This is a genomic window from Pseudoroseicyclus sp. H15 (assembly GCF_054353345.1).
The window spans coordinates 1-53,035 of the sequence record NZ_JBTHJE010000007.1 but is presented as its reverse complement, the minus strand read 5'-3'; the positions used below and the strand labels follow the sequence as shown (position 1 = coordinate 53,035).

59 protein-coding genes, 1 tRNA gene and 1 other RNA gene (1 of these 61 cut by a window edge) are annotated in these 53,035 nt (G+C 68.1%); 25 read left to right on the top strand and 36 right to left on the bottom strand.

The window, feature by feature from the left end:
• From rsgA to ubiA, 5 genes are all read right to left on the bottom strand, one after another.
• A protein-coding gene (gene rsgA, locus ACXN5S_RS16695; RefSeq protein ID WP_458606608.1) for a ribosome small subunit-dependent GTPase A crosses the window boundary here: on the bottom strand, window positions 1-736 show its 5' portion. Its footprint begins 296 nt before the window's first position; only the first 736 of its 1,032 coding nucleotides appear in the window; its start codon is at window positions 734-736; its stop codon lies off the left edge, out of view.
• A 152-nt stretch (window positions 737-888) separates the two neighbouring features.
• Window positions 889-987: signal recognition particle sRNA small type (gene ffs, locus ACXN5S_RS16690), an RNA gene on the bottom strand.
• Between the two features lie 100 nt (window positions 988-1,087).
• On the bottom strand, window positions 1,088-1,414 hold the full coding sequence (locus tag ACXN5S_RS16685) for a hypothetical protein (protein ID WP_458606607.1): 327 nt from the start codon (window positions 1,412-1,414) through the stop codon (window positions 1,088-1,090).
• 34 nt (window positions 1,415-1,448) lie between these two features.
• Complete coding sequence (locus tag ACXN5S_RS16680; protein WP_458606606.1) at window positions 1,449-3,455, bottom strand: OmpA family protein; 2,007 nt, start codon at window positions 3,453-3,455, stop codon at window positions 1,449-1,451.
• Between the two features lie 58 nt (window positions 3,456-3,513).
• Window positions 3,514-4,467 (bottom strand): 4-hydroxybenzoate octaprenyltransferase, encoded by a 954-nt coding sequence (gene ubiA / locus ACXN5S_RS16675; RefSeq protein WP_458606605.1) that lies wholly within the window; start codon window positions 4,465-4,467, stop codon window positions 3,514-3,516.
• A 29-nt stretch (window positions 4,468-4,496) separates the two neighbouring features.
• Here ubiA and ACXN5S_RS16670 point away from each other — a divergent pair, with 29 nt between their 5' ends.
• The 5 genes from ACXN5S_RS16670 (at window position 4,497) to ACXN5S_RS16650 (ending at window position 8,484) form a co-directional block, all read left to right on the top strand.
• Window positions 4,497-5,219 (top strand): 16S rRNA (uracil(1498)-N(3))-methyltransferase, encoded by a 723-nt coding sequence (locus ACXN5S_RS16670; protein ID WP_458606604.1) that lies wholly within the window; start codon window positions 4,497-4,499, stop codon window positions 5,217-5,219.
• Window positions 5,216-6,070: a GNAT family N-acetyltransferase gene (locus tag ACXN5S_RS16665; RefSeq protein ID WP_458606603.1), complete on the top strand. Its 855-nt coding sequence runs from the start codon at window positions 5,216-5,218 to the stop codon at window positions 6,068-6,070. Before ACXN5S_RS16670 ends, ACXN5S_RS16665 begins: the two co-directional genes overlap by 4 nt.
• A complete protein-coding gene (locus ACXN5S_RS16660; RefSeq protein WP_458606602.1) occupies window positions 6,063-6,587 on the top strand; it encodes a hypothetical protein in 525 nt (174 codons plus the stop codon). Before ACXN5S_RS16665 ends, ACXN5S_RS16660 begins: the two co-directional genes overlap by 8 nt.
• A 102-nt stretch (window positions 6,588-6,689) precedes the next feature.
• Window positions 6,690-8,060 (top strand): glutamate--cysteine ligase, encoded by a 1,371-nt coding sequence (locus tag ACXN5S_RS16655; protein ID WP_458606601.1) that lies wholly within the window; start codon window positions 6,690-6,692, stop codon window positions 8,058-8,060.
• A gap of 73 nt (window positions 8,061-8,133) precedes the next feature.
• Window positions 8,134-8,484 (top strand): hypothetical protein, encoded by a 351-nt coding sequence (locus ACXN5S_RS16650; protein WP_458606600.1) that lies wholly within the window; start codon window positions 8,134-8,136, stop codon window positions 8,482-8,484.
• Between the two features lie 6 nt (window positions 8,485-8,490).
• Here ACXN5S_RS16650 and ACXN5S_RS16645 read toward each other — a convergent pair whose 3' ends face one another.
• Window positions 8,491-8,940: a DUF805 domain-containing protein gene (locus ACXN5S_RS16645; RefSeq protein ID WP_458606599.1), complete on the bottom strand. Its 450-nt coding sequence runs from the start codon at window positions 8,938-8,940 to the stop codon at window positions 8,491-8,493.
• A 66-nt stretch (window positions 8,941-9,006) separates the two neighbouring features.
• The gene (locus ACXN5S_RS16640) at window positions 9,007-10,005 is read right to left on the bottom strand and encodes a polyprenyl synthetase family protein (RefSeq protein WP_458606598.1); all 999 of its coding nucleotides are present in this window, start codon (window positions 10,003-10,005) and stop codon (window positions 9,007-9,009) included.
• A 66-nt stretch (window positions 10,006-10,071) separates the two neighbouring features.
• On the opposite strand from ACXN5S_RS16640, the gene ACXN5S_RS16635 reads away from it, so the two are divergent.
• From ACXN5S_RS16635 to ACXN5S_RS16625, 3 genes are all read left to right on the top strand, one after another.
• Entirely contained in the window at window positions 10,072-10,281 is a 210-nt protein-coding gene (locus ACXN5S_RS16635) for a putative signal transducing protein (protein WP_458606597.1), read from the top strand.
• A gap of 9 nt (window positions 10,282-10,290) precedes the next feature.
• A complete protein-coding gene (locus ACXN5S_RS16630) occupies window positions 10,291-11,058 on the top strand; it encodes a tRNA1(Val) (adenine(37)-N6)-methyltransferase (RefSeq protein ID WP_458606596.1) in 768 nt (255 codons plus the stop codon).
• Between the two features lie 123 nt (window positions 11,059-11,181).
• Window positions 11,182-11,349 (top strand): YdcH family protein, encoded by a 168-nt coding sequence (locus ACXN5S_RS16625; protein ID WP_458606595.1) that lies wholly within the window; start codon window positions 11,182-11,184, stop codon window positions 11,347-11,349.
• Here the strand turns inward: ACXN5S_RS16625 and yddG are convergent.
• The 4 genes from yddG to ACXN5S_RS16605 form a co-directional block, all read right to left on the bottom strand.
• Window positions 11,327-12,232, bottom strand: a complete 906-nt coding sequence (gene yddG / locus ACXN5S_RS16620) for an aromatic amino acid exporter YddG (RefSeq protein WP_458606594.1) — start codon at window positions 12,230-12,232, stop codon at window positions 11,327-11,329. The two genes, ACXN5S_RS16625 and yddG, sit on opposite strands and share 23 nt — an antisense overlap.
• A gap of 262 nt (window positions 12,233-12,494) precedes the next feature.
• Window positions 12,495-13,238: an acetoacetyl-CoA reductase gene (gene phbB / locus ACXN5S_RS16615; RefSeq protein ID WP_458606593.1), complete on the bottom strand. Its 744-nt coding sequence runs from the start codon at window positions 13,236-13,238 to the stop codon at window positions 12,495-12,497.
• 108 nt (window positions 13,239-13,346) lie between these two features.
• Window positions 13,347-14,519: an acetyl-CoA C-acetyltransferase gene (locus tag ACXN5S_RS16610; RefSeq protein ID WP_458606592.1), complete on the bottom strand. Its 1,173-nt coding sequence runs from the start codon at window positions 14,517-14,519 to the stop codon at window positions 13,347-13,349.
• 147 nt (window positions 14,520-14,666) lie between these two features.
• Window positions 14,667-15,404: an EAL domain-containing protein gene (locus ACXN5S_RS16605; RefSeq protein WP_458606591.1), complete on the bottom strand. Its 738-nt coding sequence runs from the start codon at window positions 15,402-15,404 to the stop codon at window positions 14,667-14,669.
• A 140-nt stretch (window positions 15,405-15,544) separates the two neighbouring features.
• Here ACXN5S_RS16605 and ACXN5S_RS16600 point away from each other — a divergent pair, with 140 nt between their 5' ends.
• Window positions 15,545-16,108, top strand: coding sequence for a DNA-3-methyladenine glycosylase I (locus ACXN5S_RS16600; RefSeq protein WP_458606590.1), 564 nt, complete (start codon window positions 15,545-15,547; stop codon window positions 16,106-16,108).
• Window positions 16,109-16,165: 57 nt separating this feature from the next.
• On the opposite strand, the gene ACXN5S_RS16595 is transcribed toward ACXN5S_RS16600, so the two are convergent.
• The 3 genes from ACXN5S_RS16595 to pgsA are packed head-to-tail and all read right to left on the bottom strand — an operon-like array spanning window position 16,166 to window position 17,528.
• Window positions 16,166-16,609 (bottom strand): molybdenum cofactor biosynthesis protein MoaE, encoded by a 444-nt coding sequence (locus ACXN5S_RS16595; protein ID WP_458606589.1) that lies wholly within the window; start codon window positions 16,607-16,609, stop codon window positions 16,166-16,168.
• A complete protein-coding gene (gene moaD / locus ACXN5S_RS16590) occupies window positions 16,609-16,854 on the bottom strand; it encodes a molybdopterin converting factor subunit 1 (protein ID WP_458606588.1) in 246 nt (81 codons plus the stop codon). Before moaD ends, ACXN5S_RS16595 begins: the two co-directional genes overlap by 1 nt.
• Window positions 16,854-17,528, bottom strand: a complete 675-nt coding sequence (gene pgsA, locus ACXN5S_RS16585; RefSeq protein ID WP_458606587.1) for a CDP-diacylglycerol--glycerol-3-phosphate 3-phosphatidyltransferase — start codon at window positions 17,526-17,528, stop codon at window positions 16,854-16,856. The genes moaD and pgsA overlap by 1 nt, the downstream gene beginning before the upstream one ends.
• Before the next feature lie 218 nt (window positions 17,529-17,746).
• Here pgsA and ACXN5S_RS16580 point away from each other — a divergent pair, with 218 nt between their 5' ends.
• Window positions 17,747-18,160: a hypothetical protein gene (locus ACXN5S_RS16580; RefSeq protein WP_458606586.1), complete on the top strand. Its 414-nt coding sequence runs from the start codon at window positions 17,747-17,749 to the stop codon at window positions 18,158-18,160.
• Between the two features lie 123 nt (window positions 18,161-18,283).
• Here the strand turns inward: ACXN5S_RS16580 and ACXN5S_RS16575 are convergent, their stop codons facing one another.
• The 5 genes from ACXN5S_RS16575 to ACXN5S_RS16555 all read right to left on the bottom strand — a co-directional run bounded on the left by ACXN5S_RS16575 (window position 18,284) and on the right by ACXN5S_RS16555 (window position 23,350).
• On the bottom strand, window positions 18,284-19,432 hold the full coding sequence (locus tag ACXN5S_RS16575) for a WD40/YVTN/BNR-like repeat-containing protein (RefSeq protein ID WP_458606585.1): 1,149 nt from the start codon (window positions 19,430-19,432) through the stop codon (window positions 18,284-18,286).
• Between the two features lie 135 nt (window positions 19,433-19,567).
• Window positions 19,568-20,482 carry an ornithine cyclodeaminase family protein gene (locus ACXN5S_RS16570; protein WP_458606584.1) on the bottom strand — a complete coding sequence of 305 codons (915 nt, stop codon included), beginning with the start codon at window positions 20,480-20,482 and terminating at the stop codon, window positions 19,568-19,570.
• The gene (locus ACXN5S_RS16565) at window positions 20,479-21,117 is read right to left on the bottom strand and encodes an HAD-IA family hydrolase (RefSeq protein ID WP_458606583.1); all 639 of its coding nucleotides are present in this window, start codon (window positions 21,115-21,117) and stop codon (window positions 20,479-20,481) included. The genes ACXN5S_RS16570 and ACXN5S_RS16565 overlap by 4 nt, the downstream gene beginning before the upstream one ends.
• Entirely contained in the window at window positions 21,114-21,509 is a 396-nt protein-coding gene (locus ACXN5S_RS16560; RefSeq protein WP_458606582.1) for a (R)-mandelonitrile lyase, read from the bottom strand. Before ACXN5S_RS16560 ends, ACXN5S_RS16565 begins: the two co-directional genes overlap by 4 nt.
• 326 nt (window positions 21,510-21,835) lie before the next feature.
• Window positions 21,836-23,350 (bottom strand): ABC-F family ATP-binding cassette domain-containing protein, encoded by a 1,515-nt coding sequence (locus ACXN5S_RS16555; RefSeq protein ID WP_458606581.1) that lies wholly within the window; start codon window positions 23,348-23,350, stop codon window positions 21,836-21,838.
• Between the two features lie 332 nt (window positions 23,351-23,682).
• On the opposite strand from ACXN5S_RS16555, the gene rsfS reads away from it, so the two are divergent.
• From rsfS to ACXN5S_RS16520, 7 genes are all read left to right on the top strand, one after another.
• Window positions 23,683-24,132, top strand: a complete 450-nt coding sequence (gene rsfS / locus ACXN5S_RS16550) for a ribosome silencing factor (protein ID WP_458606832.1) — start codon at window positions 23,683-23,685, stop codon at window positions 24,130-24,132.
• Window positions 24,132-24,596 carry a 23S rRNA (pseudouridine(1915)-N(3))-methyltransferase RlmH gene (gene rlmH / locus ACXN5S_RS16545; protein WP_458606580.1) on the top strand — a complete coding sequence of 155 codons (465 nt, stop codon included), beginning with the start codon at window positions 24,132-24,134 and terminating at the stop codon, window positions 24,594-24,596. Before rsfS ends, rlmH begins: the two co-directional genes overlap by 1 nt.
• 92 nt (window positions 24,597-24,688) lie before the next feature.
• Window positions 24,689-26,290, top strand: coding sequence for a 2,3-bisphosphoglycerate-independent phosphoglycerate mutase (gene gpmI / locus ACXN5S_RS16540; protein WP_458606579.1), 1,602 nt, complete (start codon window positions 24,689-24,691; stop codon window positions 26,288-26,290).
• A gap of 50 nt (window positions 26,291-26,340) precedes the next feature.
• Window positions 26,341-27,513 (top strand): murein hydrolase activator EnvC family protein, encoded by a 1,173-nt coding sequence (locus tag ACXN5S_RS16535; protein WP_458606831.1) that lies wholly within the window; start codon window positions 26,341-26,343, stop codon window positions 27,511-27,513.
• 25 nt (window positions 27,514-27,538) lie between these two features.
• Window positions 27,539-28,903 (top strand): S41 family peptidase, encoded by a 1,365-nt coding sequence (locus tag ACXN5S_RS16530; protein WP_458606578.1) that lies wholly within the window; start codon window positions 27,539-27,541, stop codon window positions 28,901-28,903.
• On the top strand, window positions 28,900-29,367 hold the full coding sequence (locus ACXN5S_RS16525) for an RNA pyrophosphohydrolase (protein ID WP_458606577.1): 468 nt from the start codon (window positions 28,900-28,902) through the stop codon (window positions 29,365-29,367). The genes ACXN5S_RS16530 and ACXN5S_RS16525 overlap by 4 nt, the downstream gene beginning before the upstream one ends.
• Window positions 29,364-29,852: a hypothetical protein gene (locus tag ACXN5S_RS16520; protein WP_458606576.1), complete on the top strand. Its 489-nt coding sequence runs from the start codon at window positions 29,364-29,366 to the stop codon at window positions 29,850-29,852. The genes ACXN5S_RS16525 and ACXN5S_RS16520 overlap by 4 nt, the downstream gene beginning before the upstream one ends.
• 6 nt (window positions 29,853-29,858) lie before the next feature.
• Here the strand turns inward: ACXN5S_RS16520 and ACXN5S_RS16515 are convergent, their stop codons facing one another.
• The 9 genes from ACXN5S_RS16515 to ACXN5S_RS16475 form a co-directional block, all read right to left on the bottom strand.
• Window positions 29,859-30,737, bottom strand: a complete 879-nt coding sequence (locus ACXN5S_RS16515; protein WP_458606575.1) for a sulfotransferase family protein — start codon at window positions 30,735-30,737, stop codon at window positions 29,859-29,861.
• Window positions 30,734-32,083 carry a hypothetical protein gene (locus tag ACXN5S_RS16510; RefSeq protein ID WP_458606574.1) on the bottom strand — a complete coding sequence of 450 codons (1,350 nt, stop codon included), beginning with the start codon at window positions 32,081-32,083 and terminating at the stop codon, window positions 30,734-30,736. The genes ACXN5S_RS16515 and ACXN5S_RS16510 overlap by 4 nt, the downstream gene beginning before the upstream one ends.
• A gap of 78 nt (window positions 32,084-32,161) precedes the next feature.
• Complete coding sequence (locus ACXN5S_RS16505) at window positions 32,162-32,419, bottom strand: spike base protein, RCAP_Rcc01079 family (RefSeq protein ID WP_458606573.1); 258 nt, start codon at window positions 32,417-32,419, stop codon at window positions 32,162-32,164.
• A gap of 102 nt (window positions 32,420-32,521) precedes the next feature.
• Complete coding sequence (locus ACXN5S_RS16500; RefSeq protein WP_458606572.1) at window positions 32,522-33,967, bottom strand: mannose-1-phosphate guanylyltransferase/mannose-6-phosphate isomerase; 1,446 nt, start codon at window positions 33,965-33,967, stop codon at window positions 32,522-32,524.
• A gap of 186 nt (window positions 33,968-34,153) precedes the next feature.
• Window positions 34,154-36,325, bottom strand: a complete 2,172-nt coding sequence (locus tag ACXN5S_RS16495) for a GumC family protein (protein WP_458606571.1) — start codon at window positions 36,323-36,325, stop codon at window positions 34,154-34,156.
• Between the two features lie 292 nt (window positions 36,326-36,617).
• Window positions 36,618-37,439 carry a 3-deoxy-8-phosphooctulonate synthase gene (gene kdsA / locus ACXN5S_RS16490; RefSeq protein WP_458606570.1) on the bottom strand — a complete coding sequence of 274 codons (822 nt, stop codon included), beginning with the start codon at window positions 37,437-37,439 and terminating at the stop codon, window positions 36,618-36,620.
• Entirely contained in the window at window positions 37,436-38,224 is a 789-nt protein-coding gene (locus ACXN5S_RS16485; protein ID WP_458606569.1) for a 3-deoxy-manno-octulosonate cytidylyltransferase, read from the bottom strand. The genes kdsA and ACXN5S_RS16485 overlap by 4 nt, the downstream gene beginning before the upstream one ends.
• Window positions 38,221-39,210, bottom strand: coding sequence for a KpsF/GutQ family sugar-phosphate isomerase (locus ACXN5S_RS16480; RefSeq protein WP_458606568.1), 990 nt, complete (start codon window positions 39,208-39,210; stop codon window positions 38,221-38,223). The genes ACXN5S_RS16485 and ACXN5S_RS16480 overlap by 4 nt, the downstream gene beginning before the upstream one ends.
• A gap of 198 nt (window positions 39,211-39,408) precedes the next feature.
• A tRNA-Met gene (locus ACXN5S_RS16475) sits at window positions 39,409-39,485 on the bottom strand.
• 101 nt (window positions 39,486-39,586) lie between these two features.
• Here ACXN5S_RS16475 and ACXN5S_RS16470 point away from each other — a divergent pair.
• Complete coding sequence (locus tag ACXN5S_RS16470; RefSeq protein WP_458606567.1) at window positions 39,587-41,002, top strand: FAD-binding oxidoreductase; 1,416 nt, start codon at window positions 39,587-39,589, stop codon at window positions 41,000-41,002.
• Between the two features lie 83 nt (window positions 41,003-41,085).
• On the opposite strand, the gene hemC is transcribed toward ACXN5S_RS16470, so the two are convergent.
• Window positions 41,086-42,039, bottom strand: coding sequence for a hydroxymethylbilane synthase (hemC, locus tag ACXN5S_RS16465; protein WP_458606566.1), 954 nt, complete (start codon window positions 42,037-42,039; stop codon window positions 41,086-41,088).
• Window positions 42,040-42,157: 118 nt separating this feature from the next.
• Here hemC and hemE point away from each other — a divergent pair, with 118 nt between their 5' ends.
• Window positions 42,158-43,195, top strand: a complete 1,038-nt coding sequence (hemE, locus tag ACXN5S_RS16460) for a uroporphyrinogen decarboxylase (RefSeq protein WP_458606565.1) — start codon at window positions 42,158-42,160, stop codon at window positions 43,193-43,195.
• A 124-nt stretch (window positions 43,196-43,319) separates the two neighbouring features.
• The gene (locus tag ACXN5S_RS16455; protein ID WP_458606564.1) at window positions 43,320-43,766 is read left to right on the top strand and encodes a hypothetical protein; all 447 of its coding nucleotides are present in this window, start codon (window positions 43,320-43,322) and stop codon (window positions 43,764-43,766) included.
• A 65-nt stretch (window positions 43,767-43,831) separates the two neighbouring features.
• Here the strand turns inward: ACXN5S_RS16455 and hemF are convergent, their stop codons facing one another.
• Window positions 43,832-44,713 carry an oxygen-dependent coproporphyrinogen oxidase gene (gene hemF / locus ACXN5S_RS16450; RefSeq protein ID WP_458606563.1) on the bottom strand — a complete coding sequence of 294 codons (882 nt, stop codon included), beginning with the start codon at window positions 44,711-44,713 and terminating at the stop codon, window positions 43,832-43,834.
• A 76-nt stretch (window positions 44,714-44,789) separates the two neighbouring features.
• Between hemF and ACXN5S_RS16445 the strand changes: the two genes are divergently transcribed.
• Window positions 44,790-45,173: a hypothetical protein gene (locus ACXN5S_RS16445; protein ID WP_458606562.1), complete on the top strand. Its 384-nt coding sequence runs from the start codon at window positions 44,790-44,792 to the stop codon at window positions 45,171-45,173.
• 7 nt (window positions 45,174-45,180) lie between these two features.
• Here ACXN5S_RS16445 and ACXN5S_RS16440 read toward each other — a convergent pair whose 3' ends face one another.
• The 3 genes from ACXN5S_RS16440 to clpS form a co-directional block, all read right to left on the bottom strand.
• Window positions 45,181-45,981, bottom strand: coding sequence for an SDR family NAD(P)-dependent oxidoreductase (locus ACXN5S_RS16440; RefSeq protein WP_458606561.1), 801 nt, complete (start codon window positions 45,979-45,981; stop codon window positions 45,181-45,183).
• Window positions 45,982-46,019: 38 nt separating this feature from the next.
• Window positions 46,020-46,871, bottom strand: coding sequence for a class I SAM-dependent methyltransferase (locus ACXN5S_RS16435; protein WP_458606560.1), 852 nt, complete (start codon window positions 46,869-46,871; stop codon window positions 46,020-46,022).
• 146 nt (window positions 46,872-47,017) lie between these two features.
• Complete coding sequence (clpS, locus tag ACXN5S_RS16430) at window positions 47,018-47,365, bottom strand: ATP-dependent Clp protease adapter ClpS (RefSeq protein ID WP_458606559.1); 348 nt, start codon at window positions 47,363-47,365, stop codon at window positions 47,018-47,020.
• A 94-nt stretch (window positions 47,366-47,459) separates the two neighbouring features.
• Between clpS and ACXN5S_RS16425 the strand changes: the two genes are divergently transcribed.
• Both ACXN5S_RS16425 and ACXN5S_RS16420 read left to right on the top strand, forming a co-directional pair.
• Entirely contained in the window at window positions 47,460-48,149 is a 690-nt protein-coding gene (locus ACXN5S_RS16425; protein ID WP_458606558.1) for an HAD family hydrolase, read from the top strand.
• 213 nt (window positions 48,150-48,362) lie between these two features.
• Complete coding sequence (locus ACXN5S_RS16420; protein WP_458606557.1) at window positions 48,363-49,880, top strand: D-alanyl-D-alanine carboxypeptidase family protein; 1,518 nt, start codon at window positions 48,363-48,365, stop codon at window positions 49,878-49,880.
• 25 nt (window positions 49,881-49,905) lie between these two features.
• On the opposite strand, the gene ACXN5S_RS16415 is transcribed toward ACXN5S_RS16420, so the two are convergent.
• Complete coding sequence (locus ACXN5S_RS16415) at window positions 49,906-50,805, bottom strand: DMT family transporter (protein WP_458606556.1); 900 nt, start codon at window positions 50,803-50,805, stop codon at window positions 49,906-49,908.
• 105 nt (window positions 50,806-50,910) lie between these two features.
• On the opposite strand from ACXN5S_RS16415, the gene ACXN5S_RS16410 reads away from it, so the two are divergent.
• On the top strand, window positions 50,911-51,618 hold the full coding sequence (locus ACXN5S_RS16410) for a lysophospholipid acyltransferase family protein (RefSeq protein ID WP_458606555.1): 708 nt from the start codon (window positions 50,911-50,913) through the stop codon (window positions 51,616-51,618).
• Here ACXN5S_RS16410 and ACXN5S_RS16405 read toward each other — a convergent pair.
• Entirely contained in the window at window positions 51,615-52,004 is a 390-nt protein-coding gene (locus ACXN5S_RS16405) for an MAPEG family protein (RefSeq protein WP_458606554.1), read from the bottom strand. The genes ACXN5S_RS16410 and ACXN5S_RS16405 overlap by 4 nt on opposite strands.
• A gap of 76 nt (window positions 52,005-52,080) precedes the next feature.
• Here ACXN5S_RS16405 and ACXN5S_RS16400 point away from each other — a divergent pair, with 76 nt between their 5' ends.
• Entirely contained in the window at window positions 52,081-52,854 is a 774-nt protein-coding gene (locus tag ACXN5S_RS16400; protein WP_458606553.1) for a helix-turn-helix domain-containing protein, read from the top strand.
• 60 nt (window positions 52,855-52,914) lie between these two features.
• On the opposite strand, the gene ACXN5S_RS16395 is transcribed toward ACXN5S_RS16400, so the two are convergent.
• On the bottom strand, window positions 52,915-53,035 hold a 121-nt coding region (locus ACXN5S_RS16395), incomplete at its 5' end, for an EF-Tu C-terminal domain-related protein (RefSeq protein ID WP_458606041.1).

Below are 53,035 nucleotides of genomic sequence, written 5' to 3'. Positions count from 1 at the left end.
CCAGCCCGAGCTCGCGCATGCCGGGCGTGTCGATCAGCCAGCCGCCGGCCCGCGTTTGCCGCAGCGAGCGGTGGCGCGTGGTGTGGCGGCCATGGGCATCGGCCTCGCGGATGCCACCGGTATCTGCCGCCTCGCCCGTCAGCGCGTTGAGCAGCGTCGTCTTGCCGGTGCCGGAGGAGCCGGTGAGGGCCAGCGTCATGCCGGGGCGGAGCCAGGGTTCCAGCCGCATCGCCTCATCCGGCTGGCGGGCGTCGAGCGCCAGGGCCGTGACGAGGGGCGACAGGCGCTGCGCCTGCGTGAGGTACTCCGCCGGGCGCTCCGCCAGGTCGGCCTTCGTGAGGATGACCAGCGGCAGGCAGCCCGAGGCTTCGGCCAGCGCCAGGTAGCGCTCCAGCCGGGCGACGGAGAAATCGGCATTGCAGGAGGTGACGATGCCGAGCGTGCCAACATTGGCCGCGATGAGCTGGCGCTCGGCGGCGATGCCGGCGGCGCGGCGGGCGATCTCGGTCTGCGGGGCAAGCCGCCGGGTGATGCTCGTGCCGTCATGCAGTACGAAATCGCCGACGGCATAGGCGGAGGACACCTCCCCGGGTTTCAGCGCTAGCACGCCCTCTGGCGAGAGCGTCTCGATCCGCGAGCGGTGCACGGCAGTGATACGGGCGGCGCGTGGCGCCTCGCCGGCCTGATCGGCGAAATGGTCCGACCAGCCAAGGTCGGCAAGTGTGGGTTGGGTCAATGAACTCGTCCCGAAAGAATGTGGCTCAAGATGCCCCTCAAAAAGGGACATGGCGCATCATCGGGCGTCTGGCCAGCCGTCAGCGGCGGGCGGAGGCCCGGAGAATGGTGACAATGGCCGTCATGACATCCTCCTCTTCGGCGAGGGTTCAAAGGTGAGAGGCTGGACAACGACCCAAGCGGGGCTCGTTACGGCTGCTTCCTTCCGGACCTGACCGGGTTGGCGAGGCGCTCGCCCGCGCCAACCTCTCAAGGGGGCATATAGAGGCGGGGCTTGAGTCGTGCAACCCGGGGTTCGCCAGTCGCGCCAACCGGTTTCCATGGGCCAGACGAAGGCCAGCCGCCCCGCCGCTCAGCTCGCGCTTTGCCTGTCGATATAGGCGCGCAGCTCTTCGGCCTCCTGGCGGGCGTCGCGCAGGCCGTCCATGGCGGCGCGCAGCTCGGCCTCTGTCTGGGCGAGCTGGCCGCCGATCTCGGCCTCGCGCTGCTGCATGTAGGTGATCGACTGGTCGCGGGTTTCCTCGGCCTCGTGCAGGGCCTGGGCCATGCGGTCGAGCTCGGAGATGTCGGCCTTGGTGACGCGGGTGAAGCGGTTCACCAGCCAGGACGCGAACCAGCCGAGGCAGAAGGCCACGAAAAGGATCACCGCTGTCGCGATGATGAATTCTGTCCTGTTCACGTCGCTGCCCCCATCGACATTCCCCTTGTAGCGCTTAGCCGCCCTCGGCCTCGGTTGCCAAGTCTTCGGGCCGCAGGGAAGGCCGCTTTTCGGGCGGCTCTTCCATCGCATTGGGGAAATCGCTCTGATCCGCCGCCGCGTCCTCGGCCCCGGCATCGCTGCCCTCGCCGGCTGTCTCGTCGGCCCCCTCGGAGGCCGCCTCGACCTCCGCCCCTTCGGGCGGGGGCGGCGGGCCTTCGGGCTCCATCAGGCGGAACTCGATACGGCGGTTGGCCTCGCGGCCCTCTTCGGTGTCGTTATCGGCGATCGGGTCGGCCTCGCCGAAGCCCGCGGCGCTGAAGGCCCCCACGGGCACGCGGCGGGTGCGCAGGGCCGTCAGCACGGCATCGGCACGCTGCTGGCTGAGGCGCTGGTTCATCTCTTCGCGGCCCTGGCTGTCGGTATAGCCGGCGATCTGCAGTGGCAGGTCGGGGCAGGCGCGCAGGATCTCGGCGATCTGGTCGACCACCGGCCCCGTCTCGGCCGTCAGGTTGGCAGAGCCGGGCTCGAAGAGGATCTTGCTGGACGCATTGACCTGCGTGATCTTGCTCACGCATTCCTCGGGGCTTGGCAGCGCTGCGATGGGGTCGAGCGCCTCGTCGTATTCGACGGCGACATCGACCTCGGCCGCCGGGCCCAGCTTGTCGATCAGCAGGCGGGTGATCGCCGCCTCCCCGTCGGGGTTGCCGGTGCGACCGCGCACCGAGATGCTCTCGGGCTCCACCACCACCACGCCGCTGCCCAGCTCGGCCAGCGCCTCGATGCCAGCGAGGACGCGGTTCGACCAGCCGCTCGGCAGGCCTTCGGCCACGCGGGTGCCCATCGTCAGGCTGCCGCCGACGAAGCGGGCGCGGGCGAAATCGCCGGCGATGTCGTTCATCAGCTCGCTCTCGACGCGGCCGCGCAGCTGCACCTCGCCCTCGTCGCTGAGCGTGGCAGTGAATTGCACCGGCCCCTGGTTGCCTTGCACCACCTCCGGCAGTTCGGCGGTGAGCGAGAAGACATCCGGCAGGGCGTTCTCCAGCTCGCCGACGACATTGTCGAAGGTGCTCTGCGCCAGGCCCGGCAGCGCCACGAGGCTGACATCGGCGTCCGAGAAGGTGAGGGTGCCGCCGCCGAGCTCATCGAGAGCCGCGATGCCGCGGGCCACAGCCTCGCCCCATTCGCGGCTGGGCGTGCCGAGGCCGAGCGTGCAATCGAGCGCGCCCTCCGCCCCGGCAGCGCGGCCGGCGGCCCCGATGCGGGCGCGCGCCTGCTCGGTATCGGCGGCGCAGGTCTCGAAGCGCGTGCCCTGGTCATCCATGACGAAACGCATCGCGAAGGGCGTGATCACAGGGCGGGGGGCAGAGATATCCACCACCACCCGCAGCCCGTCGGGCAGGTTGCGCCGCAGATCCGATTCGAGCGCGGCCTTCTCCTCGGCCCCGTCAGAGATCGCATCGACCTCGACGCGCCCGGCGGTGACGGAGATCTTCGAGCGCTCAAGCATGCCGAGCGCGCGCACGGAGTAGCTGAGCGCACCGCGCCAGCCGTCGGGCACGGGGTAATCGGCGACATCCAGCAGGTCGGACACCTCTGCATCGCCGGCAGCGCGGCGGATCTGGGCGAGGAACGCCTCGCGATCCGTTCCAGCCGGGATCAGCCCGATGAGGGAAACGCCGCTTTCGCTTTGCAGGATCTCGATGGCGAAATCGGGGGGCGTCATCGCCTCGCCGGCGGCGACCTGCATGCTGTCGATCACCCGGCTGGCATCGACGATGCTGCCGGCCACCGATTTGGCCCGAAAGCGCGCCGCCTCGCTTGGGGCCTGGCCTTCGATGATCACCTGCAGCCCGTCGCCCACGACAGAGGCCCAGTCGTAGCCCTGGGTCGTCAGCGCCTCGTCCACCGCTTCGACAGAGCCCTCCTCGACGGCCTTGGCCGTCAGCTGCGCGGCGCCCACACAAAGTAGGGCGGCCAGAAGGAAGGTGCCGATGGGTACGAGTTGGCGGGAAAGGCGCATGAATCCCCGAGCGTTGCTCCGATCGCCCCGTGATAGGCGGCGCAGGCCGCCCGATCAATCAGAGCAGGGATGCGATGGCAAAAAACGGCAGGGGCAACAAGCCCGCATCCCGGTTCGAGCGGAAAAGGCGCAGACATTCCGATGCGTCATCGGCGTCAAATCGCCCAAGCTGCCAGGCAAGATGCCAGCCCAGCGCCCATGGCCCGCCAAGCGCGATCACGAGTGAGAGAACCGAGCGATCCCCGCCGGCGAGCAGCACGGCGAGGCCCATGAGCAGCACCGCGCCGATGAGAAAGCCGCGCAGCCAGTGCCGGCTGTTGTTGCCGAAGAGGCGGGCGGTGGACTTCACGCCGATCAGCGCATCGTCTTCGACATCCTGATGCGCGTAGATCGTGTCGTAGAACAGCGTCCAGGCGATGCCTGCGGCGTAGAGCGCGAAGGCGGCGGGCGCCAGATGCCCGGCATGGGCGGCGAACAGCAGCAGCGCGCCCCAGTTGAAGGCGATGCCGAGAAAGACCTGCGGCCACCAGGTGAAGCGCTTGGCGAAGGGATAGATGGCTACGGGGGCGAGCGAGATTACCCCCAGCAGGATCGCGATGGGCGGAAAGGTCAGCAGGATCGCCAGCGCCACAAGCGCCTGCGCCGCCATCCAGGCCAGCGCCTGCTTCACGCTCACCTGGCCCGAGGGGATGGGGCGCGAGCGGGTGCGCGCGACGCCCCCGTCGATATGCCTGTCGGTGATGTCGTTCCAGGTGCAGCCGGCGCCGCGCATCAGGAAGGCGCCGATGGCGCTGCCGATGAGGAGCCAGATGTCGCCGGGCCGGGCCTCGCCGGTCTGCAGGATGGCGAGCGCGAGGCCCCAGAGGCAGGGCAGCAGCAGCAGCCAGGTGCCAGCCGGCCGGTCGGCCCGCGACAGGCGCAGATAGGGCTGGGCCCAGCCGGGGGCCCAACGGTCGACCCAGTTGCCGACGGAATCGGAAACCCGGCCTGCGTTGCCTTCGACCTCTGGCATATGGCCCCCTTTTGCCGCATCAACGCCGCATGGCACAGCGCGTCCGGCTTTATGTAGACCAGCCCCTCAGCGCGGGGCAATCGCTCGATCTGGAACCGGATCAGGCGCATTACCTGTTTTCGGTCATGCGCTTGGGCGAAGGCCTGCAGCTCGGCGTCTTCAACGGCCGCGATGGCGGCGAGTGGGAGGCGGTGATCTCCGAGACCGGCAAGAAGCGCGGGCGGCTCAACGTGCTGTTCGAAGCGGCCCCGGCGCTGGACAGGCCCGACCTGTGGCTGCTGTTCGCGCCCCTGAAGAAGGCGCGGACGGACATGATCATCGAGAAGGCGACAGAGCTGGGCGTGGCCCTCCTGCAGCCGATCTCGACCGACTTCACCAATGCCGAGCGAGTGCGCGAAGACCGGCTGGTGGCCATCGCCCGCGAGGCCGCTGAGCAATCCGGCGCGACTTCTGTGCCGGAAGTGGCGGGGCTGGAGAAGCTGAGCACCCTGCTCGACAGTTGGGACCCGGCGCGCGAGCTTTGGTTCTGCGACGAGATGCAGGCCGAGGCGCCCGCCGTGCCCGATGCCCCTGCCGAGGGGCCGGGCGCTATCCTGATCGGGCCGGAGGGCGGCTTCTCCCCGGCGGAGCGAGAGCGCCTGCGCGCCCTGCCCTTCTGCCGCCCTGTGGCGCTCGGCCGGCGCATCCTGCGCGCCGAGACCGCGGCGATCTCGGCTCTTACCCTCTGGCTGGCGGCGCGGGGCTTCCCGTGATCGCGGCGACAGAGGCGGACCGGCCGGAGATCGAGGCCTTCCTCGACGCCCGCCTGCCGCGTGCCATGTTCCCGCGTGCCAACCTCGCCCATCACGGCATGGCCGCCCTCTCACCCGCGGCGCACCGCCATGCCATGCGCTTCTGGATCAAGCGAGCTGCGGATGGCGAAGTGACGGATGTCCTTGGCGCCACGCAGGACGGCTTCCTGCTGCCCGCCTGCCCCACCGGCCCATGGGCCGAGGTGACGACGGCGCTACGCGGGCAGGAGATCGGCGCGCTGATTGGACCCGTCGAGGAGGTGCGCCCGCTGCGCGCCGCGCTCGGCCTGTCGGATACGCCCGGCGAGCTCGACGAGGTGCAGCCGCATTTCCTGCTGTCGCTGGAAGATCTCGTTGTGCGCGAGGGGCGGGGCGAGATCGTGCCCTTTGCCGATGCACCGCAGGGGGCTATCACCGGCTGGATGCGAGACTATTTCTCCGAAACGCTGGGCACGCCGCTCGATCTGGCGGTGATCGAGGCGGCGCGTGCCGTGCGCGCCGCTGCCGAGGCCGGCAGCCATGTCGTGCTGATGGAGGGCAAGGTGCCGCTGGCCATGACTGGTTTCAACGCGCGGCTGCCGGGCATCGTGCAGGTCGGCGGGGTCTATACGCCGCCCAATCTGCGCGGCCGCCACCATGCCCGCCGCGCCGTTGCCCTGCATCTCGCCCAGGCCCGAAGCCAGGGCGTGCAGCAGGCCACGCTCTTCGCCGCCGGCCCGCCGGCCATCGCCGCCTACGAGGCGCTGGGCTTCGAGCGGATCGGCCGCTGGGCGCTCTGCCGCTTTTCCGGCGCGCAGGTGCTGCATGGCTGAGCTGATCCGCCCCAAGGTGCGCGCGGCGCTGATGCGCTGGCACGAGGCGCTGACCGGCGCCGCGCTCGCGCTGCTGGCCGGTGCCTGGGCGTTGCAAAGCTTCGGCCTGCTGCGCTGGGTCGCCGCAGCCTTCGCGCTCGCCGGGCTCGCCTACGCGGCGGCGGGCCTGCAGCGCGGCTGGTTCCGGGGCCCCGGCGGCGGCCTGGGCGTGGTGCAAAGCGACGAGGGCGCCCTGTCGTGGCTGGGGCCGCAGGGCGGCGGCACCGTCTCGATCAGCGAGCTGGCCTCGCTCGATTATCACCCGGCGGAGGGGCTGAGCCCAGAGCGCTGGCGGCTGACCGACAAGTTGGGCAACGACCTCGCCATTCCGGCGGATGCCGCGGGCATCGAGGTGCTGTTCGACGCCTGCGCCAGCGTGCCCGGCCTCTCTACGTCGCGACTGATCGCCGCGCGCCGCGCCGGCGTTCCCGCCCGTCTCTGGCCCGAACGGGCCGCCCTGCCGCGCACGCTGCACTAGGCGGCCCGGCCCGGGCGCCTGGCCCGCTCCATTGACAAGGCCCTGCCCGCCCGCCACCTAGACCGGACCACAGACGCCAGCGCAGCAGACGGAGCGGCCCCCATGTCCATCCCCCAATCCGGCGGCGGCCCGATCGAGAGCTTCGACGACCTCGCGGGCTATCTCGAGGCCGGCTGCAAGCCGAAGGCCGACTGGCGCATCGGCACCGAGCACGAGAAGTTCGGCTATTGCCGCGACAGCCAGATGCCGCTGCCCTACGAGGGCGACCGCTCGATCCACGCCATGCTTTCGGGCCTGAAGGACCGCTTCGGCTGGTCCCCCGTCAGCGAGGGCGGGCATCTGATCGGGCTGGAGAAGGCGGGGGCCAATATCTCGCTCGAACCCGGCGGGCAGCTCGAACTCTCCGGCGCGCCGCTTGAGACGATCCACCAGACCTGCGACGAGGTGAACGCGCATCTGGCCGAGGTGAAGAGCGTCGCCGACGAGATCGGCGTCGGCTTCATCGGGCTCGGCGCGGCGCCGATCTGGCAGCATGACGACATGCCGCTGATGCCCAAGGGCCGCTACAAGCTGATGGACGGCTACATGCAGAAGGTGGGCACTGCCGGCACCACCATGATGCGCCGCACCTGCACCGTGCAGGTGAACCTCGATTTCGGCTCCGAAGCCGACATGGTGCAGAAATTCCGCGTGGCCCTGGCGCTGCAACCCGTCGCCACCGCGCTCTTCGCCAACTCACCCTTCTTCGAGGGCAAGGTGAACGGCCACAAAAGCTGGCGCGCCCGCGTCTGGCGGCATCTCGATGACGACCGCACGGGGATGCTGCCCTTCGTCTTCGACGAGGGCATGGGCTTCGAGGCTTACGTCGACTGGGTGCTCGATGTGCCGATGTATTTCGTCTACCGCGACGGCAAGTACATCAACGCCCTCGGCCAGAGCTTCCGCGATTTCCTCAAGGGTGAGCTGCCGGCCCTGCCCGGCGAAAAGCCGACGCTGAGCGACTGGGCCGACCACCTGACGACGGTGTTCCCCGAGGCGCGGATCAAGAAATTCATGGAGATGCGCGGCGCCGATGGCGGCCCCTGGCGCCGGCTCTGCGCCCTGCCCGCCTTCTGGGTGGGCCTGCTCTACGACCAAACGGCGCTCGATGCCGCCTGGGATCTCTGCAAAGACTGGGGCGCCGAAACGCGCGACGCCCTGCGCGTCGCCGCCTCGGTCGACGGCCTGCAGGGCTCTGCCAACGGCGTCTCGCTGCACGACGTGGCGCGCGAGGCGGTGGCCATCGCCGAGGCCGGCCTCAAGGCCCGCGCCCGCCCCGGTGCCGGCGGGTTGATCCCCGACGAGACGCATTTCCTTGCCGCGCTGAAAGAGAGCGTCGAGACGGGCATGGCCCCCGCCGACGAGCTGCTGGAGCGCTACCACGGCGAGTGGAACGGCGACCTCAGCCGCATCTACGGCGAGTTCAGCTACTAGGGACGCTTTTCCTTTTCATACGTTTCGGCGCGGGCCATGGTCCTTGCCGATAACGCTAGGGAAAGGACGGCCAATGCGCGATTTCTTCATTCGAGGGTTGGAAATCCTCGTCAATTTTCTCGTCGTTGCAATGGTCGTCATTTGGCTCTTGGCGACTGTAGCGAGCCTGTTCGCGGGCAGCCTTCCGCTCACGAATGGGACCGATGCGGTCTCTCAACTCGGACTGCCCCCATTCGTGACGGCTTTGCTCGTTTTCGTCCTTGGCGGCATCTACATCGTGGTCGTCGCAGGGGCGATGTATCTCGGTCTCGGCATTTACCAGAACACCCGGCGGACTGCCGAGCTGCTCGAAAGTATGGCCGGCGCTCAGCTCGCCAGAGCCCCGAACGGGCGGCGAGATCCGCCGCCGCTCAGCAATGGCTAAGATGTCCTAGCGTCGCGTGTTCGGCACCGAGCTGCCGCCGTAGGGCTCCCGCCCCAGCGGGTCGTCGCCATAGGCGTTCGGCCCGCGCGTGCCCCGCCCGGCCAGCCAGACGAGGAGGATGATCGCGCCGATCAGCGGGATCAGCCAGAGCCACCACCACCAGCCCGAGCGATCGGTATCGTGCAGCCGCCGGACCGTCACCGAGATCGAGGGCAGCAAGGTGATCAGCCCGAAGAGCGAGGTGAACGGCGTGATACGCGACCACACCGCATAGCCGCGCCCCCCGTCGCCGACATAGCTCGCGCTTTCGCCGAACAGCGCGACATCGAGCCAGCCCAGCACGATGCCGGCAAGGATGCTGAACAGCACCCACCACCAGAACTCCGAGCGCGGCGCCCGGCCCGAGAAGGTGACGTAGTTGCGGAAGTTGTGCGTGATCGCCTGGCCGAACGTCATGTCTGTCTCCCTCACCGCTGCGCGAACTCTAGAGCAGCGCCGCGCACGGGGCCAGATGCAGGGCGGTCAGTTCAGGCGGGCGACGACATAATCGGCGAGGTCGGCGAGCATCTGGCGGATGGGGCTGTCCGGCAGCACTGCCAGAGCCTCTTTCGCGGTGGCCGACCAGCCCAGCGCATCGGCGCGGGCGGCGGCCAGCGTGCCGTGCTTCTCGAACAGGCGCAGCGCCTCGTCGAGATCGCCGTCTTCCACGCGGCCCTTGCCGATGGTGCGGCGCCAGAAATCCCGCTCGCCCTCGTCGGCAGCGGCCACGGCGCGGATCACCGGCAGGGTCATCTTCCCCTCGCGGAAATCATCGCCCCGGTTCTTGCCGATGCCGTCGTCCCCTTCGTAATCGAGCAGGTCGTCGGCGATCTGGAAGGCGAGGCCCAGCGCGTCGCCATAGGTGAACAGCGCCTGTTCCTCCGCCTCACTGGCCCCGGCGATGACCCCGCCGGCCCGCGTGGCGGCCGAGAAGAGCGCGGCCGTCTTGCCGCGGGCGATGGTTTCGTAGGTTTCAGCCGTCACCTGCAGGTTCCGGCTGGCAGAGAGCTGCAGCACCTCGCCCTCGGCGATGGTGGCGGCGGCATTGGCGAGGATATCGAGCACCCGCATCGAGCCGGTCTCGACCATCAGCTGGAAGCTGCGAGCAAACAGGTAATCGCCCACAAGCACTGACGAGGTGTTGTCCCACAGCAGGTTCGCCGTGGGCCGGCCCCGGCGCTGCTCGCTCTCATCCACGACGTCGTCATGCAGCAGCGTGGCGGTGTGGATGAACTCCACCGCGGCGGCGAGATTGAGGTGATGGCTGCCCTCGTAGCCCAGCATCCGCGCGGCGCCGAGCGTGAGCATCGGCCGCAGGCGCTTGCCCCCGGCCTCGACGAGATGAGCCGTCACTTCGGGGATGCGCGGCGCGTGGCGGCTGGCCATCCGGTCGCGGATGAGCGCGGTGACGCCGGCCATGTCGCCGGCCAGCTCTGCAGCCAGCCGCTCATGCGGGCCGGCGGGCGATGTATCCAGGCTCATGACCACATTGCCCGGCGCGTGTGCGCCGCCTCGACAAAGTCTGCGCCGGTTCTTACCTCGGAAGACATGAAGGAACTCCTGCGCACAAACGACCCCACAATCATCGCCTTTGCTACGGCGCTGCTCGGCGGCGAGGGTATAGACTGCTTCCCAATGGACGACAATATGAGCGTCCTCGAAGGGTCGATCGGCATTTTGCCGCGGCGCCTGATGGTGCGCAGCGAAGACCACACCCGGGCTGCCCGGGTGATGACGGACAATGGCATCGTCCTCTAAGGACGGCAGATGACCTCGCCCTCCGATCCCGCCACCACGCTCGACGCCTTTCTCGGCGGTCGGCTGAACCTGCACCAGCCGGCGCGGGGCTACCGCGCAGGCACAGACCCGGTGCTGCTCGCCGCCGCCGTGCCCGCCAGCGCCGGAGACAGCGTGCTTGAGCTGGGCTGCGGCGTGGGCACGGCGCTCTACTGCCTCGGCGCGCGGGTGCCCGGGCTGCGGCTGGTGGGGCTGGAGCTGCAGGCGGAGTATGCCGCGCTCGCCCGGCGCAATGCGGCCGAGAACGGGATGGTGGCCGAGATCCACGAAGGCGATGTCACCGCCCTGCCCGCCGCGCTGAAGGCCGGGCGCTTCGCCCATGTCATCGCCAACCCGCCCTTCTTCGCCCCCGGCGCCGGCAAGGTGGCCGCCGACAGCGGCCGCGCCGCGGGCCGGCGCGAGGCGGCCCCGCTGGAGGCCTGGGTCACCGCCGGTTCGCGCCGTCTGGCGCCCGGCGGCCAGTTCACGCTGATCCTGCGCACTGAGCGGCTGGCAGAGGCGCTGGCTGCCGCGCATGGGCATCTCGGAACGCCCGTGGTTCTGCCCCTCACCTCGCGCGAAGGGCGGGCGGCGGAACGGGTGATCCTGCGGCTCAAGAAGGGTGGCCGCGCCGGACTGACGCTGCTGCCCCCGCTGATTCTGCATCAGGGTGCGGCCCACGAGCGGGATTCCGACAGTTTTACAGACCTTGTCTCCCGGGTGCTGCGTGACGCGGCACCCCTTCCTTTTCAGGCTTAACCTTGCGTCAAGGAGTCGGCGACAGGATGCTCATGGAGCGTCCGCCGACCGGCTTTTCGTGACAGGGCGGGCTGGCCGTGCTGAACTGCTCTTGCGTGAACCATCATCTCCAGGGAGATCCGAATGAGCGTCACTTCACATCTCACCGAACTCAGGAAGAAGCACGAGCACCTCTCCGCTCAGGTGGAAGAGGCCCAGCGCCGCCCGGCCTCTGACGATCTGGCTCTCGCCAAGATGAAGAAGATGAAGCTCGCCCTGAAGGAGCAGATCACCCGCCTCTCGCCGCAATAGCCCGCCTGCGCCGGGCTGCGGCACCGGGGCCGAGCGCGGCGAGCGCCGCGCCGGCCGTGATCAACCCCGCCGCCCCGGCCAGCCGCCAGCTCGGCTGCGCCAGGCCGGCGGCCACCAGCACGAGGGTGGAGAGCAAGGGCGCCGCGTAAGAGGCGGTGCCAAGCAGCTGGATGTTGCCGCGCTTGGTGCCGATGTCCCACAGGAAGAAGGCCAGCCCCACCGGGCCAAGCCCCAGCCCCAGCACGGCCAGCCAGCCGCCGGGGGTGGCCGGCCAGGCCGTGGTTTCCACCGCCAGATGCGCCGCGAGCGACAGCAGCGAGGCCGCCATGCAGGTCACGGCCACCGCCGCCGTCGGCACCTTCCCGAAGTGCCGCGAGCCGACGGAATAAAGGCTCCATGTCAGCGCGCAGGCCAGCGCAAAGGCATAGCCGCCCCAGGCGCCGCCGGCCCGGTCGCCGCCAAATGCCGCGCCGAGGATCAGCGCAGCGCCGACAAAGCCGAGGCACGCGCCCAGGATATGCGCGCCATGCAGCCGCTCGCCCGGCAGCAGGCCTGAGAAGAGCACAATGAGCAGAGGCCAGAGATAGGCGATCAGCCCCGCCTCCGCTGGCGGGGCCAGGCGCAGGGCGGTGAAATAGAAGGCGTGGTAGAGGAACAGCCCCGCCGTGCCGAAAGCATAGGCGCTCAGCGGCACCCGCCGCAGCGCCCCCAGCCCGCCGGAGACCGCGACCCAGACAAGCCCGATGCCGCCGCCGAGCGCAAAGCAGATCGCGTTGAGCTGGAAGGGCGGCACCGGAGCGCTTGCCACGGTCAAAACCGCCAGCAGCGCCCAAAGCAGCACCGCCCCAAATCCCCACGCCGTCGCTCTGGCCCGCTCGTCCATCGTCGCCTCCGCCGCCCATAGGCACCCGTGAGTCGGCCCGGGTCAAGGACGCCGCAGGCGCCGCCAACGGCGGGCGAAGCTCCTTGACGCGGGGCGAGTCGCATTCACCCTCGGCGAGGCCTGTTTGCGGGCAGACCTGCCAGCAAACGGCCTCTCAGCAAACCGGAAATCCCGCCTCAACAGGCACAGCCCAGCCCTGCTCGCGCAAAGCTGCCCTGGCGCGCCGGGGTGGGCGGGCGGGAGGCGGGCCAGGGCAGCGGGTTCAGTGCAGGTACTGCCCGCCGTTGGCCGACAGCGTCGAGCCTGTCACGAAGCCCGCCTTGTCCGAGGCGAGGAAGGTCACGCAGCGCGCGATTTCTTCCGCCTCACCCAGCCGGCCGAGGGGGATCTGCGGCAGGATCACCTCGTTCATCGTCTTCTGCGGGATCGTGCTCATCATCTCGGTATTGATGTAGCCGGGGCAGACGGCGTTGACCGTGATGCCCGCCCGCGCGCCCTCCTGCGCCAGCGCCTTGGTGAAGCCGATATCCCCCGCCTTGGCGGCGGCGTAATTGGCCTGGGCGAACTGGCCCTTCTGGCCGTTGATCGACGAGATGTTGATGACGCGGCCGAACTTGCGGGTGCGCATGCCGGGCCAGACGCTATGGGTCATGTTGAACAGGCCCGTGAGGTTGGTCGAGATCACCTCGTGCCATTGCGCCGGCGTCATGCGGTGGAAGGGCGCATCGCGGGTGATGCCGGCATTGTTGACCAGCACCTCCACCGGCCCCAGCGCTGCCTCCACCTCGGCCACGCCAGCCTGGCAGGCGTCGTAGTCCGACACGTCCCATTTGAAGGCGGGGATACCGGTCTCGTCGGTGAAGGCCTGCGCCTTTTCGGCATTGCCGGCATAGGTCACGGCGACCTTGTAGCCCTCGTCCTGCAGGGCGGTCGCAACGGCGGCGCCAATGCCCCGCGTGCCACCCGTCACCAACGCCACGCGCGCCGGCGCGATACTATCGGCCATCCTCAAACTCCTCCCTGGTCAATACGCCCGGATGTTATCCCCCGGGTCACCAGAGGGGCGGCATACCGCCCCTCTCTTAAAATCTAGGTCGTCACAAAAGGGATGGTGTCAGCGCTCGACGCACATGGCAACGCCCATGCCGCCGCCGATGCAGAGCGTCGCGAGGCCTTTCTTGGCGCCGCGGCGCTTCATCTCGAAAAGCAGGGTGTTGAGCACGCGGGCGCCCGAGGCGCCGATCGGGTGGCCGATGGCGATGGCGCCGCCGTTGACGTTCACGATGGACGGGTCCCAGCCCATGTCCTTGTTCACGGCGCAGGCCTGGGCGGCGAAGGCCTCGTTGGCCTCGACGAGGTCGAGGTCTTCCACCCGCCAGCCGGCCTTGTCGAGCGCCCGGCGCGAGGCCTGGATCGGCCCGACGCCCATGATCGACGGGTCCACGCCCGCGGTGGCGTAGCTGGCGATGCGGGCCAGCGGCTCGATGCCGCGCGATTCCGCCTCGCCGGCGCTCATCAGCAGCACGCCGGCGGCGCCGTCGTTGATGCCCGAGGCGTTGGCGGCGGTGACAGTGCCGTCCTTGGTGAAGGCCGGGCGCAGTTTCTGCATGCTTTCGATGGTGGCGCCGTGGCGGATGTATTCATCCTTGTCGACCGTCACCTCGGCCTTGCGGGTCTTCACGGTGAAGGGCGTGATCTCGTCCTGGAACTTGCCGGCGTTCTGCGCCGCCTCAGCCTTGTTCTGGCTGGCGAGGGCGAATTCGTCCTGCTGGTCGCGGGTGATCTGCCACTGCTCGGCGACGTTCTCGGCCGTCTGGCCCATGTGGTAGCCGTTGAATGCGTCCCACAGGCCATCCCTGATCATCGTGTCGATGAAGCTGACATCGCCCATCTTGGTGCCGGCGCGCAGGTTCTGCGCATGCGGCGAAAGGGTCATGTTCTCCTGCCCGCCGGCCACCACGATGCCGGCATCGCCGAGCATGATGTGCTGGGCGGCCAGCGCCACTGCGCGCAGCCCGGAGCCGCAAACCTGGTTGATGCCCCAGGCGGCGCTTTCGATTGGCAGGCCGGCGAGGATATGGGCCTGGCGGGCCGGGTTCTGCCCCTGGGCAGCGGTGAGGACCTGACCGAGGATGGTCTCCGACACCTCGCCCTTCTCCACCCCGGCGCGGGCGACGAGCGCCTCGATGACGGCAGCGCCCAGCTGATGGGCGGGGGTGTTTGCGAACGACCCGTTGAACGATCCCACGGCCGTGCGCGCGGCCGATGCGATGACGACGTTTGTCATGGAGGCTCCTCTCCTCTGGTCCCGGGCCAAGCCTGCCCGGCTTCGGAGGGGAACTTAAGGTTGGCGCCGCGCCGGCACAACGGATTTGGCAGCGCCGCAGCAGCTGAGGCGAGGATTGACCGCCAGCGGGGTGGCCTCGCGGGACCCCTAGAGCGTCGGTTTCGGCACCCCGTAGTGCCAGCCCTGCAGGCAATCGACCCCGAGGCGGATCATGTGCTCGGCCTCCGCCGCCGTCTCGACCCCTTCGGCCACGACATACATCTCGAACTGATGCGCCACGGTGATGAGCGCCTCGGCAATCACCTGGCTGTCGGGCGAATCCTGGATGCCGGAGACATAGGATTGGTCGATCTTGGCGAGGTCGAAGAGAAAATCCTTCAGATGCGCGAAGGAGATGTGGCCAGCGCCGAAATCGTCGAGCGCGAAATGCACGCCCTTGGGCTGCATCTCGGCCATGAAGCGGGTGACCACCTCTGGCAGCAGCATGGCGGAATCTTCGCTGATCTCCAGAATCAGGCGGTTGCCGAGCCCGTCGAGCCGGGCCAGCCCGCGCGAAAGCTCTTCGCGCCAGGCGCCATCGGCGATGGAACGGGCCGACATGTTGACGGCCAGCCGCAAATTGGGGTGCTGCGCCAGCTTCATCATGCCAAGCTTCAGCGCCAGCACATCGATATCGCGGCCCAACGCCGTTTCCTCGACATGGGGCACGAACTTGGCAGCGGGCAAGATGCGCCCGCCCTCGTCGAGCAGGCGGATGAAGGCCTCGTAGAAGGCCACCTTGCCGGTGCTACCGGCGGCGACGATGGGCTGGAAGGCGAGCTGGGCGCGGCCGGTGGCCAGCGCCTCGCGCACCATTTGCGGCATGTCGCGGTCGCGCGCCTGCATCGCGGCTTCAAGCGGCGATGACGGGGCCTCCTGTCTGGCTTCGAACCCGGGCACTGGTGCAACTCCTTGCGCGATGCGAACTGTCGGGGGAATTAGCTAACGCCAGCTTGACGAGGGCGGGGCGAAACTGAGGTCGCATTATGGAACGCTGCAGCTGGTGCGGGGATGACCCGCTTTACGTCGCCTATCACGACGAAGAATGGGGCGTGCCCGAGTACGATGGCCGCGCCTTGTGGGAAAAGCTGGTGCTCGACGGGTTTCAGGCCGGGCTCTCCTGGATCACCATCCTGCGCAAGCGAGACGCTTTCCGCGCGGCCTTCGAGGGATTCGACCCGCACAGGGTGGCGCGCTGGGGCGAGGCAGAGGTGCAGCGCGCGCTGGCCGACCCCGGTATCGTGCGCCATCGCGGCAAGATTGAGGCATCTGTGCGCGGCGCTCAGGCATGGGAGCGAATCGAGGAGCGCGAGGGGTTCTCAAGCTACCTGTGGCGCTATGTCGATGGCGCGCCGCTGCAGAATGCCTTCAGGCCGGAAGAGATCCCGACGCAGACCGAGCTGTCGCAGCGGATCTCGAAGGATCTGAAGAAGGAAGGCTTCACCTTCGTCGGGCCAACGATCGTTTATGCTTTCATGGAGGCGGTCGGCATGGTGAACGACCACGTCGTCACCTGCCATCGGCACGAGGCTGTCAAGCGCCTCGCCTGACCCGCGCCACGGAGACCAGATGGTTTCCGTGCCCGAATTCCATATGGAATTCGGCGCCTAGCTCCAGCGGCCCAGCGCGGCTTCGTCGGTCTCCGTCGCCTCCACCCAGGCCTCTCCAGCCTCGGTGACTTCCTTTTTCCAGAAGGGCGCTCGGCTCTTCAGCCAGTCCATCAGGAATTCGGCCGCCGCGAAGGCATCACCGCGGTGCGGCGCGGCGGTAGCGACCATCATGATCGGCTCGCCGGGGGCGAGGCGGCCATGGCGGTGGATCACCAGCGCCCCGGCCAGTGAGAACCGCTCAAGCGCCTGCTGGCGCATCGCCTCTGCCGCCTTCTCGGTCATGCCGGGGTAATGCTCCAGCTCCATGTAGCGCAGGCCGCCGGCGACATCGCGCACCACACCGGTAAAGCTGACGACGGCCCCCGCCCCGTTCATCGCGGCGGTGAAGGCGTTCAGCTCCACCCCCGCATCGAAGGGCTCGGCCTGAATGCGAGTGGCCATCAGCCGCCCGTCATCGGCGGGAAGAAGGCCACCTCGCGCACGCCGGTCAGCGGGGCATCGAAGCCCGCCAGCTCCTGATCGAGCGCCACGCGGAGGGCGCGCGTGTCGGCAAAGGCGCTGGCATGGCCGTCGCCGCGCGCCTTCAGCTCTTCCACCAGCGCCGCCACATCGGTGGCGGAGGTCTCCACCTCTTCACTCGCGGCGCCCACCCGCTCTCTCAGCCAGGCGAAATAGCGTATCTGCATCAGGCATCCCTCAGGAACGGCAGGGATTTGCGGAAATAATCCCAGCCGGTCACCACGGTCAGCGCCGCGGCGATCCACAAGAGCACGACCCCAGCCCACCAGCTGATCCACATGCCGTAGAACTTCCACGTCAGGCCCATCGGATCATGCGCCGTACCGGCGATGATGGCGTCGATGGCCGGCTGATCGAGCCCCGCGGTTTCAACGGTGTAGTAATGCTCGAACGCGCCCTTGGAGAAGAGCACCGCGATGGCGACCATCTGCGCCGTCGTCTTCCACTTGGCGAGCTTGGTGACCTTCAAAAGGCCGGCCTTGCTGCCGAGATACTCGCGCAGCCCGGCGACGAAGGTCTCGCGGAAGAGGATGAACGTGGCGGGCAGCAGAATCCACGGATCGAGCCCCAACCCGCCGGTGGAGAGGCCGGTGATGATGAGCAGCGCGATGGTCACCATGGCCTTGTCGGCGATCGGGTCGACCATGGCGCCGAAGCGGCTCTCCTGCCCCCAGGCGCGCGCCAGGTAGCCATCGAAGAAATCCGTCACCGCCGCGAGCACGAAGAGCGCGAGCGCCACCCAGTCGGCCAGCGGCCGGGCGAAGAACAGAAAGAGGATCGCCACAGCCGGCGCCGCGAACAGGCGCAGAAGCGTGAGCAGATTGGGCAAGGTCCATGTCATGGCAGGTTACGTAGCGCGGGCGGGGGCAGAGCGCCAGTTTTGGTAAGATGGGGGGTGGGGTGCGGGGACTTAGGCTGATGTGGTGGGGTCGTGAGTTAAGAGCACAGAGGGACCAACGGATAGTTATGTCTCCCAAGCGGACTAAGCGGCAGTTGCCAATGCTAGACCAATCGTCTGCTTTTTGTTCAGTTCAAGGGAAAGCTGAGAAGGCTGAGCTTATGTTTGAGGTCGAACCAACAGAAGAAAGTGGCGGCGTTTGTGATTGCTGTGGCAATCAAACTCGAACTGTTTGGGGCTATGTTCACAAAGAGGGAGTAGGCACCGTCGCAAGTTACTTCGTTCAATGGACCGTTGGTAGATCGATTGAAGATCACCCTGCAAATTTCGATTTAATCTATGGAGCCTGGGGTGAGGGAACGACGAAAAATGACCGGCGCGCGATCTCCCTCATCCACTTTGAAAGTGAAGGCGTTCCCGGTGTTGCAGTGATCGATGCAAACACCCGACCCGTCGCCTCTAGCGAACTTGTCGGATCAGCGATGAGCCGTGAAGAACTCATCGGCACACCTCTGGCTCAGCAGGTATTTTCTGTATTTGATGCAGTGATTTCGCAGGATGCTCGCTTAAGCTGACATTCGCTGAGATGCAGAGTCCGGGAAACGGCTCGAACCGGACTTTGCCCACAAAGTGTCTCCAGAATCCACCAATGCGGCTTGGGCCGAAGAAAGGCGCGACAAGCCCCAGATCCTATCCTCCTACCCCCGCTGCATCACCTCCACCGTCAGCACCGTCGGCAGGTGCCGGGCAATCTCCTCCCAGCTCTCGCCCTCGTCGAAGCTGGCGAAGACCGAGCCGGAGTTCGTGCCGAAATAGAGCCCCGCCGGGTCCATATGGTCGCCCGTCATGGCCTGGCGCAGCACGGTGAAGAAGCAGCCCGATTGCGGCAGCCCCTCGCGCTGTGCCTCCCAGCTCTCACCACCGTTCGTGGTGCGCCAGACCGCCGCTGCGCCGTCCAGCGGGTAGCGGCCGTCCTCGAAGAGCGGCAGCGTCCAGAGTGTCTGGCCGTCGCGCGGGTGGATCTGCACGGGGAAGCCGAAGGTCGAGGGCAGGTTGGCGGTGATATCGTCCCAGCTGCGCCCGCCATCGGAAGAGCGCCAGACGCCGTGGTGGTTCTGCTGGTACAGCAGATCCTCGCCCCCGGGCGCGCGCATGATGTTATGCACGCAATGGCCGGTATCGCCGTTCGCCGGCCCCGCCGGGTGGCTGTGCCCCTCGCAGGCCTGCGCGTTGGAGAGGCGGTTGCGCCGCTCCCATGTCTCGCCGCCATCCTCGGTGGCGAAGACGCCGGCGGCCGAGATGCCGACCCACATCTTGGCCGGATTGGCCGGGTCGGAGATGATGGAATGCAGCACCAGCCCCGCAGCGCCGCCATGCCAGTCTTCGGCGGAGGGGTGGTCGGTCAGGCCCGGCACCAGCTCCCACGTCTTGCCGCCATCCTCGCTTTTCAGCAGCTTGGCCGGCTTGGTGCCGGCGTAGAGCGTGCTGCCGATGCGGTGCAGCGACCAGATCTGCTTGAAGTCATCGCCAAAGGGCAGGGGCTCACCGGTGATGCCGAACATCTCGGCCATGCCCGGCTCTTCCTTCGCCCACTCGTCCATCTGGCCCGTGGTGAGGCGGGCATTCTCCCAGGTCTCGCCATCCTCGCTGCGCCAGACGCCCGCGCCAGACCACTCGCTGCCGCCGCCGGCCCAGATGGCGCCGCTCTCGGGGTCGCTGGCGAAATGGTTGATCGGCCAGCCGCCGCAATGCGGCCCGGTCAGCGACCAGCCAGAGCGGTCTGTCCCGCCGGAGAGGAGGAAGGCGCCCTTGGTGGTGCCGACAAGGACAGTCAGATCGGATGGCATCTTCTCACTCCCGCAACCTTCGCACTTAAGTTGATATCAATGCTTCGCGATTCGGCAAACGGAATCTTGTCGGGTACGGAACGGTTGCGACAATGGTCTGGCGGCGCAGTCCTTCTTGCCGCGTGGGGACGGAGCCTAACCCTCCGCCCCGCAGATCTCGCGGATATGCGTCGCGACCATCAGGTCGAGATGGGCGCCGCCCCCGTTCTTGAACAGCGTGATCTCGTCGGCGCTCTGCCGGGCGAAGGCCTCGGGCTGATAGTAATCCGCCAGCACGTCCGCCTCGGTGATCGCCCCCTCCTCCATCGGCGCGATCAGCTCGCCGATCTCGCCGATGGTCGTGGCGCGGCTGTCGACGAAGACCCGCGCCCGCGCCATGGCCGCATCATCCGCCTCGCGCATGTCGGGCCGGTAGGCGCCGATGAGGTCGATATGCTGGCCGGGCTGCAGCCAGTCGCCCTTGATGAGCGGCTCGGTGGACATGGTGGCCGAGGCGACGATCTCGGCCCCGCGCACCGCCGCCTCAAGATCGCCTGCCACCTCGGCGCCTGTCGCCTCGGCCAGCGCTTCCGCGCGGGCGGGGGTGCGGTTCCACAGCGCGAAGCGTGCGCCGGGGAAGGCGGCGCCGTAAGCCTCGATCAGCGAGGCAGCGACAGTGCCGGCGCCCAGGATGAGGATCTCCCGCGCCTCGGGCCTGGCCAGCCGGCGGGCAGCCAGCAGCGAATCCCCCGCCGTCTTCCACTTGGTGACGAGGTGGAAATCCACCAGCCCCGCCAGCTCGCCCGTCTCATCGGAGAACAGCGACATCGCACCGCCGACGCTGGGCAGGCCGCGCGCGCCATTGCCCGGAAACACCGTCGCCGTCTTCACGCCGATGCCGAGCCCGTCGATCCAGGCGGCGCGGCTCAGCATCGTGTCGCCGCCGCGGCGCAGGATGCTGTCCTTCACCTCGGCCTTCGGCAACTGATGCCCCGCCGCGATGGCATCGGTGAGGGCCAGCCACTCCAGATGGCGCTCGCCCTCGTCGAACGAGATAAACGGGATGCTCATGCCGCCTCCTCCGCGCTCAGCAGCCCCTCCTCCACCAGCCGCGCGGCCAGGGCAGAGGGTGAGGTGAACAGCTGCGTGTGCCAGCCATGCGACGCCGCCATCTCGATATTGTCGGGCCGGTCATCGGTGAAGAACAGCGCCCCGCCCTTCAGGCCCAGCGCATGCTCCACATGGGCGTAGATGGCACCGTCTGGCTTGGCCATGCGCAGCGGGCCCGAGAGGAAGACCTCATCGAATTCTTCGAAGAACGGGTAGTTCTCGGCGGCGATGGCGAAGGTCTCCTCGCCGATATTGCTGAGGATATGGCAGGGCATGCCCTTGCGCTTCAGCGCCCGGAACAGCCGCACCGAGCGGTCGATCACCGGCGAGGCGATCTCGGCCCAGCGGTCATGCCACATCAGGATCGCCTCCGCATGCTCGGGGTTCTCCTCCGCCACGCCGGCCACCACGTTGCGGAAGGGCTCGCCCCGGTCGACGCGCTCATTCATGGCGTGCAGGTCGACGGCGTCGAAGAGGGCGCGGCGCGCTTCCTCGCCGATCTGCGAATCGTAGAAGCTCTCGGGCTGCCATTCGATCAGCACGTTCCCGATATCGAAGACGACCGCCTCGATGGGGCCCTCATAGGTGCCGCTCATCCGCGATACTCCGCGTCGGTCACCTCGCCGAGCCAGCGCACTGTCTCGCCGTCCTTGGCCTCCTGCACGGCGATATGGGTCATCGGCTGGTCGGGCGCGGCGCCGTGCCAGTGCTTCTCGCCAGCGGGGAACCAGACGGTATCGCCCGGCCGCACCTCTTCGATCGGGCCGCCCTCGCGCTGGACGCGGCCGATGCCGGCGGTGATGAGGATGGTCTGTCCGAGCGGATGGTCGTGCCAGTAGGTGCGCGCCCCCGGCCCGAAGGTGACGTTCAGAAACGTCGCCCGCCCCGGCCCCTCGGCCTCTGCCAGCCATTCCATCCAGACGGTGCCGGTGAACATGTCGTCCGGGCCGTTCGTGGCCGGCTCGCTGCCGGCGCGGATAATCTTCATGGGGACCTCCTCGGTTTCTCCAAAGAGGTACGGCACCCGCCGCCAAATTCCACCCCCTCAAGAACCGGCACCGGCCACCCTCTCCCCGTCGCTCCCCTCCACACAGGCGCCGCCCTCGATCCCCAGCCGAGCGCGGCCTGCAAGCTCCCGCCCTGTCTTTGCTCCTGAAAAATCCTCGGGGGGCTGGCGCAGCCAGCGGGGGCAGACAGCCCCCTCCACCCTGTCCACCCGCGCCTACCTGCCCGCAGCGCGCCCGCTGCCCGGGCCGGCCGGGGTGGGTGGGCGGGAGGCCGGCCCGGGCAGCGGCCTCTCCACACGCGGCCCCGTCAGGCCCCTTCGGCCAGCAGCGCCTCGAACACCGGCTCCGGATCGTCCACCTCCACCAGCCGGCGCCCCTCGATGACCCAGAGGCGGCTTGCGACATTGCGGATGAAGCTGCGGTCGTGGCTGACGATCAGGCAGGTCGCCTCCTTGTCCAGCAGCTCGTCCTGCAGCGTCTCCTGACCATCGATGTCGAGATGGTTGGTCGGCTCGTCGAGCAGGTAGAAGTTCGGATGCATCAGGCGCAGCACCAGCATGGCCAGCCGCGCCCTCTGCCCGCCCGAAAGCTGCGCCAGCGGCGCGCGCTGCTGGTCGGGCGTCAGCCCCGAGCTGGCCAGCAGGCTGCGGGCGCGGTCGTCGCCCACATCGAAGCGGGTGGAGATCACCCCGAAGGCGGTGCCCTCCTCGCCGATCTGGCCCAGATCCTGAGCCGAGTGGCCCAGCACCAGCGTCGCCGCGGCGCGGACGCTCTCGTCATCCCCTTCAATCGCCCTCAGCACCCGGTTCACCAGCTGCGTCTTGCCGGCGCCGTTCGGCCCCATCAACACCACCCGGTCGCCCCGCTCGATCCAGGCCGGCCCGAAGCGGTAGAGCGGCCGGCCATCGGGCGTCTCCACCCGCGTCTCGTCGAAAGAGATCAGCGCCTTGGCATGGGTGCCGGCATTCGTCAGGCGGATCACCCCCGCGCCCTGCTCGCGATGCGCCGGGCGCGCCCGCTCTTCCATCGCCGCCGCGCGCTCGGTGAGCTGCTTGGTCTTGGTGAGCAGCAGGTCAGAGCCGGAGTTGATGCCGATGTTCTTCAGCTTCGCCGCCTGTTTGCGCAGCTCCTTGGCCTTGCGCATCTCGTTCTCGAAGCGCCGGCCATCGGCCGCATCGGCCTCGTCCAGCGCCGCCAGCGCCTTCGTGTAGGGCAGCGCGAAGCTGCGGCTGCGCTCGGGCCGCAGGAACAGAGTCTGCGTTGTCACGGCATCGAGGAAGGCGCGGTCGTGGCTGGCGATGATCAGCGTCAGACCGGCGCTCTTCACCCAGCGCTCCAGCGCACCGATGCGCGCAAGATCGAGGTGGTTGGTCGGTTCGTCCATCAGAAGCAGGTCCGGCTCGCCCACCACGGCGCGGGCCAGCATCGCCAGCCGCTGCCAGCCGCCGGAGAGGGCGGCGAGCGGCGCTTCGGCCGCCTCCACCGAGAAGCCGAGATCGGCGAGCAGCACATCGGCGCGCCAGCCTTCGTAATCGGCAACCTCGGGGTCGAGCCCCTGGGTCACCACCTCGCGCACGGGCATAGGAAGCGCCGCGGCGGGGATCTCCTGCTGCAGATGGGCGATCTTCAGGCCGCGGGCGCGGGTGATGTCGCCGGTCGTCGGCTCCTCCTCGCCCGCGATCAGGCGCAGAAGCGTGGATTTGCCATGGCCATTGGCGGCGACGAGGCCCAGCCGGTCGCCCTTCTCGAGCGAGAGGTCGAGGCCGGAGAACAGCGGCAGGCCGCGGGTGTAGCTAAGGTCTTTGAGGGTCAGAAGAGGCATGTCGGCACTTTCGGAAGCATATGTCGGCGGGCACCGGCAAGCGCCGGGCCCCGAAGACAGGACCGAAAGAGCAACAGGCGTCTCTCAGCCCTGCGGAGGAGTGATCCGCAGGGCCGCACCAGGGCCGAATGTGCGATTTCGCACGAGGCGATACGTCACGCCCGGGGCTCCTCTGCCAGTGTTGCGCCTGAGCCCCTGATTAGCGCCGGGCCGCCCGTTTTGCAATCGTGCCGGCGGGCTGCCGCCTCTCCTGCCTGAGTTTCATTGAAATGACGCATGGGCATTGCTACTTTGGAGCCATGCCCAGTGCCGGGGCCGTCACGGCGCATGATCTGGAGGACCATCTACTGTCACCGACCCAACAGGCGGATCTGTCCGCCACCCAAGACCGCCCGGGCCATGCCCCGGCTGTCGACACCCCGAGCAGCGACCGCATTCTCAGCGCCGTGCTCGCCTCTCTTGATGATGACAAGGCCGAAGACGTCGTGCAGATCGACCTGCGCGGCCGCTCCGACATGTCCGATTACATGGTGATCGCCACGGGCCGCTCGTCGCGCCAGGTTGCCGCCATCGCCGAAAACCTCACCGACCGGCTGAAGCAGAACGAGAACGTGCTCTGCAAGGTCGAGGGCAAGGACAGCGGCGACTGGGTGCTGATCGATGCCGGCGATGTCGTCGTGCATCTGTTCCGCCCCGAAGTGCGCGAGTTCTATCAGCTCGAGAAGATGTGGATGCCCCGCCCGGCCGACGCTGCCGGAAGCGCTGCCGCCGCCTTCCGCTGATGCGGCTGATCATCTGCGCCGTCGGCCGCCTTCGGGCGGGCCCTGAACGCGCGCTGGTGGAAGATTACCTGGCCCGCTTCGGCAAGACGGGCCGGGCGATGGGCTTCGGCGCCGCCGATCTGGCGGAGGTCGATGCCAAGGGCGCCGGGCAGGAGGCCGAGCATCAGCTGCTCAGCCGCGCCGTACCCGCAGGCGCCGTGCGGGTGGTGCTCGATGAGCGTGGCCGCACCCTCACCTCCCCCGATCTGGCACAAAAGCTCGGCAGCTGGCGCGACGAGGCCCGCGACGTGGCCTTCGTTATCGGCGGCGCCGACGGCGTGACGGACGAGATGCGCGGATCTGCCGACCTGCTGCTCTCGTTCGGGCCGATGGTCTGGCCGCATGCGCTGGCCCGGGTCATGCTGGCCGAACAGATCTACCGCGCCGCCACCATCCTCGCCGGCTCGCCCTACCACCGCGAATAGGCGGGCGACGGGCCGCTGCCGCCCGCATCCCGGGTTCACGCCGGAAGCGGGCCGCGATATGTGAAGGCGAACCCGCCTCAAGGAGAGCGCCCATGTCCGGCAAGAGTCCCGTTGTCCTGTGCATTCTCGATGGCTGGGGCAAACGCGCCGACAGCCATGCCAACGCCCCGGTGATGGCCGAGACACCCCATTTCGATGCGCTGATGGCCAGCTGCCCGCATGCCGAACTCATCACCCACGGCCCCGCCGCCGGCCTGCCCAAGGGGCAGATGGGCAATTCCGAGGTCGGCCACACCAACATCGGCGCCGGCCGCGTGGTGGCGATGAGCCTCGGCAAGATCGAGATGGCCATCGAAGACGGCACCTTCGGCAAGGAAGAGGCGCTGCAGGAGTTTATCGGCAAGCTTAAGCAGAGCGGCGGCAAGGCGCATCTCTTCGGCGTGCTCTCCGACGGCGGCGTGCATGGCCATGTCGACCATATCGTCGCCGCCGCCGAGGCCATCGATGCCGCCGGCGTGCCGGTGGTGCTGCATGCCATCACCGACGGGCGCGACGTCGCCCCCTCCTCGGCCAAGGGCTACCTGAAAGACATCAAGGCCCGCCTGCCGGAGGGCGTGACCATCGCCACGGTCACGGGCCGCTACTTCGCGATGGACCGCGACAACCGGTGGGACCGCGTCGAGACGGCCTATAACGCCATCGCCGCCGGCAAGGGCACCGCCCAGGCAGACAGCCCCGAGGCGGCCATCGACGCGGCCTATGAGGGTGACAAGACCGACGAGTTCATCCCCGCCACCGTGATTGGCGACTACCACGGTTTCCGCGCCGAAGACGGGCTCTTCTGCCTCAACTTCCGCGCCGACCGGGCCCGCGAGATCCTTTCCGCCATTTCCGACCCCGATTTCTCCGAGTTCAGCCGGGGCGACGTGCCCGAGCTGTCGGCGCGGCTCGGAATGGTCGAATATTCCACCAAGCATGATGCCTGGTATCCCGCCGTCTTCCCCAAGCGGCCCATCGAGAACACGCTCGGGGCCTGGGTGGCGAGCCACGGGCTCAGCCAGTTCCGGCTCGCCGAGACGGAGAAATATCCGCATGTCACCTTCTTCCTCAACGGCGGCAAGGAAGAGGCCGAAGAGGGCGAAGACCGCTACATGCCCAAAAGCCCCAACGTCGCCACCTACGATCTGGCGCCCGAGATGAGCGCCGGCGAGGTGACGGAGGCTTTCGTCGCCGCCATCGAGAAGGGCTACGACCTGATCGTCACCAATTTCGCCAACCCCGACATGGTGGGCCATACGGGCGATCTGAAGGCCGCCATGCGGGCCTGCGAGGCGGTCGACAAGGGCCTCGGCCGCGTTGTGGCAGCGCTGGAAAAGGCGGGGGGCGCCATGGTCGTCACCGCCGACCACGGCAATTGCGAAGTGATGGTCGACCCGGTGACCGGCGGCGCCCATACCGCTCATACGGTGAACCCCGTCAACGTCGCCGTCTTCGGCGCCGCGCCCGGCGCCCGGCTGGTGAACGGCCGGCTCTGCGATCTGGCGCCCACGGTGCTGGAGCTGATGGGTCTGGAGCAGCCGCCCGAAATGACGGGCCGCAGCCTTCTGCGCGCCCCGGCAGCAACCAAGCCGCATTGCGACGAACTCTCCGCCGCCACCTCCGGCGGGCACCTGCCTGAATCGCCCTCTACATGACGCAGCTCGCGGCCCGCATAACGCGCGCCCTCCCTCTCGCTTTTCTCAAAATATCCCGGGGGGGCCGCAGGCGGGGGGCCGCGCCCCCCTCCACCCTCGCCACATGCGCCGCCGCCGCTTTCTTCGCGGCCCTCGCCGCCCCGGCCGCCGCCCAGCAAGGCACCGCCGCCGCGGCAGAGGCCGCCGCCGGCGCCTTGCGCCAGGCGGAAAGCCAGCTCGACGCCGCCCAGTCGGCGAGCGACCGGGTCGCCGCTCTCACCGAGACGGTGCGCGCCTATGAGGACGGGCTCGCCGCCCTGCGCGAGGGGCTGCGCCGCGCCGCCATTCGGCAGCGGGCGCTGGAGGCCGAGCTCGATGCTTCCTCCGGCGAGGTGGCCGAGCTGCTCGCGATGCTGCAGACGATGGGCCGCGCGCCGGCGCCGCTGCTGCTTCTGCACCCCTCCGGCCCTCTCGGCACGGCGCAGGCCGGCATGATGGTCTCGGAACTCACGCCCGCCCTGCAGACCCGGGTCGACGAGCTGCGCGCCCGGCTGACCGAGGTGGAGGAGCTGCGCCTGCTGCAGAGCTCCGCCGCCGGCACGCTGGAGGATGGCCTGCGCGGTGCGCAGGAGGCCCGCGCCGCCCTCTCCGCCGCCATCGCCGACCGCAGCGATCTGCCGCGCCGGTTCATCGAAGACCCGATCTCCACCGCACTGCTCATCGCCTCCACTGACACGCTCGACGGCTTTGCCGCCGGGCTTGGGCAGGTAATCGATGAAGAGCTGGCTGGCGCCGCACCCGATGCGACCGAGCTGAAGGGTCAGCTGCCCCTGCCCGTTCAGGGCGAGGTGATTCGCGGCTTCGGCGAGGCCGACGCCTCTGGCATCGCCCGGCCCGGCATGATCCTCGCCACCCGGCCCCGCGCCCTTGTCACCGCGCCCGCCGCCGCCACGATCCGCTTTCGCGGCCCCTTGCTCGATTACGGCAATGTCGTCATCCTCGAACCCGCCCCCGGGGTGCTCATCGTGCTCGCCGGCTTGGGTGAGGTCTTCGGGCAGGCCGGGCAGATCGTGCCGCAGGGCGAGCCCGTTGGCCTGATGGGCGGCGATGCCCCGGCGGCTGACGCGATTTTGACCGAATCCGCGCAAGGATTGGGAGCGACGCGCCCCGAGACGCTGTATGTGGAAGTTCGGGATGGTGAGACCCCGATAGACCCGGCCACCTGGTTCGAGACCGCACGGTAGCCCTGGGGAAAACAGGAAGGCAGGCATGAAAAAAATCGCACTCGCCGCTATCGGCGGCACGGCGCTCGGATTGCTGGTGACGACGCAGGTGGCCGGCCCGCTGCTCGCGCAGGAGGCCGAGAGCAATGCCTCTGTCTACGAACAGCTCGATCTCTTCGGCGACATCTTCGAGCGTATCCGCGCCCAGTATGTCGAAGAGGTCGATGAATCCGACCTGATCGAGGCCGCCATCAACGGCATGCTCACCTCGCTCGACCCGCATTCGAGTTACCTCTCGCCCGAGGATGCCGCCGACATGCGCGTGCAGACGCGCGGCGAGTTCGGCGGCCTCGGCATCGAGGTCACGCAGGAAGAGGGCTGGGTGAAGGTCGTCTCTCCCATGGATGGCACGCCTGCCGATGCCGCCGGCATGATGTCTGGCGATTTCATCACTGCGGTCGATGGCGAGAGCCTGCTGGGCCTGACGATCGACGACGCGGTCGAGCTGATGCGCGGGCCCGTGGGCAGCGAGATTGTCATCACCGTCGTGCGCGAAGGCGAGCCCGAGCCCTTCGACGTCAGCCTCATCCGCGACACCATCCGCCTCACCGCGGTGCGCGCCCGGACGGAGGGCGAGACGGTGGTGCTGCGCGTCTCCACCTTCAACGACCAGACCTATCCCAACCTGCAGGACGGGCTGGAGGAGCAGATCGAGGCGGCTGGCGGCATCGACAACGTCAACGGCATCGTGCTCGACCTGCGCAACAACCCCGGCGGCCTGCTCAACCAGGCGATCTACGTCTCCGATGCCTTCCTCGATTCCGGCGAGATCGTCTCCACCCGCGGCCGCCAGGCCAGCGACGGCGAGCGCTACAACGCCACGGCCGGCGACCTGATCGACGGCAAGCCCATCGTGGTGCTGGTAAACGGTGGCACGGCTTCGGCCTCGGAAATCGTGGCCGGCGCGCTGCAGGATCATCACCGCGCCATCGTCGTCGGCACCCAGAGCTTCGGCAAGGGCTCTGTGCAGACGGTCATGCCCCTGCGCGGCGACGGCGCCATGCGCCTGACGACCGCGCGCTATTACACGCCCTCGGGCCGCTCGATCCAGGCGCTGGGCATCTCGCCCGACATCATCGTCGAGCAGCCCGCCCCGCGCCCCGCAACTGACGAGGTTGACGACACGCCGGCCCGTCCCTTCGGCGAGGCCAACCTGCGCGGCGCTCTGTCGAACGACAGCCTCTCCGACGAGGACCGCACCCATCTGGAAGAGGATCGCGCCCGTGCCGAGGCCGCGGCCCAACTGCGCGAAGAAGACTACCAGCTCGCCTATGCGGTGGATCTGCTGCGCGGGCTCGAAGCGCTGGGCCCAGCCGCCGGCGTGCTGCAGCAGGCGGCCGCCGCGGAATGAGCGGCAAGGGCTACCGCCCCTGCGTGGGCATCATGCTCGCCAATGCCGAGGGCCGCGTGTTCCTCGGCCAGCGGGCGGATATGAGCGAGCCGGCGTGGCAGATGCCCCAGGGCGGCATCGACCCTGGCGAAGAGCCCGAGGCGGCGGCGCTGCGCGAGTTGCAGGAAGAAACGGGCATTGCGCCCGACCAGGTGAAGATCGTCGCGCGCACCCAGGAGCCACTGCGCTATGACTTTCCGCCGGAGCTCGACGGGGCCATCGCCAAGGGCAAATGGAAGGGGCAGGAACAAGTCTGGTTCCTGATGCGCTATCACGGCAGCGATTCCGGCGTGCGCCTCGATGCGCATGACGTGGAATTCTCTGAGTGGAAATGGGTCGCCCCGGCAGAGATCGTGCCGGCCATCGTGGCATTCAAACGCGATGTCTACGCCCGCGCCCTTGCCGAACTGGAGCCTTACCTGTGAAGCTCGTCGCCCTCGCCGCCGCCAGCCTGGCGCTGACAGCCACCTCCGCCCAGGCCCTCACCTGCCTGCGCCCCGATGTCGCCACGACCTTTCAGGAAGTAGCGGCTGCCGAAGAGCGATACATGGTCCTGAGCGGCACGCTGACCTTCGATGACAGCCTGATGCCGCCGCCGACGCTGCAGACCGTGCCCGACGGCGGCCTGCACCCCGACCCGGTGCCCGCCGAGTTCACCGGCTCACATCTCGCGGCAGACGGTGCCTTCTCCTCCCCGCTCGCGGAAACGCCCGTGACGCTGGAGATCGACTGTGCCGCCGCCTTCTGCACCTCGCTCACCTCCCCGCTGGAGGTGCTCGCCTTCGTGCAGATCGACGATGGCTCGATGCGCCTCGATGCCACGCCCTGCAGCGACAAGATCTTCATGAATCCGACGGACGAGATGCTCGACCAGGTGATGAGCTGCACCGCCGGCGAGAGCTGCGGCTAGCCCCTTCTACTCGTAGCCGAAAAGCTCCGCGTAGAAGCGAAGCACCGGGGAATAGGGCCCCGTCACGCCGTCCGGTACCGGATCATCCAGCCGCAGCGGCTTGGCCGTGTAAGGCCGGAGCTCTGGCGAAGACATGTAACCGGGATCGTTGCCGTAGGTCGCATTGGCCGGCCCCTCGCCCGCGAAAGGGCTGAGTTCGGGCTGCTTCATCGCCGCGATGGCCTCCGGTGCCGTGCTCACGCCCAGCCATTCGGCGATCTGCGGCAGGTAGAGATCGGGGTCGGAGAGCAGGTCTTCCCCCCGCACGCGCATCCAGCGCGAGGCGGGCAGGGAGTCGAGGAATTCCTTGGCGCGCAGATGCGGCTGCAGCCAGAAGGTTTCCGGGTCGACGCCGCCGCGCCCGGCGATGCCGCCGGCCTTCGAGATGTAATTGCGCAGCTCAACCATCGATTTCAGCGTGCCATGTGGGTGGCGCGTCATGTGGATGAACTTGGCCTCGGGGAAGGCGGCATCGATCCGGTCGAGCGCGCCATCCTCCAGCACGTAAATCGGGCTTTTGTCGACCAGACGCTTCGGCGCGGCCCAGGCGGCGAGATCGGCGTAGATCTGGCCGGTACTCTCGGACAGGCGCTCGTTGAGCCAGGTGTCGGCGGCGTCGATATCCGCCTCGCTCTGCCCGCCGAGGCCCAGCTCGGCCACCGCGCGCAGCAACCCGTGCTTCAGTCGCCGGCGCCGGCCATGCCACTTGCCCAGCTCCTCGAGCGTCCCGCCAGCGAAGAGGTTCACCTCCGGCAGGGCCATCATCTCGGGATGAGAGCCGATGACGCCGCACATGACCGAGGTGAAGGAGCGCGGCGGGGCGAGGATGAAGAGGGGCGCGCTCATGCCACGCCCTCCGCCAGCCAGACCTCGACACCGCCGCCCTCGCCGCCCTGCCGCGCGGCTGGCACGGCGAACAGGCCCGCGGGGGTCGAGAGCAGCTCGCGCAGCCCGTATTGCGAAGGGTTGTCGCCGAGGCCGCTGAGCGTGATCGCCTCGAAGCTCTGCCCTTTGCCGCTGCGCCAGAACCCGTAGTCGCCAGACCAGCTTTCCGTCATCTCCCTCAGCCACTCAAGATGTACCGGCGACAGATCGGTGCGCCTGCGCGGGCCACGCCCAAGATAGGTGGGCCAGAAGCGCCAGTCGGCCCCGCCGACATAGAGTTGCCCGTCATGCACCTCCATCCGCCAGAAGGCCTGCACGAAGGGATCATCAAACCCCGGCCCGGCGCCGGAGAGCGGCTGCTTGAGGCCGGCTGGGGTGACCCGCGTCTGCCCGGCGATGAGATCCCAGCTGTCATCTGGATGCACCCGGATCAGCTCTGCTGCGAAGGGACCGAAGGAATCGGCCCCCTCCCCCGGCTGGCGCTGCACGCCGGTGCCAATGTAGAGGGCGCCGTCGAAGACGATCATCGAGGTGGGCATGGGGCTGGCCGGGCCGCGCTCGGCGCCCCTCTCCAGCACCTTCACCCAATCCTCGCCCGCCTGCCGCCAAAGCTGAAAGCCGCGCTTCCGGTTGAGCGTGGCGGCATAGATCGTGCCGTTGAAGGCGCAGAGCTCGTTGATGGATTCGTTGGCCGGATCGCCGAAGCCCGCCGGGCTGACCGCCTCCCAGGCGCCGACGGATGGATCGGTCGTCCGCAACACGAGCGGCATTTCGGTCATGTTGTCATCGGCCCAGCCGCGCCCGTAGTTCATGCCCAGCGGCGTGGTGTAGAGATGCCCGTCATGCTCGAACAAGCAGCGGACGGCGGCGATATCCGCCGCCCCCTGCCCCAGCCCGGGCGGGCCGCATTCGGCGAAGGTCGTGCCATCCTCCGAGCGGAGCAGCAGCACCTGCTCCTTCATCGAGCCAACGGCCGCGTAGAGCACCGGAGCCTTGTCGCTGGCCCCCTGAAAGACGGCAAAGGCGCGGACCGACCGGTCACGCGCCTCTCCATCCTCATCAAGCGGGCTGCGGTAGACGATGCTCCAGCTTTCGGCGGCCGGATCGTAACAGGCGATCTCGGCCCCCAGCGTCACATCGCCGGCCTCGCGCCCCCGCTGGCGCAGCGGCCCGCGCCCGCCGCCCACACAGAGCCGCCCATTGAACCAGGCGACGGCCTGGCTGATGCGGATCAACGGGTTGAAGGGAGGCGCAGGTAATCTGCGGAAGTCACGCGCCGAAAATGCGGCGCCGGTAACGGAGGGCATAATAGGCTCCAGCCGGGCAGGTTGCCGCCATGTAACCCTCCGCGCGCGCGCGAGACAAGGCGAAGGCCGCCGGCTGGCTCACTCCCAGCCGATCAACCCTGCCGTCGTGCCCGTGGCCAGCACGCGCCGCGCCCGAAGCGGCAGAATCTGCCCGGCCATCAGATCATAGGCGACGTCTGTGCCCGCCGCATCGCGAATGACCGCCGTGCCGGAGGCATTGCAGAACAGCGCGCGGGGGACGGGGCTTAGATCGGCACCATCGTCGGGCGTGATCACTTGATGCCGGCTGGCGGGCGAATTGAGGCTTTCGGCATGGGTGGCAAAGTTGTCGGCCATGTGGGCTCCGCTGGCTGGGTCAGATTGCCCGCCACGCTAGTCCGCCAAAGATGAACGCCGCCCGGTGGCACCGCGCGGCGTTCATCATGTTTAACGATGCGGTCAGCCCTTGGCGCCCTGCCCGCGCGAGTAGACATCCTCGTAGCGCACGATGTCGTCTTCGCCGACATAGGCGCCGGTCTGCACCTCGATGAGCACCATCGGCACCTTGCCCGGGTTCTCCATCCGGTGGACGGACCCGAGCGGGATGTAGACCGACTGGTTCTCGGTCAGCAGCGTGACTTCATTATCTACAGTGACCTTGGCCGTGCCCTCCACGACGATCCAGTGCTCGGAGCGGTGGAAGTGGCTCTGCAGGCTGAGCGAGGCGCCGGGATGCACCATGATGCGCTTCACCTGGAAGCGCCCGCCCACCACGAGGCTCTCGAACCAGCCCCAGGGGCGGTGATCCTTGGGGAAATGCGTGGCCTGGGCCGAGCCCTTTTCCTTCAGCGCGGTGACGGCTTTCTTGACGTCCTGCGCGCGAGACATGTCGGCGATCAGCACGGCATCGTTCATGGCGACGGCCATGATGTTCTTCAGCCCGATGCCGACGACCTCCAGCCGCTCGGATTCGGACCGCAGCAGCGTGTCATCGCAATCGATGGCGGTGGCATCGCCGGAGAGCGACACGCCGCGGGTATCCGGCTCCGATTCGCGCCAGACGGCATCCCAGCCGCCAAGATCCGACCAATGGGCGGAGAATGGCACGACGGCGAGATTCTCGGCCTTCTCCATGACGGCATAGTCGATGGAGATGTCTTCGGCCTTCGCCCACGCTTCGGGATCGAGCCGCAGGAAGCCAAGATCGGCCTGCGCCTCGGCCACGGCGGCGCGTACGGGCTCCATGAGGGCGGGGGCATGCGCCTCGAAGGCGGCAACGATGTCGCGGACGCGGAAGAGGAAAATGCCGGCGTTCCAGAGGTAATTGCCGGCGGCGAGCATCTCTTCGGCGCGGGCGGCATCGGGCTTCTCGACGAAGCGCTGAAGCGGCTCGGCCTCGGTGCCCGGCTTACCAGCGAGTTCGAGATAACCGTATCCGGTCTCGGCCCAGGTGGGCGTGATGCCGAAGGTGACGAGCTTGCCCTGCTCGACGGCAGCGAGGCCTTTGGCGACGGCGGCGCGGAAGGCGGCGCTATCAGGGATGTGATGGTCGGACGGTGCGACCAGCATGATGCGGTCGGGGTCATCGCTTGCCAGCTGAAGGGCAGCAGCGAGCGCGGCGGGGGCTGTATTGCGCCCTTCGGGCTCGATGAGCACGGGGCCAGGGTCGATCCCGGCCTCGGCGAGCTGCTCGGTGACGATGAAGCGAAAATCGCTGTTCGTGAGCACCATCGGCTTGGCGAAGGTCAGGCCGTCGCCGCTGCCAGAGAGCCGGGCGGCGGAGGCCTGAAAGAGGCTCCGATCGCCGAGAAGGTTCGCGAATTGCTTGGGATATGACTTGCGGGAGAGCGGCCAGAGGCGTGTGCCGGAGCCGCCGGCGAGAAGTACGGGTGTAATATCAGTCAAAATCTCAGGTCCATCCAATGCATCATTCGGCCAAACTCCTCCGCGCGCAGACCATTGCCGGATTGATCGCCTCCGACAAGGATGCAGCTGGAAAAATCAGATCGAATGTTGGTGCATTGCTATGACGCGAGGCGGCCGTATTGCCAGTCCTAAAAGGACCGGCAACGGGGGTATCCCAGACCGGCCCTAATTCGAGTAATACTTGTTCCCGTAGGAATAGCCGTAGCCGTAATTGGCGCCATAGCCGTAGCGCCGCATGCCGCGCGGGTTGATCTGGGTGAGAACGGTGCCCGTCACGCCCTGACCGACGGTCTCGAACATCCGCAAGCCTTCCATCACCTGGTGGCGGCTAGTCCTGTCCCAACGCACGACGAAGACGACGGCATCGGCATGGCCGGCGACAATGCGAGCATCGGGGACGATCAGCACGGGCGGCGTGTCGAGGATGATGTAGTCGTAAAGCCCTCGAATGTGCTGGGTGAATTCCTTGAACCGCTCGGACGAGAACACATCCGCCGCGTTCGAGCGCGACTTCTCGCCCGGCAGCACATCGGCCCCGAGCAGCTTGCTCTTGATCACCGCATCCTCGAGCGCCACGTCGCCAGTCAATACTGAGACGAGGCCGCCCTTACGCTCGGTGCTCTCGTCGCCAAAATACTGGCCGAACGTGCGGCGGCGGATATCGCCCTCGATCAGAAGCACCTTCTTGCCCATCGAGGCCAGGTTCTGAGCCAGCGCAATAGAAGTGGTCGTCTTGCCTTCGCCCTGCTGCGACGAGGTGACCATCACCAACTGGGGCGGGTTGTCGATGTTGGAGAACATGATCGAGGTGCGCAGGTTACGCACCGCCTCCGCCGCTGCCGAGTTCGGCTTCTCATGCAGATAGTCGAGGATCGAGCGCCGGTTGCGCGTCGGGAAGATGGGCAGTTGGCCGAGAACCGTGCGGCCCGTGATCCGCTCAAGATCGTTCGCCGTGCGGAAGCTGTTGCTGCGCATTTCGAGGACAAGGACTATGCCTACGCCGATCATGGCGCCAAGCAGAACCGCTACGGCAACGATGAGCTGCTTGTTCGGGGCGCTCGGATTAGACGGGATGACAGCGTTCGACAGGATGCGGCTGTCAGCCTGCTGGATACCTTCCTGAGCCGCCGTTTCCTTCAGGCGGGTCAGGAAGTACTCGTAGAGCAGGCGGCTCGCCTCGGCCTCGCGGGTGAGCTGTTGCAGCTCGGTGAGCGATTGCGTTTGCGAGACATAGTCGGATTCGATATCCGCCTCGGCCTGCTCGAAGGACTCATATTGCGCCTGAAGCCGCTGCAGATTGGCCTCTTCCCGCGCGATCAGCTGCTCAAGTCGGGTCTCGGCAGCTTCTTGGGCGCGGGGGTCGGTCGCCGCGCGGCCGAGAAGGGTATTGAGCTGCGCGTCATTGGCGACAGCGGCCTGCTCTTCAAGCGTATCGGCAGCCTGCAGTCGGTCGATCCGGGATTGCACCGTGCTCACCTGCGCCGCCGCGTCGGACATCCGGGTGCGCATTTCCTGCAGCTGGCGCTCCAGCGCGGCAATTGCCTCGGGCGAGACCAACTCGTTTTCCGCATTGAATTGCGAAACGCGCGCCTCGGCCGTTTGCAGATCCGTTTCGAGCTCGGTCACCCGATCCGTCAGCCAGGTCGTCGCCTGTTCGGTGGCGTCGAATTTCACCTGAAGCTGCTGGTCGATGTAGAGATTCACGATCGCATCGGCGAGCGCAGCCGATTTCTGCGGCGAGGTCGTGGTGACGGTAATGTTGAAGACGTAGGAGCCATTCGGCGTATTCGTCACCGACACTGCATCGAGCAGGTTGTTGATGACGACGTCACGCACACGCTCCGGCGTGCGGCTCACGGCGAGCTGCTCCGGCGTTGCGGGCGTGATGCCGAAGAGCGACTTCACGAAGGTCTTCGACGCCTCGACGCCTTGCTCGATATCGGTGGCGAGGCCCGGCTCAGGCTCGACTTCGATGTAGGGGTTGAACTCCGGATCTTCGACCAGGTTCATGTCGTCCACGACACGGCCCATCAAAGAGCGGGCGCGGATGACCTCGATCTCCGAGACCATCTCGCTGTCGGTCCCGCCGAAGCCGCCGACGACGCTTTCAAGGTCTATCACATTGCTCTGTTGCGGCTGCATCATCACGACTGACTTCGCCGTGTAGAGCGGCACCGCCACCACATAGGCACGCCAGATCCCGACGATGCCAGCCAGCAGAATACAGGCAAGGATGATGAATTTGCCGCGCCAGATCGTCCGAAGCAGAGCGCCGATGTCGATAACGTCGTCGTCTTCCGGTGCCGTATCGACAGCCTTGGGCGCAACAGCGCTCATCTGAACCATATCCTACTAAACCCAAGCCGCTGTTTCAAAAAATTCTTAGCCAATGGGGCCTCTCGCCTCAACCGCAACATTTCGTTATCGCCGCAGCGGGCCTTCATCAAACCGTCCCAAAATGTAGGCCGATTTTCGTCGATTCTCGCTCTGGGAGAATAGAAACTCCGGCCATGATGGAAAGCCTCGCAGGGCAACCCGTCAGGTGAGGGCGCGCAAATTGACTGCTTTTTGGGCAAATTTGCGACACTGTTTTAACCCCGGCTCCACCCAGAGATCAAAAAACGGTCTTTCAGCGGCCCTTTACAAGGTCATCGATGGCGCGCAGCCGCGCCAGAAGATCGGGAATATCGGCGAGGGCCACCATGTTGGGCCCGTCCGAAGGTGACCGTGCCGGCTCTTCGTGCGTCTCGATAAAGACCGCGCCACAGCCCACGGCGAGCGCGGCGCGGGCCAGGGGCGGCACGAACTCCGCCTGGCCACCCGAAGAGGTGCCCTGCCCGCCCGGCAGCTGCACCGAATGCGTGGCGTCGAACACCACCGGCCAGCCCGTCTGGGCCATGATCGGTAGCGCGCGGAAGTCACTGACTAGCATATTGTAGCCAAAGCTCGCGCCGCGCTCGCAGAGCATGATCTTGTCGTTGCCGGTGCTCTCCAGCTTGGCGGCGACATTGGCCATGTCCCAGGGTGCCAGAAACTGGCCCTTCTTCACGTTGATCGCCTTGCCCGTCTCGCCGGCTGCGAGCAGCAGGTCTGTCTGGCGCGAGAGAAAGGCAGGGATCTGCAGCACGTCCACCACCTCGGCCGCGCGCTGCACCTGCGGGGTGTCATGCACATCGGTGAGCACGGGGCAGCCGATGCGGGCGCGCACCTCGGCCAGCACCTCAAGGCCCTTCTCGATGCCAAGCCCGCGCTCGCCGGAAAGCGACGAGCGATTGGCCTTGTCGTAGCTGGCCTTGAAGATGAAGGCCGTGCCGGTGGCCTCGGCCGCCTCGGCCAGCGTTTCGGCCAGCATCAGGGCGTGATCGAGGCTCTCCAGCTGGCAGGGGCCGGAGATGAGCGTGAAGGGCAGATCGTTGCCAACCTGCACATCGCCGATGTGAACGTGCTTCATGCCATCTCCCTCAAAGCCGCTTCGATGCGCGGCACGTCGACCGGATTGTTCAGCTCCCAGAACACCCGGCCCCGCGCCTCGACCTCGACACAGCGCATCGCCGCGCCGTTTTCGAGAAAGCGCAGCTGCTCCAGCCCTTCCAGCGCCTCAAGCTCGCCGACCGGCCAGTCGAGATAGGCGGCGAGCGCCTTCGGGCGATAGGCATAAACGCCGACATGGTGGAACACCGGCACCGGGGCGCCGGGCGCGCGGGCGCCGGTGAAGGGTATGACCTCCTTCGAGAAGTACAGCGCCTGCATCTGCCGGCCGAAGACGGCGGTGGTGCCGCCGACGAGGCCGTTGCGCCTGTCATCGAGGAAATTCGCCAGCGTCGCCTCGTCGCAGCGCAGCACCGGGGTGGCGGCGTCGACATCCGGCCACGTCTGCATCGCCTCGATCAGGGCGGTGAGAAACCACACCGGCGTCAGCGGCGCGTCGCCCTGCAGGTTTACGATGATGTCGGAGGTCAGGCCCGCGCTCACCACCGCCTCGGCGCAGCGCTCCGTGCCATTGCGGCAGGAAGAGGAGGTCATCAGGACAGAGGCGCCGAACCCCTCCGCCGCCGCGCGGATGCGCTCGTCATCCGTCACCACATGCACGGAATCGACGCCGAGCACCGCCATGGCGACCTCCCAGCTGCGCTGGATCAGGCTCTTGGCGCCGTCCGGCCCCTGCAATTCGACCAGCGGCTTGCCGGGATAGCGGGTCGAGGCATAGCGCGCCGGGATGAGAATGGTGACGCTCATGCAACCCCCGCCCGCAGGCAATCATGGATATGGATCAGGCCCTCGACCGCGCCGTCCTCTCCCACCGCGAAGAGGGTCGAGATCTTGCGGGCATTCATCAGCGCCAGCGCCTCGGAGGCGAGCGCATCCGGGGCGATGGTCAGCGGATCGCGGGTCGCGACCTCGCCGGCGCACCGCTCCATCAGGCCCTTGATGTTGCGGCGCAAATCACCGTCGGTGATGATGCCGGCCAGCCGGCCCTGCTCGATCACCGCCGCCGTGCCGAAGCCCTTGGCGGTGATTTCCAGAATGCCCTCGCTCATCGGTGTGTCGGGCGCCAGCATCGGCAGCGCCTCGCCCGAATGCATCAGCGCCCGCACCGTCAACAGCTGCGCGCCCAGGCGACCGCCGGGGTGATAGGCGTGGAAGCTCTCTTCCTTGAAGCCGCGCTCTGTCATCAGCACCACGGCCAGCGCGTCGCCCAGCGCCAGGCTGGCGGTGGTGGAGGAGGTGGGCGCGCGGCCCATTGGGCAGGCCTCGGGCGCATCGGGGAGTTGCAGGATCAGATCGGCCTGCCGGCCCAGCGACGAGCCCGGCACCTTGGTGATGGCGATCAGCGGAATCGAGAAGCGGCGCGAATAGGTGACGACATCGGCCAGCTCCGCCGTCTCGCCCGAATTCGAGATGGCGAGCACGACGTCACCGGAGGCGATCATGCCGAGGTCGCCATGGCTCGCCTCGGCGGGATGAACGAATTGCGCCGGCGTGCCGGTCGAAGCGAAGGTGGCGGCGATCTTGCGCGCCACATGGCCGGATTTGCCCATGCCGGTGACGACGACGCGGCCCGGCGCCTCGCGGATCAGGCGCACCGCTTCGGCGGCACTGTCGTCCAGCCCCCCGGCCAGCATCTCCAGCGCCTCGGCCTCGCAACGCAGCACGCGCGCCATCTCGGCGCGGATCCGGGCTGTGTCGGCAGGCGGGCTGGAGGGGCGGGTCTGGGCTGTCATTCTGGTCCTTCCTGGGGCCGATCTGTGAGGGATGGGGAGTGCAGAGGCAAGAGGAAGGGGCAGCGCGGGATGGCCGGTGTGGGAGGGGGGCTGTCTGCCCCCCGCTGGCGAAGCCAGCCCCCCCGAGGATTTCCAGGAGCAAAGACAGGGGGCGCGACGCCTGGTGGGGCGTCGGGGCGCGGCATGATGAGGGGGGGATGGTAGCGGTGCAGGGACTCGAACCCCGGACACACGGATTATGATTCCGTTGCTCTAACCAACTGAGCTACACCGCCAGACCGCGCGCCTCTTACGGCAGGGTCTGCGCGCGCGCAACCCTCTTTCGCGCGCTTCCCACCGGCAGCGCTTCGCGGCATCAAGGCGGCGGAGGTGAGCCATGGCATTTCTTGACGAGGCGGCGGCCATCGTGGGCCCGGGCAATGTGCTGCAGCGCGCGGCGCTGGCGCCGTGGCGGCACGACTGGACGGGCCATTACCCCAGCGACCCGGCAGGGCTGGTGAGGCCGGCGAATACGGCAGAGGTCTCAGCGCTCATGGCGCTCGCCACCCGGCACCGGCAGGCGATCGTGCCGGTCTCGGGCCATACCAGCGTTACCGGCGGCTCGTCGGCGGGGCCGGAGGCGGTAATGCTCTCGACCGAGCGGATGAATGCCATCCGCCGCATCTCGGCGGAGGAGCGGGTGGCCGAGGTCGAGGCCGGCGTTGTGCTGGACAGCCTGCATGCGGCGGCAGACGCGCAGGGCCTGCTTTTCCCGGTCACCTTCGGCGCGCGCGGCTCGGCACGGATCGGGGGTATGCTCGCGACCAACGCCGGCGGCTCGAACGTGCTGGCCTATGGCAATACCCGCGAGAATTGCCTGGGGATCGAGGCGGTGCTGGCCGACGGGCGGGTGCTGAACCTCATGTCCGCCCTGCACAAGGACAATTCGGGGCTGAACCTGCGCCATCTGCTGATCGGCGCCGAGGGCCAGCTCGGCATCATCACCGCCGCCATGCTCCGCCTCGTGCCCGCGCCCCGCATCCGCGCCACGGCGATCTGCGCCGCCGCCTCGCTGCCGGCGGCGCTGGCACTGCTCAACCGGCTGCAGGACGAGACGGGCGGCAAGGTCGTCGCCTGCGAATACATGCCAGCGCAATATATCGAAGGCCATCTGCGCTACATCGCCGGCGCGCGCGAGCCCTTCGCAGAGCGGCACGCGCACAACGTCATGATCGAGCTCGCCTCGCCGGCAGAGGCCGATGCGGCGCCGGGCGACGACGGCCAGCCCCGGCTATCGGCGCAGCTGGAGGTCCTGCTCGCCGGCGCGCTGGAGGAGGGCCTGATCGCCGATGCGGTCATCGCCGCGTCCGAGGCGCAGCGGGCCGAGATGTGGGCGCGGCGGGAGGCGGCGGCGGAGCTGACCTTCGCGCGCCAGCCCTGCGTCGATTGCGACATCGCCGTGCCGCTGGGCGCGGTGGCGCCGTTTCTCGACGAGGTGCGGGCGAGGATCGCGGCGCTCGTGCCGGGGGCGGAAGACATGGTCGTCGCCCATCTCGGCGACGGGAACATCCATTACACGCTCTACCCGGGCGAGGCCGCCATGAATCGGGCCGAGGAGCTGCGCGCTCTCATCGATGGCACGGCGGTGGAGATGGGCGGCAGCTTCTCGGCCGAGCACGGCATCGGGCGCTCGAAGCTCGGGGCCATGCGGGCGCTGAAGGATCCGGTGGCGCTGGAGGCGATGCGGGCGGTGAAGGCGGCGCTCGATCCGCTCGGATTGCTGAACCCGGGGAAGACGATTCCGGAGGGGTAGCTCGGGTGGAGAGCGCCGGGGGCTGTCTGCCCCCGGACCCCCGGGGATATTTGGCAGTCGAAGGTTTAGGGGGCCGGGTTGGCTCAGGCGCGCCAGCCGAAGAAGCCTTCGCCGGCCCGGTCGAGCAGTTCGGCGGCGAGATCGCGGCCGAGCGCGGCGGCTGCTTCGGTCGGGCCGGAGCTCTCGCCGGTATGGGCGATGCTGCCGTCGGGCTTGAGGATCTCGCCGCGCAGGCGGATCGTACCGCCCGATAGCTCAGCCAGGCCGGCGATGGGTGTCTCGCAGGAGCCGTCGAGGGCGGCGAGGAAGGCGCGCTCTGCGGCGAGGCGGATGCCGGTTTCACCATCGTGCAGCGGCTCGAGCAGGGCGGCGGTGTTGCGATCGTCCGCCCGGCGCTCGATGCCGATGGCGCCCTGGGCGACGGCGGGCAGCATCTCGTCGGGCGAGAGCGGCGCGGCGGGCACCGTGCCCACCATGCCCAGACGATTGAGCCCGGCCATGGCGAGGAAGGTCGCCTCGGCCACGCCCTCGCGCAGCTTGCGCAGGCGGGTCTGCACATTGCCGCGGAACTCCACCACCTGAAGATCGGGCCGCCGCACCAGAAGCTGCGAGCGGCGCCGCAGGCTGGAGGTGCCGACAGTGGCGCCCTGCGGCAACGCGGCCAGCGTGGCCTCGCCCTCGCCGAGCGAGACAAAGGCATCGCGCACATCCTCGCGCGGGAGGTAGCAATCGAGCGCCAGCCCCTCGGGCTGCAGCACCGGCATGTCCTTCATGGAATGGACGGCGATATCGAGCTCGGCGCGGATCAGCCCCTCTTCGATCTCGCGTGTGAAGAGGCCCTTGCCGCCAAGCTCCTTCAGCGCCCTGTCCTGCACGCGGTCTCCCGTCGTCTGCACGACGACCACCTCGAAGGCCTCCATCGGCAGATCCCAGGCCTCCATCAGCCGGGAGCGGGTTTCATGCGCCTGGGCCAGCGCCAGCGGCGAGCCGCGGGTGCCGATGCGCAGCGGGGCGGAGGGAGAGGGCAGATCGGGCATGGCCGGCTGGCTAGGACGTCTGCCGCGGCTTGACAAGGGTGTGCGCGGCGAGGGCGCCGCGCCGCCTTGACAAGGCGCCCCCCGGGCGGGACGAGGGGGGCCGATGGAAGGACCCGTGATGCATAAGGACAAGGCCCTCTTGAGGGCGCTGGCGGGCGAGACCCTGCCCATTCCCCCGATCTGGATGATGCGCCAGGCTGGCCGCTATCTGCCCGAATACCGCGAGACCCGCGCCCAGGCCGGCGACTTTCTGTCGCTGTGCTACTCGCCCGATCTCGCCGCCGAGGTGACGCTGCAGCCGATCCGCCGCTACGGCTTCGATGCCGCGATCCTGTTTGCAGACATCCTGCTGCTGCCGCAGGCGCTGGGCACCAAGCTGTGGTTCGTTCCCGGAGAGGGCCCGCGGCTGGAGACGGTGACGAGCGCGGAAGAGCTGGCGGCGCTGCGCCCGGTCTCGGCCATCCATGACACGCTCGGGCCCGTCTATGACACGGTGCAGATCCTCAGCCGCGAGCTGCCCGAGGAGACGGCGCTGATCGGCTTCGCCGGCGCGCCCTGGACGGTGGCAACCTACATGATCGCCGGGCGCGGCACACCTGACCAGGGCCCGGCCCATGCGCTGATGGCCGAGGACGAGGCCACTTTCGCGGGCATCATCGACCTGCTCACCGAGGCGACGGTGGAATACCTCTCTGCCCAGGTTCAGGCCGGGGCCGAGGTCGTGAAGCTCTTCGACAGCTGGGCCGGCTCGCTGGAGGGCGCTGCCTTCGAGCGCTATTCGCTGGCCCCGATGCGGGCGATCACGGCGGCGCTGAAAGAGCGCCACCCGGGCCTGCCGGTCATCGCCTTTCCCCGCGGCGCGGGTGCGCGCTTCGAGGGGGCACACGAAGCCATCGGCGCCGATTGCATCGCGCTCGACGATGGCGTCACGCCCGATTGGGCGGCTGCGCATGTGCAGCGGGACGGCTGCGTGCAGGGCAACCTCGCCTCGCATCACATGGTCACCGGCGGCGACGCGCTGGTGGAGGAGACGCGGGCCATCGTGAAAGCCTTCTCGGGCGGGCCGCATATCTTCAACCTCGGCCATGGGATTACCCCGGATGCCGACCCGGAGAACGTGCAGCTGATGATCGACACGGTGCGCGGAACCGCCTGATCGCGAACGGGCGGCGCAGAGCCGCCCGCCCCATGCACCAGCGCCGTCGGTGGAGCGGCGCGCCCCCTGCGAGGAACAGTCTCGCCTGCCTGCCCGTTGAACCAGGATTTCGACAGGAGGCACAATGCTACGCTCGATCCTCATGGGCCTCGTCGCCGGCCAGCGCTCGATGACACCGCTCGCCGCCCTCGCCGTTGCCGCCCGGCGCGATGCTCTGCCCTATGACACGCCCGAGGGGCGGTTCATGTCTGAGCCGTTGATTGCCGCGGGCGGTATGACGATGGCCGGGCTTGAGATGGCCGGCGACAAGATGAAGACGGCGCCCGACCGCACAGTCTTCCTTGGCCTGCTGGCCCGCACCATCACCGCCGGCTTTGCCGGGGCGGCCCTGGCGCCGCCGCGCAAGGGGGTCGAGGGTGCAACGCTCGGCATCGCCGCGGCGATGGCTTCGTCCTACGTCGGCCTGACCGCGCGCAAACGCGCGATCGAGGAATGGGACCAGACGAGCACCGGCCTCACCGAAGACGCCATCTGCATGGCGGCGGCGCTGGCGATCGCCAACACGCGCTAGCAGTAGGGGCCAGCTTTAAGGGACGGCGGGCGGGGCGATTGCCGGCAGGCGAGCGCCGCCCGCCGTCACACCCACTTCGCCAGCGGCGGCAGGCTCATGAGCACGGCATCGGGGTCATGTGCCGTCGCCAGGCCGAACTTGGTGCCCCGGTCATAGACCAGGTTGTACTCGGCATAGAGCCCGCGGTGGATGAGCTGCGCCTCGCGCTCGGCTTCGCCCCAGTCCTGGCTCCGCCGCTTTTCCACCAGCGGCAGATAGGCGGGCAGGAACGCCCGACCGATATCCTGGATCAGCGCGAAATCCGCCTCCCAGTCGCCGGTGCAATGATCGTCGAGGAACACGCCGCCCACGCCGCGGGCGCGGCGGCGGTGGGGAATGTAGAAATACTCGTCGGCCCAGGCCTTCAGGCGCGGGTAGTGCTCCTGCCCATGCCGGTCGAGATGCTCCTTCTGAACGGCATGGAAGTGCGCCGTGTCCTCGTCGTACTCAAGGCAGGGGTTCAGATCGCTGCCACCGCCGAACCACCAGGCAGCCGGCGTCCAGAACATGCGGGTGTTCATATGCACCGCAGGCACATGCGGGTTCTGCATATGGGCGACGAGGCTGATGCCAGAGGCCCAGAAGCGCGGGTCTTCCGCCACGCCCGGCACACCCCGCGCCGCCATGCTGCGCTGCGCCGCCTCGCCCAGCTCGCCATGCACGGCGGAGACATTGACGCCCACCTTCTCGAAGACGCGGCCACCGCGCATCACGCTCATCAGGCCACCGCCGCCTTCTTCGCCCTCGCCGCCGCGGCGCGTCTCTTTCACCTCGAAGCGACCGGCGGGCGTGTCGCCCGGCTGGCTGTCTTCCAGCGCCTCGAAGGCCGCGACGATCTCGTCCCTGAGCTGGCGGAACCAGCCGCTCGCCCGCTCCTTTTCCGCCGTCATGGCGCCGCTGTCCGGCATGGCTGCCTCCGATATTGAATAACCGCCGCCTTTTGGCGCAAACCGGCGGTGAACCCAAGCCCTGGAGCTGTCACAGATGCGCCGCCTTCTGCTCGCCCTGCCTCTTCTCGCCGCTGCCTGCGCCACGCCGCAGGAGCAATGCATCGCCCGCGCCACTCAGGATCTGCGCACGCTCGGCGGGCTGATCGCCCAGACGCGCGGCAATATCGAGCGCGGCTACGGCCTGACCACCGAGCAGGAGGTGCGGGTGCGCAACCGGCTCTGCCGCGGCGAGACGGCCAGCGGCGAGCCCTTCACCTACGAATGCCAGGAGACGGAGACGGTCGACCGCCGCGTACCAGTGGCGCTGGATCTCGACGCAGAGCGCGCCAAGCTGAGCTCGCTGGAGCGCCAGCGCGACCGGGAGGCGGCGCAGGCCCAGTCGCAGGCCAATGCCTGCCGCCAGGCCTACCCGGAATAATCGGGGCCTAGAACGCCGAGCAGGCGGCCGGGTCGAGAAGGCTGCGGCCGCCATCCACCGTCAGCACCTGCCCGGTGATGAAGCCCGCGCCCTCCGAGGCGAGGAACTGCACCGATTCTGCCAGCTCACGCGGGCTGGCGATGCGACCAAGCGGGGTGCGGGCGACGACGCGCTCGCGCATCTCGTCATCGTCCTTGATGCGCTCCTGCAGCGAATTGCTCATGACCGAGCCGAAGGAGACGGCATTGACGCGAATCTTCTCAGGCGCCAGCGCCACGGCCATCGAGCGCGTCATCTGCTCGAGCGCCGCATTCGACACCGAGTAGGCCAGCAGCTCGGGGTGGGCCATGCGCGCCGCGATGGTCGAGATGTTCACGATGGCGCCGCGCGGGCCCTCGGGCTCGGGCGTGAGCTTGATCATCTTCTTGGCGACGATCCGGCTGAGCTGCAGCGAGGCGACCATGTTCTGCTCGATCATGGTCGGCACCGAATTGTCCTCGGGGTCGAAGAGCGAGGTGGGCATGATCTGCCGCGCCGCGTTCACCAAGATATCGACGCCGTCGAAGGCATCGAGCGTGAGAGAGAGCAGGTTGGCGATGGTCAGCTTTTCGCGCAGATCGCCGGCAAAGAGACGGGCCGAGCTGCCCTCGCCGGTGATGTCGCCCACTTCGGCGTTCAGCCCCTCTTCGTCTCTGTCGACGAAGATGACGTTGGCGCCCTGCTCCAGAAAGTGCAGGCCGATGGCCAGGCCCACGCCGTGGGCGCCACCGGTTACGATGGCTGTCTTACCGTCTATCGAGAAGGTCATGTCTGCCTCCGTCCCCTATCAGGGACCCTAAGCCTAGTTCAGCGCCGCGGGCGAGTCGCGCGGAACAGTTTGAAGGCTCCATCGCCTCCAAGTTCCTCGACGCGCGAAAAAGCGGCATCGAGGGCGGCCTCGTAGGGAAGATGGCGATTGGCCACAAGCCATAGCTGACCGCCCGCCAGCAGATTTCGCCGCGCCGCAGCGATGAAGGATTGCCCGAGCGCATGGTCGACGGCCCGCCCCGTATGGAAGGGCGGGTTCATGACGATACCGCCGTAGGGCTCTTCCGCCTTCCAGTTGGCGGCATCCTCCCAGTGGAAGCTGGCGCGCGGATCCTTGATGTTGAGACGGGCGCAATCCAGCGCCAGCGCCTCGGCCTCGATCAGGTCGAGGCTCTCGACACCTTTTGTTTCCAACACCTTGGCAGAGAGATAGCCCCAGCCGGCACCGAAATCGGCCATGCGGGCGGGCAGCTTCTTGGGCAGCGCTTCGGCCAGCAGGGCAGAGCCTGCGTCGATCCCGTCCTCGGAGAAGATGCCGGGCTGGCGCACCCAGCCGTCAGGCCCTGCGACCGGCCCCTCGCTGGCCCAATCGGCCAGGGCGTCGCCGGGCGACATCACGAAGAGTCGACCGTGATCGCGCGTGTCAGAGGGCAGGTCGCCCAGCCTCTTGCGGGCCTCGCGCCAGAGCGAATCAACCCCGTGCGTCTTCGGCCCGTCGACCGCCACCACCGGCGCACGGCGCGCCGCATCGGCGATCAGCGCCTTGGCGAGGGCCTTCGAGCGGGGGAGGAAGACGATCGCCACCGCCGCCGTCTCGCCCGGCTCGGCGAGCTGGTAGCCGGAGGCAGCCCAGTAATCGGCATCGGGACGAAAGCCCGTCTCAACGATCATGCGGTCCTGCGGAAGGGCCGAGAGGTCAGCATCCGGCCGCGGACGGATCGCGAGAACGCGGCCCCCGAGCGGCAGGACAAGAACCCCTTCAGAGAGGGCGGAGGCCGGTCTGGATTTTGCCATGGGTCAGGCGCTGAGTGGCGCGCCTATTCCTTTTCCATCGTGCATTGCAGCGGGTGTTGGTGCCGCTGGGCGAAATCCATCACCTGCGCCACTTTCGTCTCGGCAATCTCGTAGGAATACACGGCGACGACCGCCACGCCTTTTTTGTGAACCGTCAGCATCAGCTCGAAGGCCTGGGCATGGTTCATGCCGAAGAAGCGTTCGAGCACATGCACGACGAATTCCATCGGCGTGTAATCGTCGTTGAGAATGAGCACCTTGTAGAGCGGGGGGCGCTTCGTTTTCGCGCGCGGCTCCAGCTTCAGCCCGACGTCATCATCGCCGTCGCCGTCGTCAGGGCCTGTCGCCATCATGTAGAAATCGGCCAGCATGGTCCGCTTTCGTCTCACCCGTGCAATGATTGTGTCGGGGTTATATAGGGGCTGAACGGTCACTGCAAAGGCCGGTTTGCGGAGGAATCTGGGCATGGGGCGGCAAAATCGCGTCTTCGGCTTCGATGCAGACGACACGCTCTGGCACAACGAGAAGTTCTTCCGCCTCACGCAGGACCGATTCGTCTGGCTGCTTGGCGACCATGCCGAGCCCGAAACGCTGGCCGACAGGTTGCTCGCCGCCGAGCGACGCAACCTTGGCCACTACGGCTTCGGCATCAAGGCCTTCACCCTGTCGATGATCGAGACCGCGCTGGAGGTGACCGACAACCAGGTGCCCGGGCAGGTGATTTCAGAGATCATCGCTGCCGGGCAGGAGATGCTGCGCCACCCCATCGAGCTGCTGCCCGGGGCCGAGGCGGCGGTCGAGGCGCTGGCGGGCCGCGGGCGGGTGGTGCTCATCACCAAGGGCGACCTGCTCGACCAGGAGCGCAAGCTGGCGCAATCGGGCCTGGGCGACGCCTTCGATGCGGTCGAGATCGTCTCCGACAAGACCGCCGGCACCTATGCGCGTATCTTCGCGGGCGCCGACTTCGCCCTGATGGCCGGCAATTCAATGAAGTCCGACGTGATCCCAGCGCTGGAAAGCGGCGCGCATGGGGTACATGTGCCGCATGAGACAACCTGGGCGCTGGAAGAGGCGGACGACCCCGAAGCCGGCCCGCGTTTTCACCGCATCCCGATGCTCGGCGAGCTGCCCGATCTCGTGGATCGCCTCATTTAGAGGCAATATTTACTTAAAATTTTCATCGCCGAACAAGGTCTGGGTGAGGGCCTGCAGGCACACACCACATGTGTGCCGCACATGAGCTTCACCTGCGATCAGTTTGGAAAATGAAGTGTTTTCGGCTCAGGATCGCCGTGCTAGCTTCGTCTCAATCAAAAGGCATCCGCCACAGAAGCGGAGCCGTGAGGCAGAAAATCGGGCAGTGAAACCATGCCGCTATCCACGTTTAGGACGGCCCGTCTGGGCCTGCTGATTCTGTTCGTCTTCGTGAGCGCCCTACTGGCGCAAACAGCGAGGTCGGCGCCCTACGCCGCGCTCGTGATGGATGCGCGAACCGGTGAAGTTCTGCATGAGCAGAACGCTGATACGAGGCTCCATCCGGCGTCTCTGACCAAGATGATGACGCTCTACATCGCCTTCCAGGCGGTGCAGCGCGGCGAGATCTCTCTCGATACCGATGTCGTCATCACCGCCGACGCGGCCGCGATGCCGCCCTCGAAACTGGGGCTGCGCTCGGGGCAGACGATCCGCCTGCGCTATCTCATCCGCGCCGCTGCCGTTCGCTCGGCCAACGATGCGGCCACGGCCATCGGCGTCGCCATCTCCGGCAGCCAGGAGGCCTTCGCCCGGCGGATGAACGCCACCGCTCGCGCGATGGGGATGAACAGCACCACCTTCGTCAACATGAATGGCCTGACGGCAGAGGGGCACCTCTCGACCGCGCGCGACATGTCGGTGCTCGGGCGCCACATGATCTATGACTTCCCGCAGTATTATAACCTGTTCTCGCGCCGCACGGCGGATGCCGGCATGGCCACGGTGAGCAACACCAACCGCCGCTTCCTCGACAGCTATCCCGGCGCCGACGGCATCAAGACGGGCTTCACCAACGCAGCGGGCTACAACCTCGTCGCCAGCGCCCAGCACGGCAATGTGCGCATCATCGCCACCGTCTTCGGCGGCACCTCGACCGCGCAGCGCAACCAGAAGGTCAGCGAGCTGCTCGACCTCGGCTTCTCGCGCGCCCCGGCCAACGCCCGGCTCAGCCGGCCCGAACCGCCGCCTGCGGTGACGCTCCGCGAAGGCGCGCAGGTCGTGGCGACGGCCCCGCCGGGATCGGCCTCGATCGACCATCCGGCGGCCCGCACCATCCGCGTCTCTGGCATTATCAACAGCTCGCTGCGGCCCATGGCCCGGCCCGGCGGCCCCGGCGCCCCTGCGCCCGCAGCCGGCAGCGGCCAGGATGCCATCGCCCTCGCTCTGGCCGATGCGATCATCGCCGAAGCCTCCACCTCCACGGGCCCCGCCGCTACTGCGGCACCGGACGGCACGCTCCTCGTCGCAGCCGATGCCTCCGAGCTTGCGCCCCGCGCCGTTGCCGCGCCGCCAGCCAGGCCGGCCGAGCTGATCATGACCGCCGAGGCCATTGAGCCGGGCAGCCTGCCCGAGGCAGAGCCAGAGATCGTCACCCGTCTGTCGACCTCCGGCGGGCACACCTGGGGCATCAACGTCGGCCGCTACAACTCGCGCGGCGAGGCGGAGCGCGTGCTGATCCGCGTGGCCCTGGCCGAGACGGTAACGCTGGAAGGCTCGCTGCGCCGCGTGGTGCAGATGAACACCGGCTACGACGCCAACTTCATGGGCCTCACCCGCGAGGGGGCAGACCTGGCCTGCCGCCGCCTGCAGGCGCGGGGCACCACCTGCTTCATGATCGGCTCGGAAGGCTGACAGCCCTACAGCCGTCGCTGGGCCATCAGGCCCGGGGCGGCGCCGCATCCTCGCGCAGCAGCAGCGCGAGCGCCGCGATGGAAAGGGCGACGCCCGCCAAAATGGCGACCGGCGGCAGCGTATCGCCAAGCGCCAGCGTCCACAGGATCACCCAGGACGGCGTGAGATAGGTGTAGGCCATCACCTTGGCCGCCGGCAGCCGCAGCGTGGCGAATTGCAGCAGCACGAAGGTCGTCGCCGAGGCGAAGACCGAGGTATAGGCCAGCGTCACCCACACGATGCCCGGCAGCGCCGCGAAGTCGGTGCGCATCAGGTCGCCCCAGCCCCAGATGGTCAGGATGATCGCACCCGCCACCAGCATCGGCAGGGTGAATTGCAGCGCGCTCTCGCCGCGGTTCAAAAAGCGCACCATCGGCGTGTAGAGCGCGTGGCTGATGCAGCCGATGAAGAAGATCGCCTCGCCCCGCTCGACCTGAAACGCCAGCAGCGCGGCGAAATCCGCCCGGAAAATCACCCAAAGCGCCCCTGCCCCGCCAAGCGCCAGAGCCAGCGCCATCCGCCCGGTCAGGCGCTGGCGCATCAGCAGCCAGCCGAAACCGGCCGACATGATCGGCGTCAGCGTGAAGACGGCAGAGGCCGCGACGGGCGGCGCCGTCTTCAGCCCCTCGAACATCGTGACGAAGTAGATCGCGAAAAGCCCGCCGAGAAAGGTGTGCCGCCAGGGCGCGGGCGGGATCAGCCGCTTCGGCCGCCCATGCCGCGCCAGCACGATGGGCGCGAGGATGGCCGAGGCGCACCAGAAGCGCAGGGCGTTGAGCGCCGCGGGCTCGATATGCGGCGCGGCCAAAGCACCGAGCGGGAAGCTGCCCGCAACCAGCGCCGAGAACAGCAGCATCGCCAGATGCCCTTGCCGTGATCCCGTCATGCCTGCCCCCCGTCCGCCGCGATCTGTCTCTGCCGTAAGGGACCACGCGCGGCAAGTGGGGCGCCTCGCCTTGCCTCCCCCCGGCCGGCGCGGCAGGGTGCCGCCATGGCCGAACACCGCCCTTCCCTCGCCGTCCGCCTGCGGGATTCGCTCTGGCTGCGGCGCTTCGTCGCCGCGCTGCTGAACCTCTGGATCCGCTTTTGCGCCGCCACCACGCGCTGGCAGCGCGAAGGCGAAGATGCGCTGCGGGCGCAGTTGCAGGAGGGGCCGGTGATCGTGGTGCTCTGGCATTCGCGCATCGCCTTCGCAGCACAATGCTGGCCAAAGGGCGCGCCGCTCTCCACCCTCAACGAAGGCACCGCCATCGGCGCGATGATGGCCGATGTCTTTGCCAAGCAGGGCTTCTCGCCCATGCTCATGCCCCCCGGCGCCTCGACCATGGCGCAGATGCGCACGGTCCTGAAGCGCCTGCGCGAGGATCGCATCTCCATCGGCATCGCCGCCGACGGCCCCGCCGGCCCGGCGCGAGAGCTCAAGCCCGTACCCGTCGACTGGGCCCGCATCGCCGGGGTGCCCGTCTGGGGCATGGCGATCTCTCAGGCCCGGTCGTGGCGCCTTGGCAGCTGGGATCGCACGCTCTTCCCCCGCCCCTTCACGCGCGGCGCCATGGTGCTGGCCCCCTGGGAGGCCGGCCCCCTCGCCCGCAAGCCGACCGAGGCGGAGCGTGCCGTCGCCACCGCCTCGCTCACCGCGCATCTCGACGCGATCACCGACCGCGCCGACGCCATGCTGGGCGAGCCGCGCCAACCCTAGGCCGGCCAGACGAGCGCCACGCCCATCAGCACCATCCCCGTCCAGCCGACCATGAACACCATGGAGCGCCAGACCGGGATCGCGGCCATGTACATCGGCAGATAGGGGATGCGCACGAGCACGAAGACGGCGGCGCCGAAGATCGCCAGCGGCATGTTGGTGCCGGGCACCACGAGGGCGAGGATGCCGAGCCCCATGAACACCGGGTAATTCTCGCGAAAGTTCCGCGCCGCCCGCTCGGCGCGGCCATGCACGGCGTTCTTCAGGGGCTCCTCGTCGCGCGAGGCGAGAAAGCGCCCGATGGAGATATGCGAGATCAGCATGAGGGCGGGCACGTAGCAGGTGAGCAGGTAGACGGCAGAGCCGATGAGCAGCCAGGTCAGCATCGCAATGTCCTTTCAAGGATGACTGATCCCGAGCTAGGCTTCCGAAGGTATCACCTCAATTCCCTTGGAGGGTATCATGGCCTTCGGCTCCGCGCTCAAAACGCTCCGCAGCGATCTCGGCCTGTCGCAGCTGGCGCTGGCCGGCGCGCTCGGCACCACGCAGCGGCATGTCTCCTTCATCGAAAGCGGGCGCAGCCGGGCGACGCGCGAGTTTCTCATCCGCCTCTGCACCGGACTCGCGCTGTCGCTGCCGCAACGGGCAATGCTCTTCGATGCGGCGGGGCTGGCCAACCCCTTCCGCCATGACGATTTCGGCGCGGCGGAGATGGAGGCGCTGCTCGACCGGATCGAGCGGCGCGTGCTGCGGCACTGGCCCTTCCCGGGCTTTGTGCTCGACCGGTCGTGGCAGGTGCTGCGCGCCAACGGGCCGGGCCTCGCGCTCACCGCCTCGCTGGGCGCGCCCCCCGGCGAGATGCCCTCGCTCTTCGAGATCTTCCTGTCGCCCGCGTTCCGGGCGCGGGTGCAGAACTGGCAGGACGTCAGCCTCGTCTTCTACTTCCGCATGCTGGGCGCCGCCGCCGAGAACCCCGCCCTCGCCCGCCGGCTCGATCAGGCCCGCGCCGAGGGGCTGTTCGACCATGTGCCGGCGCGGCTCGCCAGCACCGACCCGCCGCCGCCCTTCGTGCCGGCCCGGCTGACGGGGCCGGACGGGGTGACGCTCACCATGTCGTCGCTGGTGGGTCGGCTCGCCTCGATCCATGACGCGGCCATCGCGGGGCTGGAGGTGGAGCTGCTCGCACCGGTGGATGACGAGACGGAGGCCTGCCTTCTCGGTCACGCGCCAGACTGACGGCGCCCAAAGAAAAAGGCCGCCCCGAAGGACGGCCTTCCAACTTAGCTAATGCTCAGATCAGGCGAGGATCTTCGAGACCACGCCGGAGCCGACGGTGCGGCCGCCTTCACGGATGGCGAAGCGCAGGCCCTCTTCCATGGCGATCGGGTAGATCAGCTCGGCCGACAGCTTCAGGTTG

What these genes read in the sequence shown, in the direction of transcription:
- ACXN5S_RS16680 (WP_458606606.1), bottom strand. Translation starts at nt 3,455, where the DNA reads ATGCGCCTTTCCCGCCAACTCGTACCCATCGGCACCTTCCTTCTGGCC.
- ubiA (WP_458606605.1), bottom strand. Translation starts at nt 4,467, where the DNA reads ATGCCAGAGGTCGAAGGCAACGCAGGCCGGGTTTCCGATTCCGTCGGC.
- ACXN5S_RS16670 (WP_458606604.1), top strand. Translation starts at nt 4,497, where the DNA reads ATGGCACAGCGCGTCCGGCTTTATGTAGACCAGCCCCTCAGCGCGGGG.
- ACXN5S_RS16660 (WP_458606602.1), top strand. Translation starts at nt 6,063, where the DNA reads ATGGCTGAGCTGATCCGCCCCAAGGTGCGCGCGGCGCTGATGCGCTGG.
- ACXN5S_RS16655 (WP_458606601.1), top strand. Translation starts at nt 6,690, where the DNA reads ATGTCCATCCCCCAATCCGGCGGCGGCCCGATCGAGAGCTTCGACGAC.
- ACXN5S_RS16650 (WP_458606600.1), top strand. Translation starts at nt 8,134, where the DNA reads ATGCGCGATTTCTTCATTCGAGGGTTGGAAATCCTCGTCAATTTTCTC.
- ACXN5S_RS16645 (WP_458606599.1), bottom strand. Translation starts at nt 8,940, where the DNA reads ATGACGTTCGGCCAGGCGATCACGCACAACTTCCGCAACTACGTCACC.
- ACXN5S_RS16640 (WP_458606598.1), bottom strand. Translation starts at nt 10,005, where the DNA reads ATGAGCCTGGATACATCGCCCGCCGGCCCGCATGAGCGGCTGGCTGCA.
- ACXN5S_RS16635 (WP_458606597.1), top strand. Translation starts at nt 10,072, where the DNA reads ATGAAGGAACTCCTGCGCACAAACGACCCCACAATCATCGCCTTTGCT.
- ACXN5S_RS16630 (WP_458606596.1), top strand. Translation starts at nt 10,291, where the DNA reads ATGACCTCGCCCTCCGATCCCGCCACCACGCTCGACGCCTTTCTCGGC.
- ACXN5S_RS16625 (WP_458606595.1), top strand. Translation starts at nt 11,182, where the DNA reads ATGAGCGTCACTTCACATCTCACCGAACTCAGGAAGAAGCACGAGCAC.
- yddG (WP_458606594.1), bottom strand. Translation starts at nt 12,232, where the DNA reads ATGGACGAGCGGGCCAGAGCGACGGCGTGGGGATTTGGGGCGGTGCTG.
- phbB (WP_458606593.1), bottom strand. Translation starts at nt 13,238, where the DNA reads ATGGCCGATAGTATCGCGCCGGCGCGCGTGGCGTTGGTGACGGGTGGC.
- ACXN5S_RS16610 (WP_458606592.1), bottom strand. Translation starts at nt 14,519, where the DNA reads ATGACAAACGTCGTCATCGCATCGGCCGCGCGCACGGCCGTGGGATCG.
- ACXN5S_RS16605 (WP_458606591.1), bottom strand. Translation starts at nt 15,404, where the DNA reads ATGCAGGCGCGCGACCGCGACATGCCGCAAATGGTGCGCGAGGCGCTG.
- ACXN5S_RS16600 (WP_458606590.1), top strand. Translation starts at nt 15,545, where the DNA reads ATGGAACGCTGCAGCTGGTGCGGGGATGACCCGCTTTACGTCGCCTAT.
- ACXN5S_RS16595 (WP_458606589.1), bottom strand. Translation starts at nt 16,609, where the DNA reads ATGGCCACTCGCATTCAGGCCGAGCCCTTCGATGCGGGGGTGGAGCTG.
- moaD (WP_458606588.1), bottom strand. Translation starts at nt 16,854, where the DNA reads ATGCAGATACGCTATTTCGCCTGGCTGAGAGAGCGGGTGGGCGCCGCG.
- pgsA (WP_458606587.1), bottom strand. Translation starts at nt 17,528, where the DNA reads ATGACATGGACCTTGCCCAATCTGCTCACGCTTCTGCGCCTGTTCGCG.
- ACXN5S_RS16580 (WP_458606586.1), top strand. Translation starts at nt 17,747, where the DNA reads ATGTTTGAGGTCGAACCAACAGAAGAAAGTGGCGGCGTTTGTGATTGC.
- ACXN5S_RS16575 (WP_458606585.1), bottom strand. Translation starts at nt 19,432, where the DNA reads ATGCCATCCGATCTGACTGTCCTTGTCGGCACCACCAAGGGCGCCTTC.
- ACXN5S_RS16570 (WP_458606584.1), bottom strand. Translation starts at nt 20,482, where the DNA reads ATGAGCATCCCGTTTATCTCGTTCGACGAGGGCGAGCGCCATCTGGAG.
- ACXN5S_RS16565 (WP_458606583.1), bottom strand. Translation starts at nt 21,117, where the DNA reads ATGAGCGGCACCTATGAGGGCCCCATCGAGGCGGTCGTCTTCGATATC.
- ACXN5S_RS16560 (WP_458606582.1), bottom strand. Translation starts at nt 21,509, where the DNA reads ATGAAGATTATCCGCGCCGGCAGCGAGCCGGCCACGAACGGCCCGGAC.
- ACXN5S_RS16555 (WP_458606581.1), bottom strand. Translation starts at nt 23,350, where the DNA reads ATGCCTCTTCTGACCCTCAAAGACCTTAGCTACACCCGCGGCCTGCCG.
- rlmH (WP_458606580.1), top strand. Translation starts at nt 24,132, where the DNA reads ATGCGGCTGATCATCTGCGCCGTCGGCCGCCTTCGGGCGGGCCCTGAA.
- gpmI (WP_458606579.1), top strand. Translation starts at nt 24,689, where the DNA reads ATGTCCGGCAAGAGTCCCGTTGTCCTGTGCATTCTCGATGGCTGGGGC.
- ACXN5S_RS16530 (WP_458606578.1), top strand. Translation starts at nt 27,539, where the DNA reads ATGAAAAAAATCGCACTCGCCGCTATCGGCGGCACGGCGCTCGGATTG.
- ACXN5S_RS16525 (WP_458606577.1), top strand. Translation starts at nt 28,900, where the DNA reads ATGAGCGGCAAGGGCTACCGCCCCTGCGTGGGCATCATGCTCGCCAAT.
- ACXN5S_RS16515 (WP_458606575.1), bottom strand. Translation starts at nt 30,737, where the DNA reads ATGAGCGCGCCCCTCTTCATCCTCGCCCCGCCGCGCTCCTTCACCTCG.
- ACXN5S_RS16510 (WP_458606574.1), bottom strand. Translation starts at nt 32,083, where the DNA reads ATGCCCTCCGTTACCGGCGCCGCATTTTCGGCGCGTGACTTCCGCAGA.
- ACXN5S_RS16505 (WP_458606573.1), bottom strand. Translation starts at nt 32,419, where the DNA reads ATGGCCGACAACTTTGCCACCCATGCCGAAAGCCTCAATTCGCCCGCC.
- ACXN5S_RS16495 (WP_458606571.1), bottom strand. Translation starts at nt 36,325, where the DNA reads ATGAGCGCTGTTGCGCCCAAGGCTGTCGATACGGCACCGGAAGACGAC.
- kdsA (WP_458606570.1), bottom strand. Translation starts at nt 37,439, where the DNA reads ATGAAGCACGTTCACATCGGCGATGTGCAGGTTGGCAACGATCTGCCC.
- ACXN5S_RS16485 (WP_458606569.1), bottom strand. Translation starts at nt 38,224, where the DNA reads ATGAGCGTCACCATTCTCATCCCGGCGCGCTATGCCTCGACCCGCTAT.
- ACXN5S_RS16480 (WP_458606568.1), bottom strand. Translation starts at nt 39,210, where the DNA reads ATGACAGCCCAGACCCGCCCCTCCAGCCCGCCTGCCGACACAGCCCGG.
- ACXN5S_RS16470 (WP_458606567.1), top strand. Translation starts at nt 39,587, where the DNA reads ATGGCATTTCTTGACGAGGCGGCGGCCATCGTGGGCCCGGGCAATGTG.
- hemC (WP_458606566.1), bottom strand. Translation starts at nt 42,039, where the DNA reads ATGCCCGATCTGCCCTCTCCCTCCGCCCCGCTGCGCATCGGCACCCGC.
- hemE (WP_458606565.1), top strand. Translation starts at nt 42,158, where the DNA reads ATGCATAAGGACAAGGCCCTCTTGAGGGCGCTGGCGGGCGAGACCCTG.
- ACXN5S_RS16455 (WP_458606564.1), top strand. Translation starts at nt 43,320, where the DNA reads ATGCTACGCTCGATCCTCATGGGCCTCGTCGCCGGCCAGCGCTCGATG.
- hemF (WP_458606563.1), bottom strand. Translation starts at nt 44,713, where the DNA reads ATGCCGGACAGCGGCGCCATGACGGCGGAAAAGGAGCGGGCGAGCGGC.
- ACXN5S_RS16445 (WP_458606562.1), top strand. Translation starts at nt 44,790, where the DNA reads ATGCGCCGCCTTCTGCTCGCCCTGCCTCTTCTCGCCGCTGCCTGCGCC.
- ACXN5S_RS16440 (WP_458606561.1), bottom strand. Translation starts at nt 45,981, where the DNA reads ATGACCTTCTCGATAGACGGTAAGACAGCCATCGTAACCGGTGGCGCC.
- ACXN5S_RS16435 (WP_458606560.1), bottom strand. Translation starts at nt 46,871, where the DNA reads ATGATCGTTGAGACGGGCTTTCGTCCCGATGCCGATTACTGGGCTGCC.
- clpS (WP_458606559.1), bottom strand. Translation starts at nt 47,365, where the DNA reads ATGCTGGCCGATTTCTACATGATGGCGACAGGCCCTGACGACGGCGAC.
- ACXN5S_RS16425 (WP_458606558.1), top strand. Translation starts at nt 47,460, where the DNA reads ATGGGGCGGCAAAATCGCGTCTTCGGCTTCGATGCAGACGACACGCTC.
- ACXN5S_RS16420 (WP_458606557.1), top strand. Translation starts at nt 48,363, where the DNA reads ATGCCGCTATCCACGTTTAGGACGGCCCGTCTGGGCCTGCTGATTCTG.
- ACXN5S_RS16415 (WP_458606556.1), bottom strand. Translation starts at nt 50,805, where the DNA reads ATGACGGGATCACGGCAAGGGCATCTGGCGATGCTGCTGTTCTCGGCG.
- ACXN5S_RS16410 (WP_458606555.1), top strand. Translation starts at nt 50,911, where the DNA reads ATGGCCGAACACCGCCCTTCCCTCGCCGTCCGCCTGCGGGATTCGCTC.
- ACXN5S_RS16405 (WP_458606554.1), bottom strand. Translation starts at nt 52,004, where the DNA reads ATGCTGACCTGGCTGCTCATCGGCTCTGCCGTCTACCTGCTCACCTGC.
- ACXN5S_RS16400 (WP_458606553.1), top strand. Translation starts at nt 52,081, where the DNA reads ATGGCCTTCGGCTCCGCGCTCAAAACGCTCCGCAGCGATCTCGGCCTG.